The 56,768-nt window shown below is 52.6% G+C and carries 55 protein-coding genes, 1 other RNA gene and 1 other annotated feature (2 of these 57 running past the window's edge); of the genes, 35 read left to right on the top strand and 21 right to left on the bottom strand.

Annotated elements, in window-relative coordinates; genetic code table 11:
- Both DFO56_RS06755 and xthA read right to left on the bottom strand, forming a co-directional pair.
- A protein-coding gene (locus DFO56_RS06755; RefSeq protein ID WP_045511556.1) for a sulfurtransferase crosses the window boundary here: on the bottom strand, positions 1–13 show its 5' portion. It extends 851 nt beyond the left edge of the window; the window shows 13 of its 864 coding nt (coding positions 1–13); its start codon is at positions 11–13; its stop codon lies beyond the left edge, outside the window.
- 3 nt (positions 14–16) lie between these two features.
- The gene (gene xthA / locus DFO56_RS06750; RefSeq protein ID WP_020454011.1) at positions 17–823 is read right to left on the bottom strand and encodes an exodeoxyribonuclease III; all 807 of its coding nucleotides are present in this window, start codon (positions 821–823) and stop codon (positions 17–19) included.
- Between the two features lie 434 nt (positions 824–1,257).
- On the opposite strand from xthA, the gene DFO56_RS06745 reads away from it, so the two are divergent.
- The 7 genes from DFO56_RS06745 to ves all read left to right on the top strand — a co-directional run bounded on the left by DFO56_RS06745 (position 1,258) and on the right by ves (position 8,960).
- Positions 1,258–2,478: an aspartate aminotransferase family protein gene (locus tag DFO56_RS06745; RefSeq protein WP_045511648.1), complete on the top strand. Its 1,221-nt coding sequence runs from the start codon at positions 1,258–1,260 to the stop codon at positions 2,476–2,478.
- Entirely contained in the window at positions 2,475–3,524 is a 1,050-nt protein-coding gene (gene astA / locus DFO56_RS06740; RefSeq protein WP_020454009.1) for an arginine N-succinyltransferase, read from the top strand. Before DFO56_RS06745 ends, astA begins: the two co-directional genes overlap by 4 nt.
- Positions 3,521–4,999 (top strand): succinylglutamate-semialdehyde dehydrogenase, encoded by a 1,479-nt coding sequence (gene astD / locus DFO56_RS06735; RefSeq protein WP_045511552.1) that lies wholly within the window; start codon positions 3,521–3,523, stop codon positions 4,997–4,999. The genes astA and astD overlap by 4 nt, the downstream gene beginning before the upstream one ends.
- Positions 4,996–6,321, top strand: a complete 1,326-nt coding sequence (gene astB / locus DFO56_RS06730) for an N-succinylarginine dihydrolase (RefSeq protein ID WP_045511549.1) — start codon at positions 4,996–4,998, stop codon at positions 6,319–6,321. Before astD ends, astB begins: the two co-directional genes overlap by 4 nt.
- 11 nt (positions 6,322–6,332) lie before the next feature.
- Complete coding sequence (astE, locus tag DFO56_RS06725) at positions 6,333–7,298, top strand: succinylglutamate desuccinylase (RefSeq protein WP_020454006.1); 966 nt, start codon at positions 6,333–6,335, stop codon at positions 7,296–7,298.
- Positions 7,299–7,612: 314 nt separating this feature from the next.
- The gene (gene spy / locus DFO56_RS06720; RefSeq protein WP_045511546.1) at positions 7,613–8,092 is read left to right on the top strand and encodes an ATP-independent periplasmic protein-refolding chaperone Spy; all 480 of its coding nucleotides are present in this window, start codon (positions 7,613–7,615) and stop codon (positions 8,090–8,092) included.
- Positions 8,093–8,402: 310 nt separating this feature from the next.
- The gene (ves, locus tag DFO56_RS06715; protein WP_020454004.1) at positions 8,403–8,960 is read left to right on the top strand and encodes an environmental stress-induced protein Ves; all 558 of its coding nucleotides are present in this window, start codon (positions 8,403–8,405) and stop codon (positions 8,958–8,960) included.
- Here the strand turns inward: ves and cho are convergent.
- Together cho and nadE are read right to left on the bottom strand one after the other, a co-directional pair.
- Positions 8,957–9,820, bottom strand: a complete 864-nt coding sequence (cho, locus tag DFO56_RS06710; protein WP_020454003.1) for an excinuclease Cho — start codon at positions 9,818–9,820, stop codon at positions 8,957–8,959. The two genes, ves and cho, sit on opposite strands and share 4 nt — an antisense overlap.
- Before the next feature lie 82 nt (positions 9,821–9,902).
- Positions 9,903–10,733 carry an ammonia-dependent NAD(+) synthetase gene (gene nadE / locus DFO56_RS06705; RefSeq protein WP_045511542.1) on the bottom strand — a complete coding sequence of 277 codons (831 nt, stop codon included), beginning with the start codon at positions 10,731–10,733 and terminating at the stop codon, positions 9,903–9,905.
- A 253-nt stretch (positions 10,734–10,986) separates the two neighbouring features.
- Between nadE and osmE the strand changes: the two genes are divergently transcribed.
- On the top strand, positions 10,987–11,325 hold the full coding sequence (gene osmE, locus DFO56_RS06700) for an osmotically-inducible lipoprotein OsmE (RefSeq protein WP_017456537.1): 339 nt from the start codon (positions 10,987–10,989) through the stop codon (positions 11,323–11,325).
- Positions 11,326–11,393: 68 nt separating this feature from the next.
- Here osmE and katE read toward each other — a convergent pair whose 3' ends face one another.
- Positions 11,394–13,649, bottom strand: a complete 2,256-nt coding sequence (katE, locus tag DFO56_RS06695; RefSeq protein WP_045511539.1) for a catalase HPII — start codon at positions 13,647–13,649, stop codon at positions 11,394–11,396.
- A gap of 215 nt (positions 13,650–13,864) precedes the next feature.
- Between katE and cedA the strand changes: the two genes are divergently transcribed.
- Complete coding sequence (gene cedA, locus DFO56_RS06690; RefSeq protein ID WP_017456539.1) at positions 13,865–14,107, top strand: cell division activator CedA; 243 nt, start codon at positions 13,865–13,867, stop codon at positions 14,105–14,107.
- A gap of 85 nt (positions 14,108–14,192) precedes the next feature.
- Here cedA and DFO56_RS06685 read toward each other — a convergent pair whose 3' ends face one another.
- From DFO56_RS06685 to hxpB, 4 genes are all read right to left on the bottom strand, one after another.
- Positions 14,193–15,584: an L-cystine transporter gene (locus tag DFO56_RS06685; protein ID WP_020454000.1), complete on the bottom strand. Its 1,392-nt coding sequence runs from the start codon at positions 15,582–15,584 to the stop codon at positions 14,193–14,195.
- A gap of 130 nt (positions 15,585–15,714) precedes the next feature.
- Positions 15,715–16,305, bottom strand: coding sequence for a metal-dependent hydrolase (locus tag DFO56_RS06680; protein WP_020453999.1), 591 nt, complete (start codon positions 16,303–16,305; stop codon positions 15,715–15,717).
- A 97-nt stretch (positions 16,306–16,402) separates the two neighbouring features.
- On the bottom strand, positions 16,403–17,164 hold the full coding sequence (kduD, locus tag DFO56_RS06675) for a 2-dehydro-3-deoxy-D-gluconate 5-dehydrogenase KduD (protein WP_045511536.1): 762 nt from the start codon (positions 17,162–17,164) through the stop codon (positions 16,403–16,405).
- 147 nt (positions 17,165–17,311) lie between these two features.
- Positions 17,312–17,980, bottom strand: a complete 669-nt coding sequence (gene hxpB, locus DFO56_RS06670; RefSeq protein ID WP_045511534.1) for a hexitol phosphatase HxpB — start codon at positions 17,978–17,980, stop codon at positions 17,312–17,314.
- Between the two features lie 144 nt (positions 17,981–18,124).
- On the opposite strand from hxpB, the gene DFO56_RS06665 reads away from it, so the two are divergent.
- Positions 18,125–18,661 (top strand): YniB family protein, encoded by a 537-nt coding sequence (locus tag DFO56_RS06665; RefSeq protein WP_017456544.1) that lies wholly within the window; start codon positions 18,125–18,127, stop codon positions 18,659–18,661.
- A 44-nt stretch (positions 18,662–18,705) separates the two neighbouring features.
- On the opposite strand, the gene DFO56_RS06660 is transcribed toward DFO56_RS06665, so the two are convergent.
- From DFO56_RS06660 to pfkB, 3 genes are all read right to left on the bottom strand, one after another.
- The gene (locus tag DFO56_RS06660) at positions 18,706–19,566 is read right to left on the bottom strand and encodes a fructosamine kinase family protein (protein WP_045511531.1); all 861 of its coding nucleotides are present in this window, start codon (positions 19,564–19,566) and stop codon (positions 18,706–18,708) included.
- Between the two features lie 103 nt (positions 19,567–19,669).
- Positions 19,670–19,960: a type V toxin-antitoxin system endoribonuclease antitoxin GhoS gene (gene ghoS / locus DFO56_RS06655; RefSeq protein WP_020453994.1), complete on the bottom strand. Its 291-nt coding sequence runs from the start codon at positions 19,958–19,960 to the stop codon at positions 19,670–19,672.
- A 110-nt stretch (positions 19,961–20,070) separates the two neighbouring features.
- On the bottom strand, positions 20,071–21,003 hold the full coding sequence (gene pfkB, locus DFO56_RS06650; RefSeq protein ID WP_045511529.1) for a 6-phosphofructokinase II: 933 nt from the start codon (positions 21,001–21,003) through the stop codon (positions 20,071–20,073).
- Between the two features lie 291 nt (positions 21,004–21,294).
- Here pfkB and DFO56_RS06645 point away from each other — a divergent pair, with 291 nt between their 5' ends.
- Both DFO56_RS06645 and DFO56_RS06640 read left to right on the top strand, forming a co-directional pair.
- Entirely contained in the window at positions 21,295–22,050 is a 756-nt protein-coding gene (locus DFO56_RS06645; RefSeq protein WP_044489379.1) for a YdiY family protein, read from the top strand.
- A gap of 263 nt (positions 22,051–22,313) precedes the next feature.
- The gene (locus DFO56_RS06640) at positions 22,314–22,529 is read left to right on the top strand and encodes a hypothetical protein (RefSeq protein WP_045511646.1); all 216 of its coding nucleotides are present in this window, start codon (positions 22,314–22,316) and stop codon (positions 22,527–22,529) included.
- A 165-nt stretch (positions 22,530–22,694) separates the two neighbouring features.
- On the opposite strand, the gene DFO56_RS06635 is transcribed toward DFO56_RS06640, so the two are convergent.
- Positions 22,695–24,140 (bottom strand): flagellin, encoded by a 1,446-nt coding sequence (locus DFO56_RS06635; protein ID WP_045511644.1) that lies wholly within the window; start codon positions 24,138–24,140, stop codon positions 22,695–22,697.
- Between the two features lie 277 nt (positions 24,141–24,417).
- Between DFO56_RS06635 and fumD the strand changes: the two genes are divergently transcribed.
- From fumD to selO, 15 genes are all read left to right on the top strand, one after another.
- On the top strand, positions 24,418–24,630 hold the full coding sequence (gene fumD, locus DFO56_RS06630) for a fumarate hydratase FumD (protein ID WP_045511526.1): 213 nt from the start codon (positions 24,418–24,420) through the stop codon (positions 24,628–24,630).
- 586 nt (positions 24,631–25,216) lie between these two features.
- On the top strand, positions 25,217–27,145 hold the full coding sequence (gene thrS / locus DFO56_RS06625; RefSeq protein WP_017456552.1) for a threonine--tRNA ligase: 1,929 nt from the start codon (positions 25,217–25,219) through the stop codon (positions 27,143–27,145).
- Between the two features lie 3 nt (positions 27,146–27,148).
- On the top strand, positions 27,149–27,691 hold the full coding sequence (infC, locus tag DFO56_RS06620) for a translation initiation factor IF-3 (RefSeq protein ID WP_071908164.1): 543 nt from the start codon (positions 27,149–27,151) through the stop codon (positions 27,689–27,691).
- A gap of 92 nt (positions 27,692–27,783) precedes the next feature.
- Positions 27,784–27,981 (top strand): 50S ribosomal protein L35, encoded by a 198-nt coding sequence (rpmI, locus tag DFO56_RS06615; protein ID WP_001124225.1) that lies wholly within the window; start codon positions 27,784–27,786, stop codon positions 27,979–27,981.
- 49 nt (positions 27,982–28,030) lie between these two features.
- Positions 28,031–28,387 carry a 50S ribosomal protein L20 gene (rplT, locus tag DFO56_RS06610; RefSeq protein WP_013366084.1) on the top strand — a complete coding sequence of 119 codons (357 nt, stop codon included), beginning with the start codon at positions 28,031–28,033 and terminating at the stop codon, positions 28,385–28,387.
- A gap of 119 nt (positions 28,388–28,506) precedes the next feature.
- Positions 28,507–28,631 (top strand) — a sequence feature (Phe leader region).
- Entirely contained in the window at positions 28,512–28,556 is a 45-nt protein-coding gene (gene pheM / locus DFO56_RS24715) for a pheST operon leader peptide PheM (RefSeq protein WP_001386830.1), read from the top strand. Its footprint overlaps the feature before it by 45 nt.
- A gap of 40 nt (positions 28,632–28,671) precedes the next feature.
- Complete coding sequence (gene pheS, locus DFO56_RS06600) at positions 28,672–29,655, top strand: phenylalanine--tRNA ligase subunit alpha (RefSeq protein WP_017456554.1); 984 nt, start codon at positions 28,672–28,674, stop codon at positions 29,653–29,655.
- Positions 29,656–29,669: 14 nt separating this feature from the next.
- Complete coding sequence (gene pheT, locus DFO56_RS06595) at positions 29,670–32,057, top strand: phenylalanine--tRNA ligase subunit beta (RefSeq protein ID WP_045511516.1); 2,388 nt, start codon at positions 29,670–29,672, stop codon at positions 32,055–32,057.
- Between the two features lie 4 nt (positions 32,058–32,061).
- Entirely contained in the window at positions 32,062–32,361 is a 300-nt protein-coding gene (gene ihfA / locus DFO56_RS06590) for an integration host factor subunit alpha (RefSeq protein WP_006820203.1), read from the top strand.
- Positions 32,362–32,461: 100 nt separating this feature from the next.
- Positions 32,462–33,442 (top strand): vitamin B12 ABC transporter permease BtuC, encoded by a 981-nt coding sequence (gene btuC, locus DFO56_RS06585; protein WP_045511642.1) that lies wholly within the window; start codon positions 32,462–32,464, stop codon positions 33,440–33,442.
- Positions 33,443–33,476: 34 nt separating this feature from the next.
- Positions 33,477–34,028, top strand: a complete 552-nt coding sequence (locus DFO56_RS06580) for a glutathione peroxidase (protein WP_045511512.1) — start codon at positions 33,477–33,479, stop codon at positions 34,026–34,028.
- Positions 34,028–34,777, top strand: coding sequence for a vitamin B12 ABC transporter ATP-binding protein BtuD (gene btuD / locus DFO56_RS06575; RefSeq protein ID WP_045511509.1), 750 nt, complete (start codon positions 34,028–34,030; stop codon positions 34,775–34,777). The genes DFO56_RS06580 and btuD overlap by 1 nt, the downstream gene beginning before the upstream one ends.
- A gap of 78 nt (positions 34,778–34,855) precedes the next feature.
- Positions 34,856–35,320, top strand: a complete 465-nt coding sequence (locus DFO56_RS06570) for a C40 family peptidase (RefSeq protein WP_045511506.1) — start codon at positions 34,856–34,858, stop codon at positions 35,318–35,320.
- 254 nt (positions 35,321–35,574) lie between these two features.
- Positions 35,575–36,288 (top strand): EAL domain-containing protein, encoded by a 714-nt coding sequence (locus tag DFO56_RS06565; protein ID WP_045511503.1) that lies wholly within the window; start codon positions 35,575–35,577, stop codon positions 36,286–36,288.
- A gap of 61 nt (positions 36,289–36,349) precedes the next feature.
- A complete protein-coding gene (gene selO, locus DFO56_RS06560) occupies positions 36,350–37,792 on the top strand; it encodes a protein adenylyltransferase SelO (protein ID WP_045511501.1) in 1,443 nt (480 codons plus the stop codon).
- 6 nt (positions 37,793–37,798) lie between these two features.
- Here selO and hemP read toward each other — a convergent pair whose 3' ends face one another.
- The 3 genes from hemP to DFO56_RS06545 form a co-directional block, all read right to left on the bottom strand.
- Complete coding sequence (gene hemP / locus DFO56_RS06555; protein ID WP_045511499.1) at positions 37,799–37,990, bottom strand: hemin uptake protein HemP; 192 nt, start codon at positions 37,988–37,990, stop codon at positions 37,799–37,801.
- 136 nt (positions 37,991–38,126) lie between these two features.
- Positions 38,127–39,173: a 3-deoxy-7-phosphoheptulonate synthase AroH gene (aroH, locus tag DFO56_RS06550; protein WP_016496329.1), complete on the bottom strand. Its 1,047-nt coding sequence runs from the start codon at positions 39,171–39,173 to the stop codon at positions 38,127–38,129.
- Positions 39,174–39,327: 154 nt separating this feature from the next.
- The gene (locus DFO56_RS06545; RefSeq protein WP_016496328.1) at positions 39,328–40,161 is read right to left on the bottom strand and encodes a pyruvate, water dikinase regulatory protein; all 834 of its coding nucleotides are present in this window, start codon (positions 40,159–40,161) and stop codon (positions 39,328–39,330) included.
- 331 nt (positions 40,162–40,492) lie between these two features.
- On the opposite strand from DFO56_RS06545, the gene ppsA reads away from it, so the two are divergent.
- The 4 genes from ppsA (at position 40,493) to DFO56_RS06525 (ending at position 47,653) form a co-directional block, all read left to right on the top strand.
- The gene (gene ppsA / locus DFO56_RS06540) at positions 40,493–42,871 is read left to right on the top strand and encodes a phosphoenolpyruvate synthase (RefSeq protein WP_045511496.1); all 2,379 of its coding nucleotides are present in this window, start codon (positions 40,493–40,495) and stop codon (positions 42,869–42,871) included.
- A gap of 217 nt (positions 42,872–43,088) precedes the next feature.
- Positions 43,089–44,498, top strand: a complete 1,410-nt coding sequence (locus DFO56_RS06535) for an MFS transporter (RefSeq protein WP_045511493.1) — start codon at positions 43,089–43,091, stop codon at positions 44,496–44,498.
- Entirely contained in the window at positions 44,495–46,867 is a 2,373-nt protein-coding gene (locus DFO56_RS06530; protein ID WP_045511490.1) for a glycoside hydrolase family 3 N-terminal domain-containing protein, read from the top strand. Before DFO56_RS06535 ends, DFO56_RS06530 begins: the two co-directional genes overlap by 4 nt.
- A gap of 579 nt (positions 46,868–47,446) precedes the next feature.
- Positions 47,447–47,653, top strand: a complete 207-nt coding sequence (locus DFO56_RS06525) for a hypothetical protein (protein ID WP_045511487.1) — start codon at positions 47,447–47,449, stop codon at positions 47,651–47,653.
- Between the two features lie 19 nt (positions 47,654–47,672).
- Here the strand turns inward: DFO56_RS06525 and rprA are convergent.
- Both rprA and ydiK read right to left on the bottom strand, forming a co-directional pair.
- An RNA gene (gene rprA, locus DFO56_RS06520) (antisense sRNA RprA) lies at positions 47,673–47,780 on the bottom strand.
- A gap of 188 nt (positions 47,781–47,968) precedes the next feature.
- Entirely contained in the window at positions 47,969–49,075 is a 1,107-nt protein-coding gene (gene ydiK / locus DFO56_RS06515) for an AI-2E family transporter YdiK (RefSeq protein ID WP_045511484.1), read from the bottom strand.
- Between the two features lie 208 nt (positions 49,076–49,283).
- On the opposite strand from ydiK, the gene DFO56_RS06510 reads away from it, so the two are divergent.
- The 4 genes from DFO56_RS06510 to DFO56_RS06495 all read left to right on the top strand — a co-directional run bounded on the left by DFO56_RS06510 (position 49,284) and on the right by DFO56_RS06495 (position 54,295).
- Positions 49,284–52,340: an FAD-binding and (Fe-S)-binding domain-containing protein gene (locus tag DFO56_RS06510; protein WP_045511481.1), complete on the top strand. Its 3,057-nt coding sequence runs from the start codon at positions 49,284–49,286 to the stop codon at positions 52,338–52,340.
- Complete coding sequence (menI, locus tag DFO56_RS06505) at positions 52,337–52,747, top strand: 1,4-dihydroxy-2-naphthoyl-CoA hydrolase (protein ID WP_016496321.1); 411 nt, start codon at positions 52,337–52,339, stop codon at positions 52,745–52,747. The genes DFO56_RS06510 and menI overlap by 4 nt, the downstream gene beginning before the upstream one ends.
- Before the next feature lie 208 nt (positions 52,748–52,955).
- The gene (gene lpxP, locus DFO56_RS06500) at positions 52,956–53,873 is read left to right on the top strand and encodes a kdo(2)-lipid IV(A) palmitoleoyltransferase (RefSeq protein WP_045511478.1); all 918 of its coding nucleotides are present in this window, start codon (positions 52,956–52,958) and stop codon (positions 53,871–53,873) included.
- Positions 53,874–53,944: 71 nt separating this feature from the next.
- Positions 53,945–54,295 carry a hypothetical protein gene (locus DFO56_RS06495; protein WP_233500380.1) on the top strand — a complete coding sequence of 117 codons (351 nt, stop codon included), beginning with the start codon at positions 53,945–53,947 and terminating at the stop codon, positions 54,293–54,295.
- A 65-nt stretch (positions 54,296–54,360) separates the two neighbouring features.
- Here the strand turns inward: DFO56_RS06495 and DFO56_RS06490 are convergent, their stop codons facing one another.
- From DFO56_RS06490 to DFO56_RS06480, 3 genes are all read right to left on the bottom strand, one after another.
- Entirely contained in the window at positions 54,361–55,101 is a 741-nt protein-coding gene (locus tag DFO56_RS06490) for an EAL domain-containing protein (RefSeq protein ID WP_045511475.1), read from the bottom strand.
- Positions 55,102–55,740: 639 nt separating this feature from the next.
- A complete protein-coding gene (locus tag DFO56_RS06485; protein ID WP_045511472.1) occupies positions 55,741–56,532 on the bottom strand; it encodes an alpha/beta fold hydrolase in 792 nt (263 codons plus the stop codon).
- A 161-nt stretch (positions 56,533–56,693) separates the two neighbouring features.
- Positions 56,694–56,768, bottom strand: partial view of an Ecr family regulatory small membrane protein gene (locus DFO56_RS06480; protein WP_147271666.1) — the 3' portion only. It continues 69 nt past the right edge of the window; 75 of the gene's 144 nt are visible here — the last part of the coding sequence; its start codon lies beyond the right edge, outside the window; the stop codon is at positions 56,694–56,696.

Genomic DNA, 56,768 nt, shown 5'->3' with positions numbered 1-56,768 from the left:
GCGCGGGCGTCATCGGTCAGACCTTAAATTTGGCCCACACTGGTGCGTGGTCGGACGGTTTTTCCATGCTGCGAATGTCGTAATCGATACCCGTCTCAATGCAGCGCTCCGCCAGCGGTTGGCTTGCCAGCAGCAGATCGATACGCAGGCCGCGGTTATCGTCGAAGCCTTTTGAGCGGTAATCAAACCACGAGAAGCGATCCTGAGTTTCCGGGTTGGCTTCGCGGAACGTATCGACCAACCCCCAGCCTTTCAGACGCTCCATCCATTCGCGCTCTTCCGGCAGGAAGGAGCATTTGCCGGTGCGCAGCCAGCGTTTGCGGTTCTCTTCACCGATACCGATATCAAGGTCTGTCGGGCTGATATTCATATCGCCCATGATCAACACCGGTTTTGTTTTATCGAGTTCTGTATCGAGATAGTTCTGCAAGTCCTGGTAGAACTTCTCTTTCGCCGGGAACTTCAGCGGGTGGTCGCGGCTTTCGCCCTGCGGGAAATAGCCATTAATCACCGTGATATCGCCGATAGGCGAGGGGATCTCCGCCATGATAATGCGGCGCTGCGCTTCTTCACCGTCGTTCGGCCAGCCGCGACGCACGGAAATCGGCGTCTCTTTGGTCAGCAACGCCACGCCGTAGTGGCCTTTCTGTCCGTGATAAAAAACGTTGTAACCCAGCCGTGCGACATCTTCGAGCGGAAACATATCGTCGTGGACTTTGGTCTCCTGCAGGCCGATGACGTCCGGCTGATGTTGCTCAACCAGCGCTTCAAGCTGGTGAGGGCGGGCGCGCAGGCCATTGATATTAAAAGAGACAAATTTCATAGTCGCAGCCATTTAGCAGAGTGAAAGATGCAGAGATGTTAGCAGAATTTACATTTAACCACCGCCACTTATTGATATCGCCGCCGCCGATGCGCACTGGCGCATCACGCGCCCTTATTTAGGGCGAAACGCACTAAAACAGGGCGCACGCTGTAAATTAATTTCGCTGATGATCACAGTTCTATAATTAAAATTTCTAATTGCATAAACAGGCGTCTTTACTCCCTCTCCACCTCATTTGGATCTCTGGTTATTCACTTTTTATGCAAATAAAGTGAATGGCGATAGGTTTTAAGTTATTGAAATTTCGTTGCTGAAAGTCGTTTATGCAGTTTTATCGCTGGCTGGCACGAACCGTGCAATCTACATTTACAGCGAAAACGTTCATATTCGTTAACATTTTTTCAACTATTTATTTACCGGATGAGGTCGCTATGTCTCTGTCAATTACGCGTGAAAACTTTGATCAATGGATGCTGCCTGTCTACGCGCCTGCGCCTTTTATTCCGGTACGCGGTGAGGGCTCCCGCTTGTGGGATCAGCAGGGTAAAGAGTATGTCGACTTTGCCGGAGGGATTGCGGTGAATGCGCTGGGGCATGCGCATCCCGCGCTGTGTAAAGCGCTCAGCGAGCAGGCGGCGAAGTTCTGGCATACCGGCAACGGTTACACCAACGAGCCGGTGCTGAAACTGGCGAAACGCCTGCTGGACGCGACCTTTGCCGATCGCGCCTTCTTTTGTAACTCCGGTGCCGAGGCAAACGAAGCGGCGCTGAAGCTGGCGCGCAAATATGCCCACGATACCTTTGGCCCGCATAAAAGCGGCATTGTCGCGTTCAAGAATGCGTTCCATGGACGCACCTTATTTACCGTTAGCGCGGGCGGGCAACCGGCTTATTCGCAAGATTTTGCGCCGTTGCCGCCGCAAATCCAGCATGCGCAGTTCAACGATCTGGCCTCCGCCAGCGCCTTAATTAATGACGATACCTGTGCCGTTATTGTCGAGCCGATGCAGGGTGAAGGCGGCGTGGTGCCGGCCAGCCAGGCGTTTTTGCAAGGGTTGCGCGAGCTGTGTACCCGTCATAACGCGCTGCTGATTTTTGATGAGGTGCAAACCGGCGTTGGTCGTACTGGCGAGCTGTATGCCTATATGCATTACGGCGTGACGCCGGATGCGCTGACCACGGCAAAAGCGTTGGGCGGCGGTTTCCCGATTGGCGCGATGCTGACCACCGAACAGTTTGGCAAAGTGATGAATGTCGGTACTCACGGTACGACCTACGGCGGTAACCCGCTGGCCGGCGCGGTGGCGGGTGCGTTGCTCGATATCGTCAACACGCGGGAAACCCTGACTGGCGTGAAGCAACGCCATCAATGGTTTACGGAGCAGCTTGCGGCGATCAATGACCGTTATCACCTGTTCAGTGAAATCCGCGGCTTAGGGTTGCTGATCGGTTGTCAACTGGCTCCTGAGTATGCCGGAAAAGCAAAACAACTTTCACAACTGGCAGCAGCAGAAGGCGCAATGGTGTTGATTGCCGGTGGCAATGTGCTGCGTTTCGCTCCGGCGTTGAATATCAGCGAAGAAGAGATCCGCGACGGGCTTGCGCGTGTTGCCCGCGCCTGTGAAAAATTCATTGCGGAGAACGCATCATGATGGTGATCCGTCCTGTCGCCGAAGGCGATTTACCGGCGCTGATGCGGCTGGCCGGAAAAACCGGTGGCGGCCTGACGTCGTTGCCGGTTGATGAAGCAACGCTTGCTGCGCGGATTGAACGTTCGCGCCGTACCTGGCAGGGCGAGCTGCCGAAGGGTGAGCAAGGGTATGTTTTTGTGCTGGAAGAGACGCAAAGCGGCGAGGTGGCGGGCATTTGCGCCATTGAGGTCGCGGTGGGTCTGAACGATCCCTGGTATAACTACCGGGTCGGGACCCAGGTGCATGCTTCGAAAGAGCTGAATGTCTATAACGCGCTGCCAACGCTGTTTCTCAGTAACGACCACACCGGTAGCAGCGAACTCTGCACACTGTTTCTCGATCCCGCCTGGCGTAAAGAGGGCAACGGCTATCTGTTGTCGAAATCCCGCTTTCTGTTTATGGCGGCATTCCGCGAGCGCTTTAATGAGAAAGTAGTGGCCGAGATGCGCGGCGTGATTGACGAGCACGGTTATTCGCCTTTCTGGGAGAGCCTGGGCAAGCGTTTCTTTTCGATGGAGTTCAGCCGGGCGGATTATCTGTGCGGCACCGGGCAAAAAGCCTTTATCGCGGAGCTGATGCCAAAGCACCCTATTTATACCCACTTTCTTTCACAAGAGGCGCAAGCGGTGATTGGCGAGGTGCATCCACAGACGGCACCGGCCCGTGCGGTGCTGGAAAAAGAGGGCTTTCGCTACCGTAACTATGTCGACATTTTTGATGGCGGGCCGACGCTCGAATGCGATGTTGATCGGGTGCGGGCGATTCGCAAAAGCCGCCTGGTGACGGCAGGCGAAGGCCAGCGTGCACCGGGTGAATGGCCCGCGTGTATGGTCTCCAATGAGCAGTACCAGCAATTCCGCGCCATGCTTATTTACGCGGATCCAAACACCGAGCGTTTGCTCTTAACGGCTGCCGAACTGGATGCGCTGAAGTGCCAGCCGGGGGATACCGTGCGGCTGGTGCGACTGTGTGCCGAAGAGAAAAGTGGCGAGGAGAAAACAAAATGAGTTTATGGATTAAGGGTGACTGGGTAACAGGCCAGGGCGAACGCCGCGTCAAAACCAACCCGGTAAGCCACGAAGCGTTGTGGCACGGCTTTGATGCCGATAGCGAGCAAGTGGTGCTGGCGTATCAGGCCGCGCGCGACGCTTTCCCGCAGTGGGCGCGGCAGGCTTTTACTGAGCGACAGGCGATTGTCGAGAAATTCGCGGCGCTACTGGAGACCAACAAAGCGGCGCTGGCCGAAATCATCGCCCGCGAAACCGGTAAGCCGCGCTGGGAAGCGGCGACCGAAGTGACGGCGATGATCAACAAAGCCTCAATATCGGTAAAGGCGTACCACGTGCGTACCGGGGAACAACACACGGAGATGGCAGATGGTGCCGCAACACTGCGCCATCGCCCGCACGGGGTGCTGGCTGTTTTCGGGCCTTACAACTTCCCTGGTCATCTGCCGAATGGGCATATTATCCCGGCGTTGCTCGCGGGTAATACATTGATCTTTAAACCCAGCGAACTCACGCCGTGGACCGGCGAAGCGGTGGTCAAACTCTGGGAGCAAGCGGGTTTGCCCGCAGGCGTGCTGAATTTGGTGCAGGGCGGGCGTGAGACCGGCCAGGCGCTGAGCGCATTACCGGGGCTGGACGGATTGTTATTTACCGGCAGCGCCAATACGGGATATCAGCTTCACCGCCAGCTTGCCGGGCAGCCAGAAAAAATTCTCGCGCTGGAGATGGGTGGCAATAACCCGCTAATTGTTGAAGATCCTGACGATACCGATGCCGCCGTCCATCTGGCGATCCAGTCAGCATTTATTACCGCCGGGCAGCGCTGCACCTGCGCACGCCGCTTACTGGTTAAGCGTTCTAAAGCGGGCGATGACTTTCTGGCGCGGCTGGTGGAAGTGAGCGCGCGGCTGCAACCGCAGGCCTGGGATGCGGAACCCGCGCCGTTTTTCGGTGGCCTGATTTCACCCCAGGCGGCGCAGCAGGTTTACCAGGCCTGGCAGGCGCACGAAGCTCGCGGCGGTAAAACTTTGCTGGCACCGCGCCTGTTAGCGGAAGGAACCTCGCTGCTGACGCCGGGGATTATCGAGATGACGGACGTGGCGGGAGTGCCGGACGAAGAAGTTTTTGGCCCGCTGCTGTGTGTCTGGCGCTATGACGATTTTGATCAGGCAATCCGTATGGCGAACGACACGCGCTACGGGCTGGCCTGCGGGTTAATTTCACCGGATCGGCAAAAATTTGATCAACTGCTGCTGGAAGCGCGCGCCGGGATCGTCAACTGGAATAAACCGTTGACCGGTGCGGCCAGTACCGCGCCGTTTGGCGGCGTGGGCGCCTCGGGTAACCATCGCGCCAGCGCGTGGTACGCAGCGGATTACTGCGCATGGCCGATGGCGAGTCTTGAATCTCCCGCGTTGATGTTGCCACAGACGCTCAGCCCGGGACTGGATTTCTCTCGCGAGGCGCAGCCATGAAAGCACGTGAGGTTAACTTCGATGGCTTGGTTGGGCTAACGCACCATTACGCCGGATTATCTTTTGGTAATGAGGCCTCGACCCGCCACCGTTTTCAGGTTTCTAACCCTAAACTGGCGGCAAAGCAGGGGCTACTGAAAATGAAAGCGCTCGCCGACGCGGGTTTCCCGCAGGCGGTGATCCCGCCGCAGGAGCGCCCTAATATCGCGGTCTTGCGGCAGCTTGGTTTCAGCGGCAGCGATGAGCAGGTAGTGGAAAAAACTACCGCACAAGCGCCGCAGATCCTCTCCGCTGCCAGCTCGGCATCGTCGATGTGGGTCGCAAACGCGGCTACCGTCTGCCCGTCGGCGGATGCGCTGGATGGCAAAGTGCATCTTACGGTTGCTAACCTGAATAATAAATTCCACCGCGCAATGGAAGCCCCGACCACAGAAGCCGTGCTGCGCGCCATCTTTCGCGATGAAACAGCGTTTGCTGTCCACCCGGCGCTGCCGCAGGTTGCCATGTTTGGCGATGAAGGCGCGGCGAACCATAACCGCTTTGGCGGTGATTACGGCGAAGCGGGTGTGCAACTCTTCGTTTATGGCCGGGAGTACGCAAGCCAGGATGCCCCGGCGCGCTATCCGGCGCGCCAGACGCGCGAAGCCAGCGAGGCGGTGGCGCGTATCAATCAGGTGCGCGCAGAGCAGGTGGTTTTCGCCCGGCAAAACCCGGACGTTATCGATCTGGGCGTGTTTCATAACGATGTGATTGCCGTTTCGAACCGACAGGTGCTTTTTTGTCACGAACTGGCCTTTGCTAACCAGGCTCGTGTGCTGGCCGAGCTACACTCTAAAGTACCGGGATTTATGGCAATTGAAGTTCCGCAGCAGGCTGTTTCGGTTAGCGATGCGGTGGCAACGTATCTGTTTAACAGCCAGCTGCTGAGTCGTGATGATGGCAGCATGTTGCTGGTATTGCCGCAGGAGTCACAGGAACATGCCGGGGTGTGGCGCTATCTGAACACGCTGCTGGCGCAGGATAACCCGATCAGTGAGCTTAAAGTATTTGACCTGCGTGAAAGTATGGCGAACGGCGGTGGTCCGGCGTGCCTGCGCTTGCGTGTGGTGCTTACCGAGGCGGAGCAGCAGGCCGTTAACCCGGCAGTAATGATGAATGACAGTTTGTTTGCCACCCTCAATGACTGGGTGGATCGGTACTATCGCGATCGGCTGACGCAAGCGGATTTAGCCGATCCGCAGCTTTTACGCGAGGGGCGGGAAGCGCTGGACCGATTAACGCAGTTGTTGAATCTGGGATCGGTGTATCCCTTCCAGCGTTAACCGGAGGCCGTATGGATAACTTTCTTGCTGCAACGCTTGCGGGCGATATCCCGCGAAAAATGTCAGGGGAGTCGGGCGGTATTCACTGGTTGTGGCACGAACAAGGGATTCTGGAACTGATCCCGAAACAATCCGTCGGGCGATCGCTGGTCATCTCGTGTGCTATCCACGGTAATGAAACCGCGCCGGTGGAGATGCTGGATCTGTTGCTTAAAAATGTCTTTGCGGGCGAACAGCCACTCACCTGGCGGCTACTGGTGATCCTTGGAAACCCGCAGGCGCTGGCGCAAAACAAGCGTTTTTTGCATAACGATCTCAACCGGATGTTTGGTGGTCGCTGGCAGCAGTTGCCGCCCAACGATGAAACAGTGCGCGCCGCCCAGCTTGAACGAGCGGTGACGCATTTCTTTGCGGCGGGCGATGAGGTGCGCTGGCATCTGGATTTACATACCGCGATCCGCGGTTCGCATCATGTGCGCTTTGGCGTGCTGCCACAGCGAGCCGAGCCCTGGGATGAACCGTTTCTGGAATGGCTGGGTGACGCAGGGCTGGAGGCGCTGGTGTTTCACCAGGCACCAGGTGGCACCTTTACCCATTACAGCTGTGAGCATTTTAATGCGCTGGCTTGCACACTGGAGCTTGGCAAAGCGTTACCATTTGGTGAAAACGATCTAAGCCAGTTCCAGCGCACGGCCTGGGCGCTGGCGGCGTTACTGGCGGGCGAACCCGCACCGGATACGGAAAACACGCCGCTGCGCTATCGGGTAGTGCAGCAACTGACCCGCCACAGTGAAGAATTTAAACTCTTCATGAGTGCGGATACACTCAATTTTACGGCCTTCAGTGCGGGTACTTTGCTGGCAGAAGATCGCGGCGAGCGGTATGTGGTGCAACATGAACAGGAGTATGTTTTGTTTCCGAATCCGAATGTTGCCATTGGCTTACGTGCCGGACTTATGCTCGAGAAAATTAATTAAACAGCAAGCCCTGTTCACGCAGGGCTTATTTTTATGGTTTTCTTAAATAAATTGCAGAATTATCCTGTTGAAGCGCTTTATTAATAAACAACGTTGATTTAAGATTATCCATAATTCCTTTTTAATCAGTATGTTGAATATTTAATTTTCGACTCTCCACGCTTTATCCTTATTTCCTTCACATTTGACGTAAAAATGATATTTACACTTTCATTGTTTTACCGTCGCTCTGATTAATTGACGATAAAGCCAGTAAAGTGATTAGCGTCAACACGGCAACCGCCGTAAGTAAAACCGAAGTAAGGAATAAAATTATGCGTAAATTGACTGCTCTGTTTGTTGCCTCTACCCTGGCTTTTGGCGCTGCAGGTCTGGCTCATGCTGCGGATACCACCGCCGCACCCGCTGACGCGCAACCCATGATGCACCACAAAGGTAAAGGCCCGCACGATATGATGTTCAAAGGCCTGAACCTGACCGATGCGCAGAAACAGCAAATCCGCGAGATCATGAAAAGCCAGCGCGAAGAGATGAAACGTCCGCCGGTGGAAGAGATGCGCGCAATGCATGACATCATTACCAGCGACAGCTTTGACCGCGCGAAAGCTGAAGCGCAAATCACCAAAATGGAACAGCAGCATAAAGACGTTATGCTGAAACGTATGGAGACGCAGAACAAGATTTACAACATTCTGACACCGGAACAGAAAAAGCAGTTCAATGCGAATTTTGAGAAGCGTCTGACAGAACATCCGGCAGCGGAAGGTAAAATGCCTCCTGCACCTGCTGAATAATTCAGCGCCCCTCCTTAAGACCGCCGGTTTTGCTCATCGCTTGTTTTACGTGATGGGCAGAACCGGCGGTTTTTTCTTGTTTCCCTCTTGCCAGCCGCTACTGGCGCGGTATCCTCGTTAAACCCCGTTTTTACGGCGATGTTACTTATCTGAAATTTATGATTTTTTACATGTCTGATTGCGCAGTAGCCTAAGGCAAATCGTGTCGGCTGCCGATAACTCACACATGGCAAAGTAAACAATAACAATGATGCAGGCTGTCCGAAGAGGCAGCGGCGCAGGTGAAGCACCGCGCCCTTCAGGAGTGATGATGGAATTCTTTGATATCCGTAAAATGCCGGTAAATCTCTGGCGTAATGGGGCGGGCGAAACCCGAGAAATTTGCTGTTTTCCACCCGCAACACGTGATTTTAACTGGCGAGCCAGTATCGCTTCGCTGGCCAGCAACGGTGATTTTCCGCAATTTCCCGGTGTGGATCGAGTAATAACCCTTATTGAAGGCGGCGAAGTGACGCTGAACGGCGGAGGTGCTTTCAGCCACACGCTTAAACACCACCAGCCCTTTACTTTTGCCGGTGAGCAGCCGGTCAGGGCTGAACTTTCAGACGGGCGCATGTCGCTGGATTTTAATGTGATGACGCGCCGCGATCGCTGCCAGGCGAAAGTGCGTATCGCCGATCGCACCTTTACCACTATTGGTACACGCGGCGGCGTTATTTTCGTTCTGAGCGGGGCATGGCAATTGGGCGATAAATTGTTGACCGCCGATCAGGGCGCCTACTGGCAGGAAGGGCGACAAACTCTGCGGTTGCTAAAGTCAGAAGGGCAATTACTGTTCAGTGAAATCACCTGGCTGCCCGGCCATTAACCCAGTTCAATGATTTCGTACTCCCCGGAAAGCAGCGGCTTGCAGAGAATTTTGTAGCCGTCATGATCGAAACCCGCCGGTAAACGCAGCAGTTGCGCGGCAGCGGCGGGCTCATCAACTGAACCTAACCATAGCCAGTTGTGAATAATGTGATATTGCGTCATTCCCGCAGCGCTCTCTTTTAGCCCGATTGGACCGCGCCATGGCCAGCAGACCAGTTGCAGGCGTGCCATCGCAGCAGCCAGGCGTTCATCATGTGCTTCACGCGTCTCTTTGCCGCAACATGCCCCGGCACAGCGCTGTAATGCGGATCGAAAACAAGCCCGGCCGCGACTTAGCGATTCCAGACCCAGCAGCCCGTAGCACAGCTTTTCGTCATCAGCGATCGACTGCAGCGCTTGCAATGCGGCGCGACGGTTGGCAAACAGGCCATACAGATTGGGAGAGGAGGAGAAATCCACCTCTTTGGCATACACCACTTGCGGTTTTTCACCGCTAAGGCGAAGCGAGCAGAGCTGGCGATTACGGCGCAGACGCTTATTAAATAGCGGCTGTTGTTCTTTAATCAGCCGCGCTTCGAGCAACAGCGCGCCAATCTCACCGGCGGTACAAATCCAGGTAATACGCCGCGACTGACGCAGCATCGCCGCTTCATCGGGCGTGCGCAGGTGCGACAGCACACGACTGCGGATATTGACGCTTTTACCGATATAAAGCGGCATCGCCTCGCTTTCGCCGTGAAAAATATAGACGCCGGGCTGTTTGGGCATTGCTTCCAGCCACGGACGAAGATGTTCCGGATATTCATAGATTGCCGCCGCTTCGAATTCAAGACGCGGGGCGGATTGACGCCTGACCACAAAAGACTCCTGATACTGTTTACCCATCCAGTATAGCAGCCAATAAGTGTCTAAAAAAGAGGCGGCTTGCGCCGCCTGTGGGTTATTTCTGTTTCCAGAAATCGTCGAATACGGTAATAGGCGGGCGGCGCTTGTGCTCCGTTTTCACATACCAGCCTTCAATGATTTTCGCGATACTGGCGTCCAGCGTTTTCCCTTCCAGATAATCATCGATATTTTCGTAAGTTACGCCCAGTGCGGCTTCATCGGGCAGTGAAGGGCGATCATCTTCCAGGTCGGCCGTTGGCGCTTTTTTATAAAGATGTTCCGGGCAGCCCAGGTAAGCCAGTAACTGTTTACCCTGGCGTTTGTTCAGACGGAAAAGCGGGTTGATATCAGTGCCGCCATCGCCATATTTGGTGAAGAAACCGGTCACCGCTTCGGCGGCATGGTCGGTACCAACCACCACGCCTTTCGTCATGCCCGCAATGCTGTATTGCGCTTTCATACGTTCGCGCGCTTTTTCATTGCCGCGCACGAAATCGCTCAGTTCGATGCCTGTGTCACGCAGCGCCTGCTCGCTTGCCTGCACTGAGGCTTTGATATTGACGGTCAGAACGCGATCCGGCTGAATAAACGCGATGGCATCCTGGCAATCCTGTTCATCCGCTTGCTTACCGTAAGGCAGGCGGACGGCGATAAACTGATATGCTTGATTACCCGTTTCCTGGCGCAGTTCGCTGATTGCCATCTGGCTGATTTTCCCGGCCAGCGTGGAGTCCTGGCCACCGCTAATGCCAAGCACCAGCGTTTGCAAAAAAGGATAGGTTTTCAGATAGGTTTTCAGAAAGTCCACGCTGCGGCGAACTTCTTCTTCGGCATTGACCGTGGGCTTCACGCCTAACGCCTGAATAATCTCTTGTTGCAGAGTCATTTACCCCTCCGTTGTGTTGTCCTGCTTTGCAGGGTGCAAATAGATAATAGGGTCAAATTAACCCTTTGGCGGTAAAACGACAAGGATCACAGATTTGAGTGCCGCAATTTACGGCGTTTTAGCAGCTTATCTCACTTTTATTAGATTTCTCCGAAAGTTATACCAATGCCGTCTGTTAGTTGAAAAATGCAATTTTATATTCCAGGCTTAGATAACACGCTGATACACAAGCGGATACAAAAGAGGATGGAATATGAATAAGAACATCGCAGGAATTCTGGGCGCAGCTGCAGTGCTGACTATGCTGGCGGGTTGTACGGCTTACGATCGTGCAAAAGATCAGGTTTCTCAGCCGGTGGTGAAAGATGTGAAAAAAGGCATGAGCCGCCAGCAGGTTATGCAGGTTGCTGGCCGTCCTTCTTCTGAAGTTACGATGATCCACGCGCGCGGTACTTGCCAGACCTATATTCTGGGTCAACGTGACGGCAAAACCGAAACCTATTTCGTTGCGCTGGATGAAACTGGTCACGTCATGAACTCCGGCTACCAGACCTGCGCCGAGTATGATACCGACCCGCAAGCTAAGCAGTAATTTCGGTTTTTAGCCTGAGCAAATAAAAAACCGGCCAGTTGGCCGGTTTTTTATGGCTGCAATAACGCTTACGCCGGGATGCTATCGATTTTGCTGATGCGCGACCAGACGCGGTGCGCCGTAAGATGCGTCAGAAAATCATCCATAAAATTCGCCGTGGCGTTATCCGCCTCGACAATACCGTCCTCTCCCTGGTCATCCACATCCAGTAAGCGCTTAAACTGCCGTGCATCACCCGCAAGCGCGATAGTTTTCAGGTGTTTATAGGCTTCCAGCAGATAATATTTCGCGTCGCCATTCTGCAGGATATCGCTGATATCGCCGCCGGGAACAATGACGCCATCTACCGTCAGCGACGGCGATCCGGCGAAGGTAGCGGCAATCGGTAATTCGGAGCCATCATCCGCAGTCACGTTGCCCATTCGCGCATAGAGCAGCTTGCTATGAACGCCTTTGGCTTTCAGCCCCTGCAATACGTTGAGTACATCCGCTGCGCTAACCTTATCATGCAGTAAAACTGCCACCACCCGGCCTTTCACGTTGCCATCCGGGATGGCATAAAGACTCAGCGAAGGATCTTTTTTCAATCCATTCACTTCCGGCGGCGGGGCGATATTTAACTGATCGTCGCTCAGGGTGATACCAAGGTTTTCCGCTACACCTTGCGCCAGATGCACGTCAATGTGCGCCAGGTGATCCACCACACGTTCGCGAATATACGCGCGCACTACTTTGCTCAACTCGAAGCTGAAAGCGTCAATAATATGGCGTTGTTCAAACGGTGTCTGGCTTAACCAGAACAGGCGAGGATGTGCGTAATATTCACCGAATGAGGGGCTGCGTTCGCGGATTTTTTCCCCTTCGACGCGCTCCTGGTAAGTCTCGAAACCACCGCGTTTCGGGCCGGGCGGTGTTTCCCGCGGCCAGTTATCATTGATGGAGTTTGGTTCATAGTTAGCGGGATTGGTGTCAATCTCCATGCGGTGCATGCCGTCGCGCTGCAAATTATGGTACGGACAAGTTGGGCGGTTGATGGGGATTTCATGGAAGTTCGGCCCGCCGAGTCGGCTGATTTGCGTATCGGTATAGGAGAACAGACGCCCCTGCAGTAGCGGGTCATTGGTAAAATCCAGACCGGGCACGATATGCCCTGGGTGGAACGCAGCCTGCTCGTTTTCGGCAAAGAAGTTATCCGGGTTACGGTTTAATACCATTTTTCCGACGCGCTGCACGGGAACCAGTTCTTCGGGAATCAGCTTGGTTGGATCCAGCAGGTCGAAATCAAATTTGAATTCATCCTCTTCCGGGATCAGCTGTAACCCCAGCTCATACTCCGGATAATCGCCAGCTTCAATGGCTTCCCATAACTCGCGACGGTGGAAATCCGGATCGCGCCCGGTCAGTTTTTGCGATTCGTCCCACACCAGCGATGCCTTGCCTGCCAGCGGTTTCCAGTGGAAGCGCACAAACGTGGCTTTGCCTTCGGCGTTGATCAGGCGAAATGTGTGGATGCCAAAACCTTCCATCGTGCGATAGCTGCGCGGAATGCCGCGATCGGACATCGCCCACATCACGTTATGTAAGGTTTCGGGCTGTAACGACACATAGTCCCAGAAGGTGTCATGCGCGCTTTGACCCTGCGGGATCGCCCAGTGCGGCTCTGGTTTTACCGCATGGACAAAATCGGGGAATTTATGCGCATCCTGGATGAAAAAGACCGGCGTATTGTTGCCAACCAGGTCAAAAATGCCTTCTTCGGTGTAGAACTTGGTGGCAAATCCGCGGATGTCACGAACGGTGTCCGCTGAACCCGCGCCGCCCTGCACGGTAGAAAAACGGACAAATACCGGGGTGATTTTATCCGCATCAGAGAGAAAATCCGCTTTGGTAATATCACTCAGGCTACGATAGGGCTGAAAGTAACCATGTGCCGCCGACCCGCGCGCATGCACGATTCGTTCTGGGATGCGTTCATGGTCGAAATGGGTGATTTTCTCCCGCAGGATAAAGTCTTCCAGCAGTGTTGGGCCGCGTTTTCCCGCGCGCAGGGAGTTTTGGTCATCGGCAATGCGCACGCCCTGGTTAGTGGTAAGGGGATAATTTTCGCCACCCTTGCGGTAAGGCTCCAGCGCGTTCAGCTTGTCATTCGACGTGTCCGGCGCTTTCATGCTCCCCGGCGCGGTCGGTTGCTCGCCGGGTGCTGTGGGGCGCGGGGAAGGGCGGTGCGAATTGTCCTCAGGGGCCAGGGAGTCCAGCCCTGGGCGGGATTCGTTAGCGTCATGAACCGGGGCGTGATGATGAGGGTCTTTCTCGTTGTGCGACATTGAACTCGTCTCCTGTTTTCATTGCTGAAAAATGGTCGATGTTTCCTTAAAACCCTTCTAACTATAGAACAACGTGCTGCGTTAACCTGGTTAATCAGGAGGCGGAAAGGAAGTGAAAAATCAGAGAAAGTGGTGCCAGGCGCGACGTACAGGCTCACAATCGGCTATGATAGGTCTTTAATGTTTGAAGAATTTGTCTGTAGAACGCATCGCTTATGAAATCTTATCGTCAACAAAACCGAGCCATTATCAGCTATGTCCCGCGTGTCGAACCGGCTCCCCCCGATCACGCCTCAAAAGTGGATGGCTATCGTGATGTCTGGTTGCTGCGTGGCAAGTATGTGGCGTTTGTGTTGATGGGGGAAAAGTTTCGCCGCTCGCCGATCTTTAGTGTCCCGGAAGCCGCGCAGCGCTGGGCGCTGCAAATGCGCCAGGAAGGCGAGATAGAAGAAGAGTAAACAAAACCGCCTGACATTGCAGGCGGTTTCATTGTCAATCAATGCCCCAGGGAGCGAGTGGCATTATTTATTTCTTGCCGGGTGATTAACGGTGCGCCAGTTCGGCGTCCTCTTCACTGTCCAGCACCGCTTTATCGGTCTGTTTCAGCCACTGGCTGGTTAACGTACCGGCGGTCATGGAACCACTGACGTTCAGGGCGGTACGGCCCATATCGATAAGCGGTTCAACAGAGATAAGCAGCGCCACCAGCGTTACCGGCAGGCCCAGCGCAGGCAGCACGATAAGCGCGGCAAAAGTCGCACCGCCACCAACGCCTGCTACGCCTGCGGAACTCACGGTGACAATCCCTACCAGAGTGGCAATCCACAGCGGATCCAGCGGGTTGATGCCAACGGTCGGAGCTACCATCACTGCCAGCATCGCCGGGTAAAGCCCCGCACAGCCGTTCTGCCCAATGGTTGCACCAAAAGAGGCGGAGAAGCTGGCGATGGATTCCGGTACGCCCAGACGACGCGTTTGCGCTTCCACGTTCAGCGGAATGGATGCAGCGCTGGAGCGGCTGGTGAAGGCAAATGTCAGTACCGGCCATACTTTACGGAAGAATTTCAGCGGGCTAACGCCGTTCACGCCAAGCAGCAGACCGTGCACTACAAACATAATGCCCAGGCCAAGGTAAGAGGCGATAACGAAGCTACCCAGCTTGATGATGTCCTGAATGTTAGAACCGGCGACAACTTTGGTCATCAGCGCCAGCACGCCATACGGTGTCAGTTGCATCACAAGGCGTACCAGTTTCATCACCCAGCTTTGCAGCGTATCGATAGCGGTCAGAACGCGCTGGCCTTTCGGCGCGTCATCTTTCAGCAGCTTCAGTGCCGCAACGCCAAGGAAAGCAGCGAAGATAACGATGCTGATAATTGATGTCGGGTTTGCGCCGGTCAGGTCGGCAAACGGGTTTTTCGGTACGAAAGAGAGCAGCAATTGCGGCACGGTGAGATCGGCCACTTTGCCGACATAGTTGCTTTGAATAGCATTCAAACGCGCCGTTTCTGCCGTTCCCTGCACCAGACCTTCCGCCGTCAAACCGAACAGATTGGTCACCAGTACCCCCACCAGCGCAGCGATAAGCGTGGTGAACAACAATGTACCGATGGTCAGAAAACTGATTTTGCCCAGTTGTGACGCGTTATGCAGCCGCGCAACGGCGCTCAAAATTGAGGCGAAAACCAGCGGCATGACAATCATTTGCAGCAACTGAACATAGCCATTGCCGACGACGTTGAACCACTGGATGGAATCTTTCAGTACCGGGTTATCAGAACCGTAGATAGCCTGCAGCGCGAGACCAAAGATCACGCCAAGGCCTAAACCGACCAGTACTTTTTTTGCCAGGCTCCACTGTTTGTGACGCGCCTGCGCCAGCAAAAACAGCAGTGCCACGAACACTACAACGTTCGCGATGAGTGGAAAATTCATTCCCGTTCTCCTGATATCATTATTCGGTCGGCCTTCTCGGCCGCTCCTGTTGCGCAAGGTTAGCAGAAGTGCCGAAACGGGCTTATATCCAAATGGAATGGGTTATATCAAAAACCTGAGAAATGCCGGTTTAATGTTCAGATTGCTGATGAATAAAGCGATTAAACTGATCTTGCAGCGACGTTATCATGTGCGATGACCAGCGGACTGCACCGTTTTCGGGCAATGTTTGCGGCATCCATACCGCATATGTAAAGAGCGCCATACATAATACGCGCTCCAGTTGATTCCCTTTTTGCGGCACCAGCAGCGGCAGACGAAAGCGCCAGCGGCAGGGCCAGAGCAGCGGTACACCCGCAGGAGTAAGCATGTCCGCCAGAATATGGCTGAGATAACCCACCACCATTCCCTGTAGCGCATCGGCGGGCACTATCCAGCTTTCCGGCACTTTTAAATAAAAGAGCGTCAGTGCCAGAAAAACCGCCAGCAGGCTATGCGTAAATCCCCGATGCCCGAAAGCGCGGGCGACAGGTTTTGATATCCACTTCAGACGCTGCCCGAGAAAGGATTTGGGATGGTCGATATCCGGCAGCAGGCAGGTGAGAATAGCGGACGGGACAATATGCCACCAGTCACCCTGGGCGAGGACGGGCGTTAACTCAGCGTTTTTGGAAAACACCGCGCAAGCAATGGAAAAAAGCAGGTGTCCTTCCGCCGTCATGGTCAAACTCACTCAACTGTCGATGCATACAGTATAGGATGTTTGTACAGTAGGCGGAAGAGGTGACGGTGTAACTCTTTGTCACAATCCTGAGCACTTAACGCGCCAGCCAGCCACCATCGACGGCAAGGGTGTAACCATTGATATAATCCGCCGCTTTTGAGGCCAGAAACACCGCAGCGCCTTTCAGATCTTCTGGTTCTCCCCAGCGTCCGGCCGGGATACGTTCAAGGATCTCCTGGCTGCGTTCCGCATCTTCGCGCAATTGCTGCGTATTATTGGTCGCCATATAGCCGGGTGCTATCGCGTTCACGTTAATCTGATGGGGCGCCCATTCGTTTGCCAGTAAACGTGTCAGCCCCATGACCCCGCTCTTGGACGCCGTATATGAAGGCACGCGGATACCGCCCTGGTACGAGAGCATCGAGGCGATGTTAATGATTTTACCGCCATTACCCTGAGCGATAAATTGCCGTGCCACCGCCTGAGAGAGAAAAAAGACCGTTTTCAGGTTCAGGTTCATCACGTCATCCCAGTCTTGCTCACTGAAATCAATGGCATCGCAGCGGCGGATCGTGCCCGCGTTATTCACCAGAATGTTAATGTGCCCAAATGTCGCAACGGCTTGCTTAACCACCTCCTCTAGACCGTGCTGGTGGCGAAGATCTGCCTGAATCGCATGGAAACGGCGTCCTAAGGCCTGCACGCGGGAGGCGGTTTCCTGCGGCACTTTGCGGCCAACACCGACAATATCGCAGCCCGCTTCCGCAAGCCCTAATGCCATTCCCTGACCCAGCCCGGTGTCGCACCCGGTGACGATAGCCACTTTACCCGCAAGCTTAAAGGCTTCCAGTATCATATTTACTCCGGCGTTATAAATTGTTGTCATGGGCATCTGCGCCTGAAGATCAGGATAGAAGGCGGACAGCGAAAATACAAATAAAAATGAAATGGTGTTTCAAAAATGAGAAGTGATGGGGCGATCGGTATCACCCCAGAGGAGAAATTAACCGAGCAGATGTGTGAGGGTAAGCTGTTCGAGACTTTCGAGTTTCACGTTAGCAAGCACATAACGCGGGTCCGTGCGATGTTCGGCATCCGGCACAACGATGGAACGCATCCGCGCCGCTTTGCTGGCAATCATGCCGTTAACCGAATCTTCCAGCGCTACACACGTGAGCGGGTCTACGCCCAGTTTTGCCGCACAGTCCAGATAAACCTGCGGGTGCGGCTTGCTGTAGGGTAACTTTTCCGCGGAGGCGAGTGCGTCGAAACTGTCGCGTAGATCGAACATAGTCAGCACTTTTTCCAGCATATGCAGCGGCGACGCAGATGCCAGCCCTACTGCCAGTCCGCTGTTTTTACATAGCGCGACGGCTTCACGTACGCCAGGCAGCAACGGGCGCTCTTCCTCAACAAGGGATATGGCGCGCTGAATGATGCGTTCGGTGACTTCCTGACGGCTCGGACCATTCCACGGCTGCTGGGCATACCACATTTCAACCACCATATCGATGCGCAGGCCAAGCGTATCCGGTAATTCATTGCGCCTTGAAATGTCGACGCCAAGGCTTGCCACAACCTCGAGTTCGGCGCGATCCCAGAGCGGTTCAGAGTCAATCAGTAATCCATCCATATCAAAAATGGCAGCAAGAATTTGTCGCGGGGCAGACATAACACCTCTCTATTCACGGATTTTGCAGGGATAAAAGCGAAATTATGGTTAAGCATTCATCATACTGCCTTTAAAGATCAGGCGAAAATGGTTATCAGAAGGTAGACTAAGGCGCAAACAGTGCGTCACTTACAAGGGGAATCCATGACGTATCAACAAGCTGGACGCATCGCCGTACTGAAACGCGTTCTGGGTTGGGTGATTTTTATTCCAGCCGTCATTTCGACCATAATTTCTGTACTGAAGTTTATGTACGATCACAGCGAAAAACAGCCGGGCATCAATGCCGTGATGCTTGATTTCGCCCATGTGATCATTGAGATGATGCGTTTTAACACGCCATTCCTGAATCTTTTTTGGTACAACTCGCCAACGCCTGATTTCCACCAAAGTCTGAACATCATGTTCTGGATTATCTATGTACTGATCTTTGTCGGGCTGGCGCTGCAGGCGTCCGGTGCGCGCATGAGCCGCCAGGCGCGTTTTTTGCGTGAAGGTGTGGAAAATCAGATGATCCTCGAGAAAGCCAAAGGACCGGAAGGGTTAACGCGTGAGCAAATTGAAGCACGCATTGTCGTGCCACACCACACCATCTTTCTGCAAATTTTCCCGCTCTATGTATTACCGGTGATAATCATTGTTGCAGGCTATTTTTTCTTTACGCTTCTCGGTTTTCTGTAACACCTCAAACCCGAGGCGTTGCGCCCCGGGTCTGAGCACAGCACTCACGCCGCCAGCACGCGATCCAGCGCTTTTTGCGCATTCACCAGATGTTCGCCACCGAATAAGATTGCCCGATTAAACAAAGTGTAAAGCTGGTAAAGGGGTTGGCGATCGAGGAAATCTGGAGGAAGCGGGGAGATGGACTGGTAACCGTCATAGATTTGCGGCGGCTGGTCCGGGTGCAGCGGCAGCATCGCCAGGTCACACTCACGGTCGCCCCAGTAGCAAGCCGGGTCGTAGATGTAAGGACCGTCAGGCCCAAGGGCGCAATTGGCCGACCAAAGATCGCCATGCAATAACGAGGGTTGCGGCTGGTGAGAACTCAGCCGTTGCTGAACGTGTTCGACAATTGCGTCGATATTGCCAAACTCCAGCCCTCTTTCCGCCGCCAGTTCTAACTGCCAGCCAATGCGTTGCTCGGCAAAAAACGTTGACCAGCGGCGCTGCCAGGCGTTGGGCTGCGGCGTGGTGGAAAGATCGTTGTCGAAATCGAGGCCAAACTGCGGCTGATCGCTCCACTGGTGCAGGCGCGCTAACTGCTGACCCAGCTGAAACGCGCTGTGCGCATCAAGCGGGCGGGCAGGAAGATACTCCATAACCAGAAAGCTGTAGTCGCGGTCGCTACCCACCGCCCAAACCGCAGGGACACGCACGGTATTGCTGCGTGCCAGCAGGGCGAGCTGATCGGCTTCGGCCGTAAAAATGGGGAGCAGTGCGCGATCATCACACTTTACGAAGAGATCGCGCCCGGCGTAGCGTACGTGCCACGCGGCATGGATTTCGCCACCGGGCAGTTCGTCGCGTTGTTCAATTTCGCCTTCACCCAGTTGTTCGCTTAACAGACCACTTATCGCTTGCCACATGATGTCTCTCCCATGTAATCAGCCAGATCATAAGGTTAGCGCACTACAGCTGTTGAAAAATCCGACTTAACGCACGCCGGCATACGCAACGGTGGAAAGGCACTTAATGTTCCTGTTTCTGGAACGCCTCCCAGGTGGTGACAGTGATTTCCGTCTCTTCGTCCACGGCGCTTTCAGCAAGCCCACTTGCCAGCGCATGAACCTCTTTTTCATTAAGCGCACTGATGAAACCGAACGTATTGGTGCCAAGATCGTGTACGTTGCCGTTATCATCTGTCATCGTGAGGAGAAAGCCGGCACGTGTAAAGTGGTTATTGATCTCATTGATGTCTGTCAGCGTCTGGTCATGAAATTTGACCTCAACTACGTAGCGGGTGATGCCATCGCTGCCCATCTTACACCTCGTTGTTATCTTGATGTTTTTTAGCATAGACGGCGAGTGACATTTGTCGACCACCGCGGAGATATTTGATATTTCCCCTTCCAGTCGGAAGGGGAGGTACGTCAGGCATGGCGCAAATAGTCGTAGATCTTTTGCGTGTCTTCCTGCTCGCACAAACGAGTACCCTGGTTGATGGTGGCTGCACTCCCGGCGGCGACGCCGAAACGTACCATGTCATCAAAAGGCGCATCTTGTGCAAGTTTGAGCGTCATTGCGCCAACCATGCTGTCGCCAGCGCCCACCGTGCTTTGGCTTTTCATCGGCGGCGGTACGACCTGAACACAGTTTTCAGCATCCACGCCCAGCGCTCCCTGCGGGCCAAGGGAGACGACCACGCGCAAGGCTTTGCCCGCCTGAACGATCTCCTGCGCGGCTTTGCGCACATCATCAGGCTGGGTTAGCTCTCTGCCGACCAGCGCGCTCAACTCCTTCTGGTTGGGTTTTACCAGTTCGATATTACCAATTGCGAGCGCTGCGTTTAGCGCCTCGCCCGAGCTATCGACAATGCAACGAATTCCCTGTTTTTGCGCAGCTTTAACTAACTGTGTCAGCTTTTCAACCTCGATACCCGGAGGCAGACTGCCACTTATCACCAAAATCGCGCCACGCTCAATCGTCAGGACTTTCTCTTCAATCTGGCGAAACTCGTCTTCATTCAATGCGGCACCAGGCATAACAAACCGGTATTGCTCACCGCTGGACTCGACATGAACGTGCAGGTTCTGCCGCGTCCAGTCTTGTGTGGCTACGGTTACGGTCGGTACGTTCTCATCTGCCAGTAATGCGGTGAGATGTTCACCCGTTGCGCCGCCAGTGGGAAATATTGCCGTTGCTTTACCGCCCAGATGGGCAATCGCGCGAGCAACATTAATGCCGCCGCCGCCTGGCTCAAAAACGGGTGCCGTACAACGCAGTTTACCTTCGGGATAAATTTGTGGCGTCAGTGTCGCGCTATCAAGCGAAGGCGCCAGCGTAAGGGTGTATATAGCTGCCATGTTGACCTCCTTTTTCTCAGACTGATGTAAGCCTGGCACTGTTAAGGCAGAAGGGAAAGGAATTAAGGGCATGATTTCAAAATGATATTGATTTAATGCGCAGCAGTTATTAATAACCTTTTTTGCTGTTTTGAGATCCCTCTTATTCAAAAAATCAAATAAGATTTCATTGATCTGTTTAAGCGGCCTTTTTATAATTTGTTACCTTTCTTTGGACCGCTGGTCATTGATCCTAATGAAAGTTTCCGGGACCGTGTTGGTCTCTTTTTTTGCTGTTCGGACTCTAAATAAATGAAGCTTTTGAAGACAGTACCCGTGCTTGTGATGGCGGCGGGTGTGTTTGTATCAATGCACGCGTTTGCAGATGATACCGTTTTTACTGTCATGGATGATCCCTCTACCGCTAAAGCGCCGTTTGAAGGCGGTGTAAACGGTGGTTATCTGGCTCAGTCCGGCAATACAAAGAGTTCCTCTTTGACTGCTGATTCCACCTTGACCTGGTACGGCGAGACTACCGCCTGGTCTTTGTGGGGCAACGCCAGCAATACATCGTCAAATGATGTGCGTTCGTCTGAAAAATACGCAGTAGGTGGCCGTAGCCGTTATAACATGACGGATTACGATTACCTGTTTGGCCAGGCGAGCTGGTTAACTGACCGCTATAACGGCTATAGCGATCGCGACGTGCTGACTGCTGGTTATGGTCGTCAGTTCCTGAATGGTCCGGTTCACAGCCTGCGCTTTGAATTCGGTCCTGGTGTTCGTTATGACAAGTACACCGACGGCAACACGAAAACGACTGGGCTCGGTTATGCTTCCGGCACCTACGCCTGGCAGATGACCGATACCACGAAATTCACGCAGGGTGTTTCCGTATTTGGTGCGGACGATACCACCGTGAACTCAGAAACAGCGCTGAACGTAGCGATTAACGCGCACTTTGCTCTGAAAGTTGCGTATAACCTGACCTGGAACTCCCAGCCACCGTCAACGGCGCCGGATCATACCGATCGCAGAACGACGGTAACGTTAGGCTATAAAATGTAATTTGTTGGGCCGAAAATATCGGCCCATCTTTTATTTGTTAATTTGTGCTCTTTTCATTCCACTATTCCTTTTTCAATTTCGTTTAAGTATTCTTTTCTCTTCATAATTTACTCACAATTAATATTTGGGTTACACATTCAGTTTATTTGACACGAATAGATAAATAAATTGACTGTGCAAAAGTGTGATCCAGATCTACACTAACAACACGGGCAAAAAAGCCCAGCCAGTTAATGTTGTTATTCAAGTATGAGAATTTAATTATGAAAAAAATCAAAACCGCTGCGGTCGCCGTCGTGCTTTCTGCACTCTCTTTTGGCGTTTTCGCGGCTCAGCCTGCAGTAACTGCCAGCCAGACTAACACTAACATCACCAACATTGAAGCGGGTTCCAATATGGTTCCGGTGTCTCATTCAACGCAGGGTTCAAATGACAATGCGTTTAACGCACATACCCTGGTTGCGGGCGAGTGGAACTAAATACGTTTTCAGTTAATTCATTAACTTTAAAAAAACCGGATTTAGTCGTACCGGTTTTTTGTATTTGTGCGGCAATGCGGATTTTGTAAGATAAGGTTATTTCGCTGCGGGCGAAAAATGATTTTGTTATTAAGTGCTGTTATTAAATGAAGTGAAAATACAATGTTAGCTACGAAGAAGCGCCAGAATATTTTCTGCAGACTGGTTAGCGACTTTTAGCACCATATCCTGGCTCTGCTGTAATATCTGCGCTTTTGCCATCTTACTGACTTCCAGCGCGTAATCCGCATCTTCAATCCGGCTCTTCGCCGCTTGTGTTGCAACATTTTGCTGTGCCAGTACCGATTTATTCGATTCAAAACGATTGATATACGCGCCATATTGCGCGCGCCAGCCGCTTACTTTCTCGAGTGCTTTGTCAAGCGCACCCATTGCGACACCTGCTGAGGCCGCCGTTTGCAAGGATGTCGCGTTTAAACCCAGTGATTTCACATCAGCCGGAGTGGCAGGCATGGTTACGGATTGGATATCATCCCCAACGTTCGCGCTGGTTACGACCTCCCACGGGCGGCTCTGCTTTGGCGGTTCCGCCGGCGTTATTGTTGGTTTTGGCAGAGTTCCCCAGGTTAAGTTGCTGGTAAAAGAGCCACTGCCGACGATCATTACCACCAAGTCTTCCGTAACGTTATCGATCTTTACGCGCTCAAGTCGGTTTGAACCGTTGCTACCATCATTGTAAGCATTGCCCGGTTCGTAACGGTCACCATCTCCGCTGTAAGCAATAGCCATACCGTTGTAATTCAGCGTTTCGCTACCGTTTAGCGCCCAGGCTGCGCCGCCATCAATCAGTAAAGAATCGTCGTAGGTAGCGCCATGCGCAAAACCGTTGGCTTCGGTCAGAACCCGGCTGGTCGCTTTCGCTGAATCCGTGATGCCACGACTTTTCCATGTATAGTCCGGGGCTGCGCCGTTAATTGGTGTACCGGCCAGATGCTTACCATCGCGCGTGAATAACTGAATGTCATCATCCAGGCCCAGTGAATCAATGGTAATAGCAATATTCGTCGAACCGGCAGGGATGTAGGCCAGCGAGACAATGCCTGAACTGAACGAATAATTGGTACCCTGAACCGGAAACTTGACGTTTAACGGCGGCACATCACCAATCAACTCCGGTGGCAGTTCGGGTGAATCAGTAGCCAACGGGTAGCGTCCAAAAATCTCGGTACCCTCTGAGATTGACTGAATATTGTTAAGAATATTTTGATATTCGTTCTGAATGCTTTGCCGGTCATTCTCCGGGAGGGTGCTATTTCCTGACTGTATGGCCAGGCTTTTCGCCCGGATCAGAAGTTCGCTAACAGTGTTCAAACTGCCATCGGCGGTCTGTGCCATACTGATAGCATCATCAAGACCACGCGATACCACGCTATCCGCACTGGCGTTAGAGCGCATGCGATTAGCGATAGACTGCCCGGCAGCATCATCCTTCGCGCCATTAATGCGCAACCCCGATGACAGACGTTCAATACTTTCCTGAAGCGAAGAAGACGTTTTTTTTCGGGTAGTGAGGTTCAGCCCGATAAACTCATTATGATTGATTGCCTGCATTACCGTCATTAATTCATTCAGACCGCTAATGAATTAATCATCGGCAAAGGGGTGAGTAACTTTAAGGTAAATTCGCAGAAAAATTTAACTTTGTGCAAGTGTCTGAAAATAGATGGTGTGCAGAAAAAGGCCTGTTGCGTTACCTCTTCACGCTGTCAGGGGATAGAGGCAGTGTACAGTTGTTGCTAACAATATGCTTTACTGACTCTTTTACAGATGTAAGCCGCATTCTTCGTGAGGCAGGCTGCTTATCAAAACCATCGCCACCGGAGGTGAAATGGGAACATCAAAAGACGAAGCGTTATATGACGAGATGTGCCGCGTAGTGGGGAAAGTCGTGCTGGAGATGCGCGATCTCGGACAAGAACCTAAACATATTGTGATTGTCGGGGTGGTCAGAACTATGTTGGCCAATACAAAAATTAAGCGTTCCGGGATAACGCAAGAAGCGATGGAAACCGTGATCCGCGCTTTAGGTTACAACGCCTGAAAAAGCAGGCTGGATATGATAAAGAAAGGCACGTGCGTGCCTTTCTGAACAGTCATACCTGGTCTACGAAGGTGGCGTTATTGACGCCGTTTCTTGTAACGGCCCGGAAGGGAGCGGGATGACTTTATGCTGTGGTGCTTATAAAACGAAAAAATAATGATCGCGAGAAGCGCGAAAATAATAACTAAGTAAAGGATTACCATGCTTTATCAGTAGGTTAGGTGTTAACGGGTAGCCAAATAAACGGCTTGAGATGCCGCTATGTCAAGAATTTGGTAAAAAATCAGACAATCCCTAGGTTGGGTGGTTGTTTTTGAAACGTTTTCTGTGCGGAGTTTTGAAACTGTAATAAAGCCGCACTCTTGAGCTGAGTCACACTAATCCTTTCAACCCCCTTCGCAAATGTGTACTATTGCCGGGTACTTAACAGCGGCAGGTAAGGGTATCAGGTAGCAGTTGATCTCTACGCTGTACAGATTCCGCAGAGTGAAGCGAGAAAACTTATCGTCGCGGCTGTTATATCTTTGATCTCTCATTTTGTATGTGCTCTTTCGTGTGGGGCACCACTGCAAATTAAGGAAATGAAATGCCTGTAATTACTCTTCCTGATGGCAGCCAACGCCATTACGACCACGCTGTAAGCCCAATGGATGTTGCGCTGGATATCGGTCCGGGACTGGCGAAAGCCTGTATCGCTGGCCGCGTCAACGGTGAACTGGTAGATGCATGCGATGTGATTGACAGCGATGCCAAACTTGCCATCATCACCGCAAAAGATGAGGACGGACTGGAAATCATTCGTCACTCCTGCGCGCATCTGTTAGGTCATGCGATTAAGCAACTTTGGCCCAACACCAAAATGGCTATTGGTCCGGTTATTGATAACGGTTTCTACTATGACGTTGATCTTGACCATACGCTGACCCAGGAAGATATCGACGCGCTCGAAAAGCGTATGCATGAGCTCGCCGAAACAAACTATGATGTCATCAAGCAGAAAGTAAGCTGGAAAGAGGCGCGTGAAACATTTGTTAAACGCGGCGAAAGCTATAAAGTTTCGATCCTTGATGAGAATATTGCCCATGATGACAAGCCTGGCTTGTATCATCATCAGGAATATGTCGACATGTGCCGTGGTCCGCACGTGCCGAACATGCGTTTCTGCCATCACTTCAAATTGATGAAAACAGCGGGTGCCTACTGGCGCGGTGACAGCAATAATAAAATGCTGCAGCGTATCTATGGTACCGCGTGGGCAGATAAAAAAGCGCTGAACGCTTATCTGCAACGTCTGGAAGAAGCAGCAAAACGCGATCACCGTAAAATCGGGAAACAGCTTGATCTGTATCACATGCAGGAAGAAGCGCCGGGTATGGTGTTCTGGCATAACGATGGCTGGACTATCTTCCGTGAACTGGAAACTTTCGTACGTTCTAAACTGAAAGAGTACCAGTATCAGGAAGTGAAAGGCCCGTTCATGATGGACCGTGTGCTGTGGGAAAAAACCGGCCATTGGGACAACTACAAAGATGCCATGTTTACGACGTCTTCTGAGAACCGTGAATATTGCATCAAGCCGATGAACTGCCCGGGTCACGTTCAGATCTTTAACCAGGGCTTAAAATCCTACCGCGACCTGCCGTTACGTATGGCAGAGTTCGGTAGTTGCCATCGTAACGAGCCGTCAGGCGCTCTGCATGGCTTAATGCGTGTACGCGGCTTCACTCAGGATGACGCTCACATCTTCTGTACAGAAGAGCAGGTGCGTGATGAAGTGAACGCTTGTATTCGTTTAGTCTACGATATGTACAGCACCTTTGGCTTCGAGAAGATCGTCGTCAAACTCTCCACTCGTCCGGAAAAACGTATCGGTAGCGACGAGATGTGGGATCGTGCTGAGGCGGACCTGGCTGTGGCGCTGGAAGAGAATAATATCCCGTTTGAGTATCAACTGGGTGAAGGCGCATTCTACGGTCCGAAAATTGAATTTACCCTGTATGACTGCCTCGATCGTGCATGGCAGTGCGGTACTGTCCAGCTGGACTTCTCCTTGCCGTCTCGTCTGAATGCCTCTTATGTTGGCGAAAGTAACGAGCGACAAGTCCCGGTGATGATTCACCGTGCAATTCTTGGTTCTCTGGAGCGCTTTATCGGCATCCTGACTGAGGAATTTGCGGGCTTCTTCCCAACCTGGCTTGCCCCCGTGCAGGTAGTTGTGATGAACATCACTGATTCGCAGGCTGAATACGTTAACGAATTGACCCGTAAACTGCAAAATGCGGGCATTCGTGTAAAAGCAGACTTGAGAAACGAGAAGATTGGCTTTAAAATCCGCGAGCACACTTTACGTCGTGTCCCTTATATGCTGGTTTGTGGTGATAAAGAGGTTGAAGCCGGCAAAGTAGCTGTGCGTACCCGTCGCGGTAAAGACTTGGGTAGCCTGGACGTAAATGATGTTATCGAGAAGCTGCAACAAGAGATTCGCAGCCGCAGTCTTCAACAACTGGAGGAATAAGGTATTAAAGGCGGAAAACGAGTTCAAACGGCGCGTCCCAATCGTATTAATGGCGAGATTCGCGCCACGGAAGTTCGCTTAACAGGTCTGGAAGGCGAGCAGCTTGGCATTGTGAGTCTCAGAGAAGCTCTGGAAAAAGCTGAAGAAGCCGGGGTCGATTTAGTCGAAATTAGCCCTAACGCCGAGCCGCCCGTTTGCCGTATAATGGATTACGGCAAGTTCCTCTATGAAAAGAGCAAATCTTCTAAGGAACAGAAGAAGAAGCAAAAAGTTATTCAGGTTAAGGAAATCAAATTCCGACCTGGTACAGATGAAGGCGACTATCAGGTAAAACTCCGCAGCCTGATTCGCTTTCTCGAAGAGGGCGATAAGGCCAAAATCACGCTGCGTTTCCGCGGTCGTGAGATGGCCCACCAACAGATCGGTATGGAAGTGCTTAATCGCGTGAAAGAAGATCTGGTTGAACTGGCAGTAGTCGAATCCTTCCCAACGAAGATCGAAGGCCGCCAGATGATTATGGTGCTTGCTCCGAAGAAGAAACAGTAAGGCCATCAAGTAACTAAACCTGTGGGCCACAAGCTCACGGGTTTAGTTCGCCTTTGTTTCGTTTATTAACAATGCGAAGTGGAAGTTAAAAAATGCCAAAAATTAAGACCGTACGCGGTGCTGCTAAGCGCTTCAAAAAAACCGGTAAAGGTGGATTTAAGCACAAGCACGCTAACCTGCGTCATATTCTGACCAAAAAAGCTACCAAGCGTAAACGTCACCTGCGTCCGAAAGCCATGGTTTCTAAAGGCGATCTGGGCCTGGTAATCGCGTGCCTGCCGTACGCATAAGTCGTTAACCTTTTAACTTTTTTAAGAATATAGATACAGGAGAGAGCATATGGCTCGCGTAAAACGTGGTGTGATTGCACGTGCACGTCATAAGAAAATTTTGAAACAAGCTAAAGGTTACTACGGCGCGCGTTCACGCGTTTACCGTGTTGCCTTCCAGGCTGTTATCAAAGCTGGTCAGTACGCTTATCGTGACCGTCGTCAGAAAAAGCGTCAGTTCCGTCAACTGTGGATTGCACGTATCAACGCAGCAGCACGTCAGAACGGTATTTCTTACAGCAAATTCATCAACGGCCTGAAAAAAGCCTCTGTTGAAATCGACCGTAAGATCCTGGCTGACATCGCAGTATTCGACAAAGTGGCATTTACTGCCCTGGTTGAAAAAGCGAAAGCAGCTCTGGCGTAAGCCAGTTTAAGAGAGGGAGCGTAGCTCCCTCTTTTGCTTTAACATTATCAATGCATTGACATTTTGCCGTGATGCGTTTTCAATAAGCCATCACCGCCACTTACCCTGTTAAGGTAACGCAAGCATGAATGCTGCTATTTTCCGCTTCTTTTTTTACTTTAGCACCTGAATCCGGGAGGCTAGCGCGTGAAAGAAGAAACGGAAAACAGCGCCAGAAAGCCTCCCTTGTGGAGGCTTTTTTTGTATCTGCCGCTTGTAAATATCGTCATATAACGAGGAAAACCATGTCACATCTCGCAGAGCTGGTTGCCAGTGCGAAGGCAGCCATTAACGATGCTTCAGATGTCGCCGCGCTGGACAACGTACGCGTCGAATACCTGGGCAAGAAAGGGCACCTGACCCTTCAGATGACCACCCTGCGTGAGCTGCCGCCAGAAGAGCGCCCGGCTGCGGGTGCGGTGATCAACGAAGCGAAAGAGCAAGTGCAGCAAGCGCTGAACGCGCGTAAATCGGATCTTGAAAATGCTGCATTAAATGCACGCCTGGCTGCCGAAACTATTGATGTGTCGCTGCCGGGGCGTCGAATAGAGAATGGCGGTTTGCATCCGGTGACCCGCACAATCGACCGCATCGAAAGCTTCTTTGGTGAGCTTGGCTTTACTGTCGCCACGGGTCCGGAAATCGAAGATGATTATCATAACTTCGATGCGTTGAACATCCCGGGCCACCACCCGGCGCGTGCTGATCACGACACCTTCTGGTTTGACGCAACCCGTCTGTTGCGTACCCAGACTTCAGGCGTACAGATCCGCACGATGGAAAATCAGCAGCCGCCGATCCGCATTATTGCGCCGGGCCGCGTATATCGTAACGACTACGACCAGACGCACACTCCGATGTTCCATCAGATGGAAGGGCTGATTGTTGATAAAAATATCAGCTTCACCAATCTGAAAGGTACGCTGCACGACTTCCTGCGTAACTTCTTTGAAGAAGATTTGCAGATCCGCTTCCGTCCATCTTATTTCCCGTTTACTGAGCCCTCAGCGGAAGTGGATGTCATGGGTAAAAACGGCAAATGGCTGGAGGTACTAGGCTGCGGGATGGTGCATCCGAACGTACTGCGTAACGTCGGTATTGATCCGGAAGTTTACTCAGGTTTTGCATTCGGTATGGGTATGGAGCGCCTGACAATGCTCCGTTACGGTGTCACCGACTTGCGCGCGTTCTTCGAAAACGATTTGCGTTTCCTCAAACAGTTTAAATAAAGGCAGGCAAAACAATGAAATTCAGTGAACTGTGGTTACGCGAATGGGTTAATCCAGCCATTGATAGCGAAGCGCTGTCCGGGCAAATCACCATGGCGGGCCTCGAGGTCGATGGTGTTGAACCGGTTGCCGGTGCATTTCATGGCGTGGTCGTGGGCGAAGTGATGGAGTGCGCTCAGCACCCGAACGCTGACAAACTGCGCGTAACGAAAGTAAACGTAGGTGGTGAGCGCCTGCTGGACATCGTCTGTGGCGCGCCAAACTGTCGCCTTGGGCTCAAAGTCGCGGTCGCCACTGTCGGTGCGGTACTGCCGGGCGATTTCAAAATCAAAGCGGCAAAACTGCGTGGCGAGCCGTCGGAAGGCATGCTCTGTTCTTTCTCCGAGCTGGGTATTTCTGACGATCATACCGGCATTATTGAATTGCCTGCAGATGCGCCGATCGGCACCGATATCCGTGAATATTTAAAACTGGATGACAACACCATCGAAATCAGCGTGACGCCGAACCGTGCCGATTGCCTCGGGATCATCGGTGTGGCGCGTGATGTTGCGGTGCTCAACAAATCTCCGCTGACCGAGCCGGATATCGCACCTGTTGCCGCTACCATCGCCGATACGCTGCCGATTACTGTGGAAGCGGCAGAGGCCTGTCCGCGCTACCTTGGCCGTATAGTGAAAGGGATTAACGTCAAAGCGCCAACTCCGCTGTGGATGAAAGAGAAGCTGCGCCGTTGCGGCATTCGTTCGATTGACGCCGTTGTGGACGTCACCAACTACGTGCTGCTGGAACTGGGGCAGCCGATGCATGCGTTTGACCGCGACCGCCTGGATGGCGGCATTGTGGTGCGTATGGCGAAAGAGGGCGAAACCCTGGTGCTGCTGGACGGTAATGAAGCCAAACTGAATGCAGACACGCTGGTGATTGCCGACCATAGCAAAGCGCTGGCAATGGGCGGTATCTTCGGTGGTGAGCACTCTGGTGTAAACAGCGAAACGCAGAACGTGCTGCTGGAATGTGCTTTCTTCAACCCGCTGTCCATTACCGGCCGCGCGCGCCGTCATGGTTTGCATACCGATGCCTCTCATCGTTATGAGCGTGGTGTCGATCCGCAACTGCAATACAAAGCGATGGAACGCGCCACGCGTCTGCTGCTCGATATCTGTGGCGGTGAAGCCGGCCCGGTAATTGATGTCACGAACGACGCCACGCTGCCGAAACGAGCGACCATCCGTCTGCGCCGTAGCAAGCTGGATCGCCTGATTGGCCACCATATTGCCGACGATCAGGTCAGCGATATTCTGAACCGTCTGGGCTGCGAAGTGACTGAAGGACAGGATGAGTGGCTGGCGGTAGCCCCGAGCTGGCGTTTCGACATGGAAATCGAAGAAGATCTGGTCGAAGAAGTTGCTCGCGTTTATGGCTACAACAATATTCCTGATGAGCCGGTGCAGGCTGGCCTGATTATGGGTGAGCACCGCGAAGCGAACCTGTCGATGAAGCGTGTGAAAACCATGCTCAACGATAAAGGCTACCAGGAAGTCATTACTTACAGCTTTGTCGATCCGAAACTGCAGCAACTGATTCATCCGGGTGAGGAAGCACTCATCCTGCCAAGCCCAATTTCCAGCGAGATGTCGGCGATGCGCCTCTCTCTGTGGACCGGTTTGCTCGGCACTATCGTTTATAACCAGAACCGTCAGCAGAGCCGTGTGCGTATTTTCGAAACCGGCCTGCGCTTTGTGCCTGATACGCAAGCTAATCTTGGCATCCGTCAGGATGTGATGCTGGCGGGCGCGATTTGCGGTAACCGTTATGACGAGCACTGGGATCTGGTGAAAGGAAGCGTCGATTTCTTCGATTTAAAAGGCGATCTTGAGTCCGTGCTGGAACTTACAGGTAAACTTTCCGCCATTGAGTTTCGCGCGGAAACGAATCCTGCACTGCACCCAGGCCAATCTGCAGCGATTTATCTGAAAGATAAGCGCATTGGTTTTATTGGGGTTGTTCACCCGGAACTGGAACGTAAGCTTGATCTGAACGGCCGCACACTGGTATTTGAACTGGAGTGGAATGCGCTTGCAGACCGCGTGGTTCCTCAGGCTCAGGAGATTTCGCGCTTCCCTGCGAACCGTCGTGATATCGCTGTCGTGGTCGCAGAAAATGTGCCTGCAGCAGATGTTTTGGGCGAATGTAAGAAAGTTGGCGTAAATCAGGTAGTTGGCGTAAACTTATTTGACGTGTACCGCGGTAAGGGTGTAGCGGAAGGGTATAAGAGCCTTGCCATTAGCCTGATCCTTCAGGATACCAGCCGTACACTCGAAGAAGAGGAGATTGCCGCTACCGTTGCCAGATGTGTAGAGGCATTAAAAGAGCGATTCCAGGCATCATTGAGGGATTGAACCTATGGCGCTTACAAAAGCTGAAATGTCAGAATATCTGTTTGATAAGCTTGGGCTTAGCAAACGGGACGCAAAAGAGCTGGTAGAGCTGTTTTTCGAAGAGATCCGTCGTGCTCTGGAAAACGGTGAGCAGGTAAAACTCTCCGGCTTTGGCAATTTCGATTTGCGCGACAAAAATCAACGTCCGGGTCGTAATCCAAAAACGGGCGAAGATATTCCCATTACAGCCCGGCGCGTGGTGACCTTCAGACCCGGCCAGAAGTTAAAGAGCCGTGTCGAAAACGCTTCGCCCAAAGCTGAATGATATGAACTAATTAAAAAGGCCGCATCGCGGCCTTTTTTCTTTTCAGCATCCGGCATCAACCTTAGAATCAGTGGCCTTGCTGACCAATAAAACGGAAAACATGCTGGCATACGCTCATCTTCAACAGCAACGCAACCGCCGCTGGCTGGGTGGATTACTGCTGCTCTTACTCTTCGCGCTACTGTTTAGTCTCTGCGTGGGCGATCAATGGATTTCTCCGGGCGCCTGGTTTACGCCGGATGGGCAACTGTTTGTCTGGCAAATTCGCTTGCCACGTACGCTGGCCGTGTTGTTGGTTGGGGCTGCACTGGCGTTGTGCGGTGCGGTGATGCAGGCACTGTTCGAAAACCCGCTTGCGGAACCTGGATTGCTTGGTGTCTCAAGCGGTGCGGGCGTTGGGCTCATTGCTGCTGTATTGCTGGGTGGCGGATTGCTCCCTGGCTGGGCGCTCGGCGTTTGTGCGATCGCTGGCGCGCTCGTTGTGACGCTGATCCTGCTGCGTTTCGCGCGCCGCCACATCTCTACCAGCCGTTTACTGCTGGCTGGCGTCGCGCTGGGTATTATCTGTACCGCATTGATGACCTGGGCTGTCTATTTCTCTTCCTCCTTCGATTTGCGCCAGTTGATGTACTGGATGATGGGCGGTTTCGGCGGCGTGGACTGGCAACAAAGTTGGCTGATGGCGGCGCTGGTGCCAGTCATCATTTGGGTCTGTTTCCAGTCCCGGCCCTTGAATATGCTGGCGCTGGGAGACATTTCCGCGCGCCAGTTAGGGTTACCGATGTGGCTATGGCGAAACGTGCTGGTGGTAGCCACGGGCTGGCTGGTCGGGGTAAGCGTCGCGCTGGCAGGCTCAATTGGTTTTATCGGTCTGGTTATTCCACATATCTTACGTCTGTGCGGTTTGACCGATCATCGGGCATTACTGCCTGGCTGCGCACTGGCAGGGGCGGTGGCACTGTTATTTGCCGATGTGATAGCGCGTCTGGCGCTCAGTGCGGCCGAGTTGCCGATAGGCGTTGTGACCTCGACGCTGGGCGCGCCGGTATTTATCTGGCTATTATTGAGAGCCGGGCGTTGAGCCCGCAAACCATAACATTCATTAAGGTGACGCTATGCAACAGGATATTCTCAATACTGAAGTTAAGACTATCGATGGCGAGCAGACAACGCTTGCCGGTTACCGCGGCAAGGTGCTGCTGTTGGTCAACGTCGCCTCGAAATGTGGGCTGACGCCGCAGTACGAACAGCTGGAGCAGATGCAAAAAGAATTTGAAAGTGAAGGTTTTACCGTACTCGGTTTTCCCTGCAATCAGTTTCTCGGCCAGGAACCGGGTTCAGAAGAGGAAATTAAAACCTTCTGTAGCACCACGTATGGCGTAACATTTCCGCTGTTCAGCAAAATCGATGTGAATGGCGAAGCACGTCACCCGCTGTATAAAAAGCTGGTTGCCGCAGCGCCGAAGGCCGTTGCACCTCAGGGCAGCGGTTTCTACGAACGTATGGAGAGCAAAGGTCGTGCGCCGAAAGAGCCGGGCGATATTCTGTGGAATTTTGAAAAATTCCTGATTGGTCGTGACGGCAAGGTGATTCAACGCTTCTCTCCGGATATGACACCAGAAGATCCAATTCTCGTTGACGCGGTAAAACAGGCGCTGGCGAAGTAATGTCGATGCTGTTGCAGCTTCAGGATGTGGCTGAACCCGGCAGGCTTGGGCCGATAACGGCATCGGTCGGCCGGGGAGAAGTTCTGCATCTTGTCGGGCCGAATGGTGCGGGGAAAAGCACACTGCTGGCGCGCATTGCCGGGTTATCGGGCGGGCAGGGAAGCGTGCTGTTTAATGCCCGTTCGCTGGCGCAGTGGCCTGCATCGCAACTGGCGCAACATCGTGCTTACCTGGCCCAACAGCAGACACCGCCGTTCGCTATGCCTGTCTGGCAGTACTTATCTCTGCATCAGCGCGATAACGCACAAACCGCGCTGCTGGCGCAGATTGCGGGCAAGCTTGGCCTCAGCGATAAGCTGGGGCGGGCGGTGAATCACCTGTCAGGCGGCGAGTGGCAGCGGGTACGCTTAGCGGCGGTGATTTTACAGATTCACCCGGCCGGCAACTCCGCCGGAGAGCTTTTATTGCTGGATGAGCCGATGAATAGCCTCGATGTTGCCCAGCAGGCGGCACTGGATAAGCTTTTAAACGAGCTGGTTGCCGCAGGTATTACCGTGGTGATGAGTAGCCACGATCTTAACCATACGTTGAGGCATGCGCGCCAGGCATGGTTGCTCAGCGGTGGCAAACTGTTAATGAGCGGACGGCAGGATGAGGTACTGACGCCATCGCATCTGGCGACGGCGTATGGTTTGGCTTTTCGCCAACTGGATGTGGAAGGTCACCGCGTGCTGATCCCTACAACGTGACGAAAACGTGACTTGCCACATATCTGATTCACACGGTAGATTATTCCGAGAAAAAGAAATAAAGAGGTGTGATCCAGGATGCGTATCTGGTTATTGCTGGCAGCGGCGTTATTCCTTGCAGGATGTAGTTCTCATCGCGCGCCGCCGCCAAATCCAAGATTGTCAGATTCGATAACGGTTATTGCTGGCCTGAATGATCAGCTCAGCCAGTGGCATGGTACGCCCTATCGCTACGGTGGCATGAGCCGATCCGGCGTTGATTGTTCCGGCTTCGTTATGATGACGTTTCGCGATAAGTTTTCGTTGCAATTGCCGCGCGAGACGCGGCAACAGGCGGAAATTGGCACGAAAATCGATAAAGATGAGTTGCTGCCAGGCGATCTGGTTTTCTTTAAAACCGGTTCCGGAGAGAGCGGGTTGCACGTTGGAATTTACGATACAGATAATGAGTTCATTCATGCTTCAACCAGCCGGGGAGTGATGCGTTCTTCGCTGGATAATGTCTACTGGCGTAAAAATTTCTGGCAAGCACGCCGCATCTAGAATGAGAAAGCCCGCAAGGGCTTTTTTTAAACCAGGAAATTTCCACTAAATAATCACGTTTATCTTAATTAAGATCTGTGTACATTGGGATCCGGACATCCATCAATTCGTTATCAGGCTAATAAAGGTTAAGGAGAAGCCAAAAAATAAAACGGGAAAAAAATGAAGTTAATCTCATTTAAAACAATAGATTTGAAATATTTCCACCTGTGTTTGACAATGCCGGATATCACCCTTAATGCGGGGCTGGCGCAATGATAGTATCGCTGGATGACACATATCGCTCTGAGCTTCTATTACTGCCTGCGAGGAAAAGTAACGGAATGCTACAGGGACTGGAAATTATCGTTAACTTTGTGGGGCCAGACAGCAATGTCCGCACGCCTACAGAGCTGGTCATTCCGCGCCTTACGCCTGAAGAAATACTCGCTTTATTCAATGAACAACTGGCACTCCTTGAAGCCTGCCAACTCTTTTTTATTCAACATCAATTAACGGCCTGGATTAATATTGCGCCCTCTTTGGTTGATGTCTTGTTGGCAGATGAAACGCTAGCGACAAACATTAGGAAATTTCCTTTTCTTGAATTTACCATTAATGAGAATTTTCCCGATCTAAATAAGGGAAAAGATAATCACCCCTTGTTTCTATTGGCGAAACAATATTCACTGGTGCTGGCTAATTTTGGTGCCGGAACCGCTTCGACAAAAGCCATTTTTGATGGTTTATTTAAGCGCGTGGTATTGGATAAAAATTTTGTTCACCAGCGGCTGGCGTCACCTTCATTCGAACCTTTTATGCGGGTGATTGTTGCGCAGCTTGAACCCTATTGTGATGCATTGATGATTTCAGGCATTGATGATGAACAGGCGCTCAAGCGGGCAGCAGCCTTTTCCTTTAGCGCCATGCAGGGTGCCATGTGGCCACCCGTCACCGTCGAACAGTTAACTTCTCTGGTTCAGCCATAGCCCTGCTTTTGCCTGGTGTTTAAACGCCAAAGTTAGCACTACACTAAAGGCAGGAGGAACCATGACCCTGTCTTTTACTACCCACTGGCGAGATGAATTGCCAGATTTTTATACCGCATTATCCCCAACACCGCTGCACAACGCCCGTCTGCTATGGCGCAATGAGCCACTGGCACATGCGCTGGATGTACCGGATGCGCTGTTTCATCCCGTCTCGGGAACCGGCATCTGGGGCGGCGAAGCGCTGTTACCCGGCATGTCTCCACTGGCGCAGGTTTATAGTGGACATCAGTTTGGTGTCTGGGCCGGGCAATTAGGTGATGGACGCGGGATTTTGCTCGGTGAACAGCAACTCCCGGACGGCACAACCCGGGACTGGCACTTGAAAGGTGCCGGGCTGACGCCGTATTCACGCATGGGGGATGGCCGCGCGGTGTTGCGTTCGACCATTCGCGAAAGTCTGGCTTCGGAAGCGATGCATTATCTGGGGATCCCGACCACGCGTGCATTGAGCATTGTGACCAGCGATACGCCAGTCATGCGCGAAACGCAGGAGCAGGGCGCGATGCTGATGCGTATTGCCGAAAGTCATGTGCGCTTTGGTCATTTCGAACATTTCTACTACCGACGCGATCCGCAAAAAGTCCGTCAACTGGCAGATTTTGTTATCCGTCATCACTGGCCGGAAATGCAAAACGAAAGCGATAAATATGTCGCATGGTTCCGGGATGTCGTGCGGCGCACCGCGCAGATGATTGCGCGCTGGCAAGCGGTAGGGTTCGCGCACGGTGTAATGAATACCGATAACATGTCGATTCTTGGTTTAACAATCGACTATGGCCCGTTCGGTTTTCTCGATGATTACCAGCCCGGTTTTATCTGTAACCACTCTGATTACCAGGGGCGGTACAGCTTTGAAAACCAGCCGGCGGTGGCGCTGTGGAATCTGCAGCGCCTGGCGCAGTCGCTATCGCCCTTTATTGCTGTGGAGGGGTTAAACGCCGCGCTGGATGATTATCAGCACCAGTTACTCACCGAGTATGGCCTGTTGATGCGCAGCAAGCTGGGCTTCTTTACTCGCCAGCAAGGCGATAACGATCTTCTGAATTCGCTGTTTGCGCTGATGGCGCGCGAAGGTAGCGATTATACGCGTACGTTCCGCATGCTCAGCCTGACCGAGCAGCAAAGCGCTGCGTCGCCGTTACGGGATGAGTTTATCGATCGCGGCGCATTTGATGACTGGTTTGCACAATATCGCTCACGCTTACAGCAGGAAAATATCGATGATGCTCAGCGGCAGGCGCATATGCAACGGGTTAACCCGGCAATGGTGCTGCGAAACTGGCTGGCGCAGCGCGCTATTGATGCCGCAGAGAAAGGCGATAGCAGCGAGCTGGAGCGACTTCATGAGGCATTACGCCAGCCATTTATCGATCGCAGTGATGATTATGTCAGCCGTCCGCCCGACTGGGGCAAACGGCTGGAAGTCAGCTGTTCGAGTTGAAATGGCCTACTTTGTCAGGATCAACTTTCCGGCATGCGTCTGGCGCAGAAGGTATTGTTGCCCGTTGTGCTCAATAACGACGCGCCCTTCATCCCCCAGCAGTGAATGGCTGTGAATGCGGCGATCGGTTGGGGTGATGTGCGTGGGCTTTTCCTGAGGCGTGACCGGTGATGCAGGCGTGCTATCCATTTGCGACATATCCGTTTTAAGACAAACCAACAATGATAATGATTATCAATAGTATGGCGATGTGAAGCAAGGGAGATTGTTTACCTGAACGCAGTTCCCCCAGGAAAAAGTAGGGGGAATGCGTAATTGAGTCAGCAGGAAAAGGTTAAAAACGGGTGGCAACTGCGGTTGCGAGTTTTTCCAGCAGCAGTTCACTGTCTTCCCAGTTCAGGCATGGGTCGGTAATGGATTGCCCGTATACCAGCGGCTGGCCACTGACAATTTTTTGCGTGCCTTCTTGCAGGAAACTTTCCGCCATCACACCAGAGATCGCGAGCGAGCCATTACGAATTTGCGTACAAATGTCGTCACAGACATCCAACTGGCGGCGATGCTCTTTCTGGCAGTTGCCATGACTGAAATCCACCACCAGATGCTCCGGCAAACCAAATTCGCGCAGCGTATCGCAAGCGTTGGCAATATCTCCGGCATGGTAATTCGGTTTTTTACCGCCGCGCATAATGATGTGGCCGTATGGGTTGCCGCTGGTCTGATAAATGGTCATTTGCCCGCTCTTATCCGGCGACAGGAACATATGGCTGGCGCGGGAAGCGCGGATCGCGTCAACGGCGATACGTGTATTGCCATCGGTACCGTTTTTAAAACCGACCGGGCAGGAAAGCGCCGAGGCCATTTCCCGGTGGATTTGGCTTTCAGTGGTGCGCGCGCCAATCGCTCCCCAGCTAATTAAATCGGCAATAAACTGGCCGGTCACCATATCGAGGAATTCGGTCGCTGTGGGTACTCCCAGCTCATTGACCTGCAATAGCAGTTTACGCGCCAGTTCAAGACCGTGATTTACGCGGTAACTGCCGTTCAGATCCGGATCGGAAATCAGTCCTTTCCAGCCCACTACGGTGCGCGGTTTTTCGAAGTAGGTGCGCATAACGATTTCCAGATGCGCGTGGTGTTTTTCACGTAATACTTGTAAACGGCTCGCGTAATCAACGGCTGCGTCAAGGTCGTGAATCGAGCAGGGACCAATAATCACCAACAGGCGGCGATCTTCACCATTCAGAATTTTTTCTATCCGCCGACGGGATGCGGTCACATGCTCCGCTACCTCTGAGGTAACAGGGTAGCGCTGCGCAAGTTCAGCTGGTGTCACCAGGCTGCTGATAGGCGCAGTGCGAAGTTCATCGGTTTTGTTCATCAAAAATCTCAAAAATTAGGTGCTTCAGCGGCAGGAATGCCGGAAGTGATGCGCAACACCTTAAACCAATCCCGGCTTATTTCAAGAGGGGTTGCAAAGCACATCACGTTTCCGGGCAATATCATAGCGCACTTCGCACCTGTGTACTAGCTTATTAGTACATGCGGCGATTTAACCCCATAATATCGAGCATCTTGGTGGCAATTTCTTCTACCGAGTAGTTGGTACTATTAAGGCAGGGGATCTGATTCTTGCGATAAAGCGCTTCCACTTCTGCAACTTCCATCCGGCACTGGCGCAATGACGCGTAGCGGCTATTTTCCCGGCGCTCTTCGCGAATGGCGGCAAGGCGCTCCGGATTAATGGTCAGACCAAATAATTTATGCTGCAGTGGCTTTAACGCAGCGGGGAGAACGAGGTTATCCATATCATCGGCAATAAAAGGATAATTTGCCGCGCGAATACCAAATTGCATCGCCAGATACAGACTGGTCGGTGTTTTTCCACAGCGCGAAACGCCCAGTAAAATCACCTGCGCCTGATCAAGATTGCGCAAAGAAATACCATCGTCGTGCGCGAGGGTGTAATCAATAGCCGCGATACGCGCATCGTATTTCGTTAAATTACCGGGATTGAGCCCATGTGTGCGGTGCGCAATGGGGGTGGGATCGAGTTTTAATTCCTCCTGCAGCGGCGCAACCAGCGCCTGAACGATATCCTGACAAAATCCTTCGCTTTGCAAAATAATGGCGCGAATTTCCGGTATCACAATGGAGTAGAACACCAGGGGGCGATTACCGGTTTGCTGATAGATGGCGTCTATTTGTTCTTTGACGGCACGGGCCCGGCTCTCGTTTTCCACAAACGGCAGCGTAATACTGCTGACGGCAACCGGGAATTGCGACATGACCGCATGGCCTAATACTTCAGCGGTGATAGCGGTTCCATCAGAAATATAAAAGACGTGGCGATCAACTGAACTGTCCATTTAACCCATCCTGAATGACATGCGTAATTCTCTGAAAGCATAAATTAAAACCCTCAACATGCGTATCTCCTTTTTCTCATTTTTAAAATGAAATGGTGTTTTTATTTTTAATGAACTCAACGGTTCATTTTTTTAATTTCCCCTATAAAAAATAAGGAGATACAAAAATGAGAAATTACTCAAGGTGATTTATTGATGGGAATCTATCCGAAAAACCAGAAATCGTAATTGCTTACACGATTCACCGTTTTTTCAACGGAATTAATTATGCCAGGATAAAAAAGTAGTTCGACGTTTTCACCCATTCATATATCACAAAAGGATTGTTTCGATGTCCAACAATGGCTCGTCTCCGCTGGTGCTTTGGTATGACCAACTCGGCATGAATGATGTAGACAGAGTTGGGGGCAAAAATGCCTCCCTTGGTGAAATGATTACTAATCTGTCCGGTATGGGGGTTTCCGTACCGAATGGGTTTGCGACCACGGCCGATGCGTTTAACCAGTTTCTGGAACAAAGCGGGCTAAATCAGCGCATTTACGAATTACTGGATAAAACTGACATCGATGATGTGTCCGAACTGGCCAAAGCCGGTGCGCAGATCCGCCAGTGGATTGTCGACACGCCGTTCCCGCCTGAGCTGGAAAAAGCCGTCCACGAAGCCTATGCCAAACTCTCTGAAGACGACGCTGAAGCGTCTTTCGCGGTGCGTTCTTCTGCGACCGCAGAAGACATGCCGGATGCCTCGTTTGCCGGTCAGCAGGAAACCTTCCTCAACGTGCAAGGGTATGACGCCGTGCTGGTGGCGGTGAAGCATGTGTTTGCCTCGTTATTCAACGATCGCGCCATCTCCTATCGCGTGCATCAGGGCTACGATCATCGCGGCGTCGCGCTTTCTGCCGGTGTGCAGCGCATGGTGCGGTCGGATATCGGTTCTTCTGGCGTGATGTTCACCATCGATACGGAATCCGGTTTTGATCAGGTAGTGTTTATCACCTCTGCCTGGGGACTGGGCGAAATGGTGGTGCAGGGCGCCGTTAACCCGGATGAGTTCTATGTGCATAAGCCAACGCTTGCGGCAAATCGTCCGGCCATTGTGCGTCGCACCATGGGGTCGAAGAAAATCCGCATGATCTATGCGCCGACGCAAGAGCATGGCAAGCAGGTGCAGATTGAAGATGTACCGCAGGCAGAGCGCGACCGTTTCTCTCTGACCGATGACGAAGTGCAGGCGCTAGCGAAGCAGGCGGTGCAAATCGAGAAACACTATGGCCGTCCAATGGATATTGAATGGGCGAAAGACGGCCATACCGGTAAATTGTTTATCGTGCAGGCGCGTCCGGAAACCGTGCGTTCGCGTGGCCAGGTGATGGAGCGTTACACGCTGCATGCCCAGGGGCGCATTATCTCTGAAGGCCGTGCCATTGGGCACCGCATTGGCGCCGGTACGGTGAAAGTGATCCACGATATCAGCGAGATGAACCTGATCGAGCCGGGCGATGTGCTGGTAACCGACATGACCGACCCGGACTGGGAACCGATCATGAAAAAAGCGGCGGCGATTGTTACCAACCGCGGCGGCCGAACTTGCCACGCGGCGATCATTGCGCGTGAGTTAGGTATTCCGGCGGTGGTGGGCTGCGGCGACGCGACCGAACGTATTAAAACCGGGGAGAAAGTCACCGTCTCCTGCGCCGAAGGCGATACCGGTTATGTGTATGCCGATCTGCTGGATTTCAGCGTGAAAAGTTCAAGCGTAGACACCATGCCGGATCTGCCGCTGAAGATCATGATGAACGTCGGCAACCCGGATCGCGCCTTCGATTTTGCTTGCCTGCCAAACGAAGGCGTAGGCCTTGCGCGTCTGGAATTCATCATCAACCGCATGATCGGCGTGCATCCGCGCGCACTGCTGGAATTTGATGACCAGGACGCGAAATTACAAAACGAAATCCGCGAAATGATGAAAGGCTTCGATTCGCCGGTTGAGTTTTATGTCGGCCGTCTGACGGAAGGCATTTCGACACTGGGCGCGGCATTCTGGCCAAAACGTGTGATTGTGCGTCTGTCTGATTTTAAATCGAACGAATACGCCAATCTGGTCGGCGGTGAGCGCTACGAACCGGAAGAAGAGAACCCGATGCTCGGCTTCCGTGGCGCAGGCCGTTATGTGGCCGACAGCTTCCGCGATTGCTTCGCGCTTGAGTGCGAAGCGGTAAAACGCGTGCGTAACGATATGGGGCTGACCAACGTGGAAATCATGGTCCCGTTTGTACGTACCGTTGAACAGGCAAAAGCGGTAGTTGATGAGCTGGCGCGCCAGGGGCTGAAACGCGGTGAGAACGGGCTGAAAATCATCATGATGTGCGAAATCCCGTCCAACGCGCTGCTGGCGGAGCAGTTCCTTGAGTATTTCGATGGTTTCTCTATCGGCTCCAACGACATGACGCAACTGGCGCTGGGTCTCGATCGCGATTCCGGCGTGGTCTCAGAACTGTTCGACGAACGTAACGACGCGGTGAAAGCGCTGCTTTCGATGGCGATCCGTGCGGCGAAAAAGCAGGGCAAATATGTCGGCATTTGCGGGCAAGGGCCTTCGGATCACGAAGACTTTGCCGCCTGGTTGATGGATGAGGGCATTGATAGTCTCTCACTCAACCCGGACACCGTTGTGCAGACCTGGCTCAGCCTCGCCGAACTGAAAAAATAAAGGCAAAAGTAAAATCCCCGACATAATGTCGGGGATTTTTTTATTTCAGCCGCGAACTCGGCGGCGATCACAATAACCAAAAAACGTAAAAAGCCTGGCAATTATTGCAATTGTCCCCTCGTTAGCTTCTTCCAATACTTGAGCCGGTAGTGAGCAGTGCGACGTTAATCTGTCGCGCCATGTTGAAATATTTTTTGACCTCACAAGGCTAATAAAAATGACAATCTCCTCTGTCCTGAGTACAAAAGACAAAATAGGTTACGGTCTGGGTGATATGGCGAGCGCCCTGGTCTGGCAAACCGCAACGCTGTTTCTCGCTTATTTCTATACGGATGTGTTTGGGTTACCCGCCGCCATCATGGGAACCATGTTTTTGGTCGTGCGTGCGGTGGATGCTTTTGTCGATCCTTGCATCGGCGCACTGGTGGATCGTACGCAAACGCGACACGGGCGTTTTCGCCCCTGGCTGCTGTGGTTTGCAATACCGTTTGGTGTGAGCTGCATTATTACCTTTTATGTCCCGGACGCAGGGGCGACGGCAAAAATCCTCTATGCCTGCGTCACTTACGCCATCCTTAGCTTTATCTACTCTGCGATTAACGTCCCTTACTGCGCCATGCCCGGCGCGCTGACGATGGATCCGCACGAGCGCCACTCGCTGCAGTCCTGGCGCTTTGGTTTATCGTTTATTGGCGGCCTGATCGTGACCGTTATTGCCCTGCCGCTGGTGGCACATCTGGGGGCTGGTAACGATCAAAAAGGGTATTTTTATGCCATGAGCATGATGGGCGTACTGGGCATTTTTCTGTTCTTTGGCTGCTTCTTTATGACACGCGAGCGTTTTACGCCGCGCAATGATAGCTCCGGTTCGCTGTTCAGCGATCTCAAATTGCTGGCGAAAAATACGCAGTGGCGCATTGTCTTTGTGTTTAATATTTTGCTGTTAACCGCCGTTGTAACGCGTGGTTCCGCCACGATGTATTACGTCAAATACGTATTACAGCGCCCGGATATGGTATTTACCTTTATTGTTTCGGGCATGATCGCCGCCCTAAGCGGAGCGCTATTATCAGCGCGGTTATTAGGGAAATTTGACCGGGTGCGCGCCTACCAGTGGACAATTATTACATTCGTCGTTTTCGCGGCGCTGATCTTTATTATCCCGCCGACGCAAGTGTGGCTTATTTTTGGCCTCAATATCGTTTTCAGCTTTATTCAGAACCTGACCACTCCGCTGCAATGGACCATGTTCTCTGACGTGGTGGATTACGAAGAGCACCGCAGCGGGCGTCGCCTCGACGGACTGGTGTTCTCGACAGCGTTATTCGCCATTAAATTTGGCCTGGCGCTTGGCGGCGCAGTCGTGGGTTGGGTGCTTGGTGCCGTGGATTATGCGCCGAATCAGGCAGCCCAGAGCGCGACGGTGCTGACGACCATTAACGCATTGTTTACGCTGATCCCCTGCCTGCTGTTTATCTGCATGGTGCTGCTGCTGACCCGCTACAAACTCAATAGCCAGGTTGCCGACAGTATCGCGCAAGATCTGATACGTAAACGCGAGGTCATTGAAAGCGACACGGCAGTGCAAACCGCCCCGGATTTCAATAACACAGGAGTGACCCGATGACTGCTATCTACCAGGACACAAACCGTCCCGTGGCCGAACGCGTTGCGGATTTACTGGCGCGGATGACGCCGGAAGAGAAATTCGCGCAAATGCATGCGTTGTGGCTGGTGCTTTCAGAAGAGGGAGAGCACCGCGAGCGCACCGATCTCAGCGATGAGTTTGCCGGTGTCAGCGCGCAGGCGGCGCTGGCACAGCGGCTTAAACTGGGGGTCGGGCAAATAACCCGTCCACTGGGCACGCATATAGTGGAGGCGAAGCGCGGTGTACGCGCGGCTAATCGGCTACAAAAAACGTTGGTGGAAGAGACGCGGTTGGGTATCCCCGCGCTGTTTCATGAAGAGTGCCTGGTGGGTTTATTGTGCAAAGACGCGACGTTATTTCCCTCCTCGCTGAACTACGGTTCCACCTGGGATCCGCAACTTGTGCAACGTGCCGCCCATCATATCGGGCTGGAAGCGCGATCGACCGGATGCAAACAGGGGCTGGCTCCGGTACTGGATGTCTCGCGCGATGTGCGCTGGGGGCGCACGGAAGAGACGTTTGGTGAAGACCCGTGGCTGGTGGGGGTGATGGCGTGCGCCTACGTGAACGGGTTGCAGGGTGAAAAGGGCGATATGCTGGCGACGCTCAAACACTATGTTGGTCACTCGTTTAGCGAAGGGGCGCGTAACCATGCCCCGGTACACCTCGGCTTTTGCGAGCTGAACGACACCTTTTTGCTGCCGTTCGAGATGGCAGTGAAGCTGGCGAAAGCAGGATCGGTGATGCCAGCCTATCACGACATTGATAACCAGCCGGGTCACAGTGACCATTTCTTGCTCACCACTTTGCTGCGTGAACAGTGGGGCTTCGAGGGCATTATTGTTGCCGATTACGGTGGCGTCAGCCTGCTGCATCAACATCACGGCGTGACACACGATGCCGCGGAATCCGCTGCGCTCTCGTTTAATGCCGGGCTGGATGTTGAATTGCCAAAAGATGACTGTGCACGCCATCTGGCAGAGGCCGTTGAGCGCGGCCTTATCTCCATGGCAAAAGTGGACGAAATTGTCGCCCGCGTGCTGGCAGTGAAAGTCCGCCTCGGTTTGTTCGAACAGCCTTATACCGATGAACAGGGTATCGACCTGCAGTCTGCCAGGACGCGGCAGGTAGCGCGCGAGGTCGCTACGCGCTCAATGACGCTGCTGGAAAATAACGGCATTCTGCCATTGAACGGCTCGCCGAAAGTGGCGGTAATTGGCCCGACCGCTGACGACCCGCTGGCTTTGCTCAGCGGGTACAGTTTCCCGGTGCATTTGATCATTAGCGATATGCTGGAGGAGACCACGCAGGTCACCACGCCGCTTGCGGCGCTGCGCCAGACGCTGGGCGAGGGGAACGTCCGTTATGCCAAAGGCTGCCATATTATTGAAAAACGTATGGCTGGCGCCCCTGTTTTCCCCGGGGATGCGTCGGGGAAACCGATGCAGCAGTCACCAGTTTCCATGGATTTGAGCCTGATCCCGCACGCGGTGAGCGTGGCGCAGGAAAGCGAGGTGATCATTGCCTGTGTGGGCGATCTTGCAGGGCTGTTCCAGAGCGGGACGGTGGGGGAAGGTTCCGACACGGACAGCCTGACGCTGCCGGGTGTGCAACAACAGTTGCTGGAGGCGTTAGTGGCAACCGGGAAACCGGTCGTGGTGGTCATGACCGGTGGGCGTCCGTATAACCTGCAAGGGCTGGAGTCGCGCGTTGCCGCATGGTTAATGGCGTGGGCGCCGGGGCAGGAGGGCGGCCGGGCGATTGCCGATGTATTGACCGGGCGGGCAGAGCCGCAGGGGCGTCTGGTCGTCAGCGTGCCGAAAAGCGCGGGGGCGATGCCCTATTATTACAACCACAAGCTCAAAAGCGGTGGTACACCGTTTGCCTTCCATTTTGGCGCACTTTACCCCTTTGGCTACGGGAAGAGCTGGACGCAGTTCGAGTATATGAAGCCGGTGTTGCTGACACCGGATGTGGCGATTGATGGCGATATTCGTGTGCAGGTGCAGGTAAAAAATAGCGGAGATCGCAGCGGCAGCGAGGTGGTGCAACTGTATGTCCGGGATAAAGTAGCGTCAATGGTGCGTCCGGTGCAGGAGCTAAAAGCGTTCCAGCGCGTGGCATTATCACCGGGTGAAACGGCAACCCTGACGTTCATCGTGCCGGTGGATATGCTCAACTTTACGCGCCGTGACGGGCAGCGCATTGTCGAACCGGGTGAGTTTGAGCTGCAAATCGGTGCCTCATCGGCAGATATCCGCGCAGCGCTCACGGTGAACGTTTACGGCGAGACCCGCGAACTTCCCACCGACTGGAAAATGATGAGTCAGTGCGAAGTCAGTCAGTGATAACATCGTAGCCCATCGCTCGATGGGCTATTTTTTTGCACAAACAAACAACAATAACCCGGTTGAAATAACAACCACGCTGCATGACTTACAATTACCTGAGGTATTTGTGCGATCGTAAGCTATTCGTGCCTGCCGCTGGTATATATTTATTGTATTGATAATTACCCCGCATATAATTCCACCCCGTAACTTAGCTGTTCGTTATTTTCTATTTCTTTGTACTTGCAGAAAAATTTATTGATATTTTACCTGGTGGGAAAATAGCTGCGCGTCATTATGTCCATTTTATTTGTCATGGTGTGACGGGGTTTGGCGACATTGAACCCGGCGGTATCTGGTGGGTGAACTACGCCTGTGAACGCAGGATTTACAGGGCGCTACAGGGCCGGTTATGTAACGTCGTTGATCGCGTGCTGCCTCAGCATCATCTTATCAGCAGCTGGCGCAGGTAAATACGTAAGCGGGTTTAAAGTGATCGTGTTTTCACGATTTTAATTTATTAACTATTGCAGTTTTTATTTCGCTGTAGCGGAAGTGATCTATTTATTTGCCTGTAATCGTGTTGAGGTTATTCAAATGAAAGCTTATTTATTCATGTATATCGTGCTCGCATGCGCGGGTCTTAATGGCTGTGCGTCGTATAACGATCATATTCGTGACTGTGACGGACACGATGTGAGCACGATGCATTTAGCACTCGATTATCTACCGATTGGTGCAGCCATTGATAATGGCGCCTGCGCGTTGAGCGGCAACGAAAGCGCGTCTGCATCCGGCAAATAAGTGCTTGAACTGAAAGCGGCGAAAAAAAAGCCCATCGTGGGAGATGGGCAAAGACTACACACAGCAATTCGTTGTTTCACTCAGGGGATTTCCATGCTTATAAATCAAGGTGTTGATTTATAACCGTGAGCTAATAGTAGGCATGTCGATTTTTTGCGTCGATCAGATTCGTCTCATTAGTTAAATGGACGTGAAGAATATATGGGCTAAATCGCGCAATATTTCGCTTTCAGAGGGATCTGATCGGGATTTCGTGTTTGAAATGATAAGTAGCGCTTAATAATAATTAAGGCGGGCTACCCCGCCTTATTATTTTCAGGAGGGGTTGTCTAAATCGTCGACTTCGCTAAGCGCATTATCTGCCGCTACCGGTTCGGGCGCTTCATTCACCCACGCGGAGAATAGCCGCCAGGAAACCGCCAGTAATACCGGACCAATAAACAGGCCAATCATACCGAAAGCGACCAGTCCGCCAATTACCCCTGAAAGAATAAGGATCAGCGGTAAATCCGCGCCCATGCGAATAAGTACCGGGCGGATGAAGTTATCCAGCGTGGCGACAATGCAGCTCCAGACCAGCAACACGGTGCCCCAGGTGGAATCTCCGCTCCAGTAAAGCCAGATAATGGCCGGAACCAGCACCAGTAACGGCCCGAGCTGCACCAGACAGGTCATCAGCATGACCACGGTAAACAACGTGGCGTAGGGCACGCCGGAAATGGCCAGACCAACGCCGCCAAGCACGGCCTGCACCAGCGCGGTGACCACCACGCCAAGCGCTACGGCGCGGATAGCCTGGCCTGCCAGCAGCACAGCGGCATCGCCTCGTTTCCCGGCAAGACGAATGGCGAAATGGCGGATCCCTCTGGCAACTTGCTCACCGCGCCAGTAAAGCAGGGCGCTGAACAGCAACATCAGGCCGCAGTGCAGCATAAAGCGTCCGATATGCGCGGCCTGGCCGACAAACCAGGTGGTTGTCGCGCCTACGTACGGCCGCAGTTTGGCCATAATGGCGCTGCCGCCCATATCCAGCAGGCTGTGCCAGCCCGCATAGAGCTTCTCACCAACGAAAGGGATGCTGTTTAGCCAGGCTAAATCTGGCGGTGACATGGCGCCGGTGCTGATGGCATGGATCACCGGGCCGCTGGAGTCCACCAGGCTATTAACCAGTAGCGCGACAGGAATAATAAACAGCAGGATCAACAGCATCATCATCACTAAAACCGCCAGCGATCGGCGGCCAAACAGCACGCGTTGCAGGCGTACCAGCAGTGGCCAGGTGGCGATCACCACCGTTCCCGCCCAGGCAAAACCGAGGATGAAGGGCTGGACGACCCACAGACAGGCGATAATCATGATTGCTAAAAACAGTACCGACAGCATGATTTGCGGTACATCCCTGGACTGACGTAGATCAACCATACGATTTACTCACCTTATTGAGTGGCTGAAAATTCGGTGTTTCTGGAAATCACCAGTGATAATGATTAATGATTTCAGCGGTTTTGGACAGTCCGATTCTGCCTGTAATTCTCATGGGCGCATAAGAAAAAAATGTGATACAACGATGAATGCTTAAAGCAAACGATTAACTATTCACAACACTAACAGTCAGGCAGGGTCAAGCATAATGATCCCACAGATTTCCCAGGCACCGGGCGTCGTTCAACTGGTGCTGAATTTTTTGCAGGCTTTGGAGCAACAAGGTTTTACCGGTGATACCGCCACCAGCTACGCCGACAGGCTAACGATGGCGACAGACAACAGTATTTACCAGCTATTACCCGATGCCGTCGTTTTCCCTCGTTCAACGTCCGACGTTGCCTTGATCACACGCCTCGCGGCCGAGCCGCGTTTTCGTACGCTGGTCTTTACTCCGCGCGGCGGCGGTACCGGCACCAATGGCCAGGCGCTGAACCAGGGCATCATCGTTGATATGTCCCGCTATATGAACCGCATTATGGAAATCAATCCTGAAGAGGGATGGGTGCGCGTTGAGGCGGGCGTTATCAAAGATCAGCTCAACCAGTATTTGAAACCCTACGGTTTCTTCTTCGCGCCGGAGCTGTCGACCAGCAACCGCGCGACCCTGGGGGGAATGATCAACACCGACGCTTCCGGGCAGGGGTCCCTTGTTTACGGGAAAACTTCCGACCATGTGCTGGGTGTCCGCGCTGTGTTACTGGGTGGCGATATCCTCGATACGCAGGCGATGCCGGTGGCGCTGGCAGAAACGCTGGGTAATGCCAGCACCGCTATCGGGCGTATCTATAAAACGGTGCTGGAGCGCTGTCGCGATAACCGTCAGCTGATTCTGGATAACTTCCCCAAACTGAACCGTTTTCTTACCGGTTACGATCTGCGTCATGTGTTTAATGACGAGATGACCGAATTTGATTTAACCCGCATTCTGACCGGCTCAGAAGGGACGCTGGCGTTTATTACCGAAGCGCGCCTTGATATCACGCCGCTGCCGAAAGTTCGCCGTCTGGTGAACGTTAAATATGATTCGTTTGATTCCGCGCTGCGCAATGCGCCGTTTATGGTGGAAGCGCGGGCGCTCTCCGTCGAAACCGTAGATTCGAAAGTGCTCAATCTGGCGCGGGAAGACATCGTCTGGCATTCGGTGAAAGAGCTGATTACCGATGTGCCGGACAAAACCCTGCTTGGCCTGAATATTGTTGAGTTTGCCGGTGACGATCAGCCGCTGATTGATGCGCAGGTGCAGTCGCTGTGCCAGCGCCTCGATACGTTAATGGCTAAGGGTGAAGGCGGCGTGGTTGGCTGGCAATTGTGCGAAGATCTGACGGGCATTGAGCGCATTTACGCCATGCGTAAAAAAGCCGTGGGGTTATTAGGGAACGCGAAAGGCGCAGCCAAGCCGATTCCCTTCGCGGAAGATACCTGCGTGCCGCCGGAACATCTGGCGGATTACATCGTTGAATTCCGTGCGCTGCTTGATGGACATGGCCTGAGCTACGGCATGTTTGGTCATGTCGATGCCGGGGTGCTGCATGTGCGGCCCGCGCTGGATATGTGCGATCCGCAGCAAGAAGTGCTGATGAAATCCATTTCGGATGATGTGGTGGCGTTGACGGCAAAATATGGCGGTTTGCTGTGGGGCGAGCACGGGAAAGGTTTCCGCGCCGAATATAGCCCGGCGTTTTTTGGCGAGCAGTTGTATGGTGAGTTACGCAAAATCAAAGCGGCGTTCGATCCGGAAAACCGGCTGAACCCAGGTAAAATTTGCCCGCCTGAAGGCATCGATGCGCCGATGAAGAAGGTGGATGACGTTAAGCGCGGTACGCTTGACCGGCAAATTCCTATTGCCGTGCGTTCCTCATGGCGTGGCGCCATGGAGTGTAACGGTAACGGCTTATGCTTTAATTTCGATGTGAAAAGCCCGATGTGCCCGTCGATGAAAATCTCGGCGAACCGTATTCATTCGCCAAAAGGGCGGGCAACGCTGGTGCGTGAATGGCTGCGTCTGCTGGCCGATCGTGGCATCGACCCAATTAAGCTGGAAAAAGAGCTGCAGGAAAAACGGGCCAGTTTGCGCACATTAATCGAGCGTACGCGCAATAGCTGGCATGCCCGTCGCGGCGAGTATGATTTCTCGCATGAAGTTAAAGAAGCGATGTCAGGCTGTCTGGCCTGTAAAGCGTGCTCTACACAATGCCCGATCAAGATTGATGTGCCGGAGTTCCGGTCACGCTTCCTGCAGCTCTATCACAGCCGTTATCTGCGCCCGGTACGCGATCATCTGGTCGCCACGGTTGAGAGTTATGCGCCATTAATGGCGCGCGCACCGAAAACATTTAACTTTTTTATGAGCCAGCCGTGGGTGCGTTCCCTTTCCGCGAAGCATATCGGCATGGTGGATTTACCGTTGCTGTCGGTGCCGTCATTGCAGCGTCAGATGGTCGGGCATCGCACGGCGAACATGACGCTTGAGCAGCTTGAACAGCTCGATGCCGCGCAGAAAGCGAAAACTGTGCTGGTGGTGCAGGATCCATTTACCAGTTATTACGATGCGCAGGTCGTGGCCGATTTTGTTCGTCTGGTCGAACGGCTTGGTTTCGCGCCGGTCGTGTTGCCTTTCTCGCCAAACGGCAAGGCGCAACACATTAAAGGTTTCCTGAATCGCTTTGCCAAAACGGCGCAAAAAACCGCAGATTTCCTTAACCGCGTGGCACAACTGGGCATGCCGATGGTCGGTGTCGACCCGGCGCTGGTGCTCTGCTACCGCGACGAGTACAAGCTGGCGTTAGGCGATAAGCGTGGGGACTTTCATGTGCAACTGGTGCATGAATGGCTGCCGGCGGCGCTGGATAACATCGGTGAACGCGCGCTCAGCGGTGAGCCCTGGTATCTGTTCGGCCACTGCACAGAAGTGACTGCGCTACCGGGTGCTACGGGGCAATGGGCGTCGATTTTTGCGCGTTTCGGCGCGGTACTGGAAAATGTCAGTGTTGGCTGCTGCGGCATGGCTGGAACCTATGGTCATGAAGTGAAGAACCATGCCAGTTCGATGGGCATTTATGAGCTTTCCTGGCATCAGGCGATGCAGCGTTTGCCGCGTAATCGCTGTCTGGCAACCGGTTACTCTTGCCGCAGCCAGGTTAAACGAATCGAAGGGAATGGCGTGCGCCATCCACTACAGGCATTACTGGAGATTTTGGGATGATCTGGAAACGTGCGGTTACGCTGGAAGCCCTGAATGCAATGGGTGATGGCAATATGGTGGGGTTGCTGGATATTCGCTTTGAACGCATCAGTGACGATGCGCTGGAGGCGAGTATGCCGGTAGATCAACGAACCCATCAGCCGTTTGGCCTGTTACACGGTGGTGCGTCTGTGGTGCTGGCGGAAACGCTCGGTTCTGTTGCCGGCTATTTATGTACGGAAGGGGAACAGAAAGTGGTAGGGCTGGAGGTCAACGCCAACCACTTGCGCTCGGTGCGCAGCGGGCGCGTGCGCGGTGTTTGTCGGGCGTTGCATACGGGGGGGCGGCATCAGGTCTGGCAAATCGATATTTATGACGAACAATCCCGCCTGTGTTGCTCATCACGGCTGACCACGGCAATTGTCTAATCATTTTCGGCGGTATAACCGCCGAAAAATCTTCATTTTTTATTCATTATTCTGCGCATTAGATTTTAGCTCTTCGTGCTATATTGTCCGGCACTGGATGTACCGCCCGGTTGTCAGTAACCGGCGCGAGTGGCTGTAACGCGTAATGACCTGATGAAGTGATTCATTGTCTCTTTAAGCGCTACTGAATTAATGCTTTTAGGTAACAATGATGACATCGTTTAAGCGCGAATTTTTACACCCTCGCCATTGGGTGACATGGGCCGGATTAGGTTTGCTCTGGCTGCTCGTTCAACTTCCTTATCCTGTTCTTGCCCGCCTTGGCGCGGGGCTGGGGCGGCAATCACGTCGATTCCTGCAGCGCCGTGAGCGTATCGCCCGCCGTAATCTCGAATTATGTTTCCCCCATATGAGCGATGAACTGCGTGAGCGGCTGATTGCGAAAAACTTTATGTCGTTGGGCATGGGGTTGATTGAAACCGGCATGGCGTGGTTCTGGTCGGATAAGCGTGTACGCCGCTGGTTTGATGTCGAAGGCTATCAGCATTTGCAGACCGCCCAGGCCAGCCAGCGTGGTGTGATGGTGGTCGGCGTGCATTTTATGTCGCTGGAGCTCGGCGGGCGCGTAATGGGGCTTTGTCAGCCAATGATGGCAACCTATCGCCCGCATAATAATGCGTTGATGGAATGGGTACAGACGCGCGGGCGTATGCGTTCCAATAAATCGATGATTGATCGCCGTAACCTGAAAGGTCTGGTCAATGCGCTGAAACAAGGGGAAGCCGTTTGGTTCGCGCCGGATCAGGACTACGGTCGCAAAGGCAGTATTTTCGCCCCGTTCTTCAGTGTGCAAAACGCGGCCACCACCAACGGTACCTACGTCTTATCGCGCCTTTCCGGGGCGAAAATGTTGACGGTCACGATGGTGCGTAAAGAGGATTGCTCCGGTTATTCGCTGCATATCGGCCCGGCGCTGAATGACTATCCGGTTCAGGATGAGTTTGCTGCCGCCAGTTACATGAACAAAGTGATTGAGCGCGAAATTCTGCGCGCACCGGAGCAGTATCTCTGGATCCACCGGCGTTTTAAAACCCGCCCGGTCGGCGAACCTTCGCTTTATAACTAACCTTTGTTAACGCGCCCCTTCTCAGGGGCGTTGTATTATTCTGTTGCCAACAACATGTATACGGGATGGTTATGGTCAAGTTTATTGCGGGCGGCTGTTTAGCCTTATTATCGGCGTATTCATCGGCTGCGGGTATCACGCTGCAGTGTGATGAATACCGCGCCAGCGTCGAACCGGATGGGCTCACTGTCAATGGTCGACATTACACGAATCCACAGGAGAATCCGTATGATATCTCCGATCAATATTCCGGACGCTCGCTGATTTATACCGACAGCCAGGATCAAAACAAGGCTACCAACTGGGCGGCTATCCATATCATCACGCAGATCGAAACGGGTAAAAAAGCCTTCTTCTACGCGGACAGCAAGCACACCAACGATAAAGCGATCGTCTGCACCCGCGAAAACGCAGAGGAATAGTACACGGGCAGCCTGCCTGGGATAGCGCTTTTACCCAATCACCCGCCAGCGGCTTTTATGTGAGTTTAAAATCCCTCCAGTAACTGGAGTTGCTTAAAGGTCAGCGGGCGGGAAAAGGTATACCCCTGAATACCGTCGGTGTTATACCTGTTAAGCAGAGCGAGGTCGGCTGTGCTATCCACGCCTTCACAAATCACGTTCGTCCCGGCAGGTATTACGCTATCAATGAAACGGTGCAGTGTTGAAAGTTTTGCCGGGTGGCGGGCAATGCCATCGACAAGGGAACGATCGATTTTAATAGTATTGAACGCAAACAATTGCAGGCGCTCTGCATGTTCATTTCCGCAGCCAAATTTACCGAGTGAAACCATAAAGCCATACTCTTTGGCTTTCTTTAATGCTGGTAACTTACTGATAAATTGAGGATAAGTCATTTTGTCGCTGACTTCAATTTCGATACGTTGCGGGGCAATATTACTGTGCTGGCAGCGTTCAAGGAGCTGGGTAAGATGATCCATATCATTAGCCAGCTGCGGCGATAAAATGAATGAAACCGTCATTGTTTCCTTCATTTTTAGTACATGACAAATAACTTCAAAAATAAAATCGGTTACTTTTCTGCTGACCGCCGTTTCTTCCAGCAGAGCGGCTATTTGCTCTGCTGGAATGAGAAAATCCTCAGCGTTATAAAATTGCGCCACCACTTGATAGCGGAGAATGTTTTTTCCTGAGAGAGTAATGATGGGATGAAACTCTGCCGTCATCAGGAATTTTCTGCCATTAATTTCCAGTGTGTTAATTTTCATTTTCCTGATTTCGCCCCTACTCAAAAGAACAGGACATTCTTAATAAACAATTTTCAATTCTACACAGGCCCTGATAATGATTGAAAATTGTTTTAAATGATCGATTATCTTATTTTGATAGTCTGTATCTATTACTATCATGAAAATGATCGCTTAAATCTATAAATTAACAAAGAAGATTATTCTTAATATTTATATTTTGGCGGTTTTGTGGTGGATAGATTTACAATTAGTTTGTGTTAGGTTGTTGTTTTGTTATGGGAAAGGTGACTGGCTGCCAATATGCTTAACGCGCTCCTGCCCGATGTTTGGCTTATGACAATAAAGCACGAATGAATTAACAATATTAACCATTAGTAAGATGTCTGCTGGTAATGCACGCGTGTTTATAAGCCTGGATCTTTATTCGTTTTTTGGGCCTTGCTGTTTAACCGAGGTATTGAAGGTGTATTCAGGATGCGTTTAAAAATAGACGGCCAAACATAAAAATATAATGACAGTTTTATGACAGTAATAACCTGGTCTCGAATAACAAGAAGAACGAACGGGAAACGTATTTCCCGTCCGGTTAATTAAAGGGTTGGCAATAGACTATCGCCGGGTGGGCTAATTACCTGGCTTTCGCAATGTAATGAGGGATCAACAATGTTGTTTCAGGAAATCGACGATCAATTGTGAAACACATTCAGGATTTTCCCGGTTACTGATATGCGCCGCATTTGGAATCAGCGTGAATTGACAACCTAATGCTTCAGCCATCTGTCGCCCTTCTACGGGCGGGCGCGGCAGATCCAGTTCGCCAGTTGCCACATGCGCCGGACAAGCCACAGAATCCAGAATGGTCATCCGATCTGGTCGACCGAAAATCAATTTACCGAGCGGCACAATACTGCTGCAAAGTTGCTCAGCAGAAAGTGAGGAAAGAAAAGCGGTGAGTTGCTGAACATCTGCGGGCGCGGCAAACTGCGAATAAAATTGACCGACGATATAGTCGAGTAACTCCGGGGGAATGGTGCCAGTCGCATCGATGGCGTTGAGCATCGCGAAATAACGCTCTCGCGCCAGATCGGTTTCATCGCCGATAAAGGTATCAAATAACATCATCGCCTTAACCCGCGCAGGTGCGGCGGCAGCGAGTTCTGCTCCCCACATTCCACCAACCGACAAGCCGACCACGGCAAACTGGTCGATATTGAGCGAATCCATTAAAGCCAAATGGTCTGCAGCAATATCGGCCAGAGAGGAGGGGGAGCCTGGCAACGCGGGGGATTCGCCATGTCCCCACAAATCTGGCGCTATCACACGAAAGTGCTGGCTGAGCGTTTCAATTTGCGGCGACCACATCGATTTATCAAACAAATAGCTGTGGCCCAACAGCACGGGAAAACCCGTTCCGCTATCTAAATAAGACATCATTGGTTTTGCATTCATCAATACTCTCCTTGTTTGATGGCTCAGCGACGTGAGCGCATTTTCAAAAAAAACGAAGATAACTGACTTCATCTGAGAAATGAGGGAGTAATTTCTTATTTTTTGAACGTTTTTTCTTATCCCAGTGCCATTTTCGCTAGAGCGGCCAGAACACCATAACCTCACTCCGGCGTGGAGATAGTTGGGTAAAGCAAGGTTTCCAGGAAGCTGGCTACTATCCATAGCGTTTCGCTGAA

Origin of the sequence: Kosakonia sp. AG348, from assembly GCF_003337365.1 — a bacterium.
Classification (GTDB): domain Bacteria; phylum Pseudomonadota; class Gammaproteobacteria; order Enterobacterales; family Enterobacteriaceae; genus Kosakonia.
This window is presented reverse-complemented; position numbering and strand designations above follow the sequence as displayed.

Coding starts and splice junctions, on each gene's coding strand:
- xthA (WP_020454011.1), bottom strand. CDS start 823: ATGAAATTTGTCTCTTTTAATATCAATGGCCTGCGCGCCCGCCCTCAC.
- DFO56_RS06745 (WP_045511648.1), top strand. CDS start 1,258: ATGTCTCTGTCAATTACGCGTGAAAACTTTGATCAATGGATGCTGCCT.
- astA (WP_020454009.1), top strand. CDS start 2,475: ATGATGGTGATCCGTCCTGTCGCCGAAGGCGATTTACCGGCGCTGATG.
- astD (WP_045511552.1), top strand. CDS start 3,521: ATGAGTTTATGGATTAAGGGTGACTGGGTAACAGGCCAGGGCGAACGC.
- astB (WP_045511549.1), top strand. CDS start 4,996: ATGAAAGCACGTGAGGTTAACTTCGATGGCTTGGTTGGGCTAACGCAC.
- astE (WP_020454006.1), top strand. CDS start 6,333: ATGGATAACTTTCTTGCTGCAACGCTTGCGGGCGATATCCCGCGAAAA.
- spy (WP_045511546.1), top strand. CDS start 7,613: ATGCGTAAATTGACTGCTCTGTTTGTTGCCTCTACCCTGGCTTTTGGC.
- ves (WP_020454004.1), top strand. CDS start 8,403: ATGGAATTCTTTGATATCCGTAAAATGCCGGTAAATCTCTGGCGTAAT.
- nadE (WP_045511542.1), bottom strand. CDS start 10,733: ATGACTCTGCAACAAGAGATTATTCAGGCGTTAGGCGTGAAGCCCACG.
- osmE (WP_017456537.1), top strand. CDS start 10,987: ATGAATAAGAACATCGCAGGAATTCTGGGCGCAGCTGCAGTGCTGACT.
- katE (WP_045511539.1), bottom strand. CDS start 13,649: ATGTCGCACAACGAGAAAGACCCTCATCATCACGCCCCGGTTCATGAC.
- cedA (WP_017456539.1), top strand. CDS start 13,865: ATGAAATCTTATCGTCAACAAAACCGAGCCATTATCAGCTATGTCCCG.
- DFO56_RS06685 (WP_020454000.1), bottom strand. CDS start 15,584: ATGAATTTTCCACTCATCGCGAACGTTGTAGTGTTCGTGGCACTGCTG.
- DFO56_RS06680 (WP_020453999.1), bottom strand. CDS start 16,305: ATGACGGCGGAAGGACACCTGCTTTTTTCCATTGCTTGCGCGGTGTTT.
- kduD (WP_045511536.1), bottom strand. CDS start 17,164: ATGATACTGGAAGCCTTTAAGCTTGCGGGTAAAGTGGCTATCGTCACC.
- hxpB (WP_045511534.1), bottom strand. CDS start 17,980: ATGTCTGCCCCGCGACAAATTCTTGCTGCCATTTTTGATATGGATGGA.
- DFO56_RS06665 (WP_017456544.1), top strand. CDS start 18,125: ATGACGTATCAACAAGCTGGACGCATCGCCGTACTGAAACGCGTTCTG.
- DFO56_RS06660 (WP_045511531.1), bottom strand. CDS start 19,566: ATGTGGCAAGCGATAAGTGGTCTGTTAAGCGAACAACTGGGTGAAGGC.
- ghoS (WP_020453994.1), bottom strand. CDS start 19,960: ATGGGCAGCGATGGCATCACCCGCTACGTAGTTGAGGTCAAATTTCAT.
- pfkB (WP_045511529.1), bottom strand. CDS start 21,003: ATGGCAGCTATATACACCCTTACGCTGGCGCCTTCGCTTGATAGCGCG.
- DFO56_RS06645 (WP_044489379.1), top strand. CDS start 21,295: ATGAAGCTTTTGAAGACAGTACCCGTGCTTGTGATGGCGGCGGGTGTG.
- DFO56_RS06640 (WP_045511646.1), top strand. CDS start 22,314: ATGAAAAAAATCAAAACCGCTGCGGTCGCCGTCGTGCTTTCTGCACTC.
- DFO56_RS06635 (WP_045511644.1), bottom strand. CDS start 24,140: ATGCAGGCAATCAATCATAATGAGTTTATCGGGCTGAACCTCACTACC.
- fumD (WP_045511526.1), top strand. CDS start 24,418: ATGGGAACATCAAAAGACGAAGCGTTATATGACGAGATGTGCCGCGTA.
- thrS (WP_017456552.1), top strand. CDS start 25,217: ATGCCTGTAATTACTCTTCCTGATGGCAGCCAACGCCATTACGACCAC.
- rpmI (WP_001124225.1), top strand. CDS start 27,784: ATGCCAAAAATTAAGACCGTACGCGGTGCTGCTAAGCGCTTCAAAAAA.
- rplT (WP_013366084.1), top strand. CDS start 28,031: ATGGCTCGCGTAAAACGTGGTGTGATTGCACGTGCACGTCATAAGAAA.
- pheS (WP_017456554.1), top strand. CDS start 28,672: ATGTCACATCTCGCAGAGCTGGTTGCCAGTGCGAAGGCAGCCATTAAC.
- pheT (WP_045511516.1), top strand. CDS start 29,670: ATGAAATTCAGTGAACTGTGGTTACGCGAATGGGTTAATCCAGCCATT.
- ihfA (WP_006820203.1), top strand. CDS start 32,062: ATGGCGCTTACAAAAGCTGAAATGTCAGAATATCTGTTTGATAAGCTT.
- btuC (WP_045511642.1), top strand. CDS start 32,462: ATGCTGGCATACGCTCATCTTCAACAGCAACGCAACCGCCGCTGGCTG.
- DFO56_RS06580 (WP_045511512.1), top strand. CDS start 33,477: ATGCAACAGGATATTCTCAATACTGAAGTTAAGACTATCGATGGCGAG.
- btuD (WP_045511509.1), top strand. CDS start 34,028: ATGTCGATGCTGTTGCAGCTTCAGGATGTGGCTGAACCCGGCAGGCTT.
- DFO56_RS06570 (WP_045511506.1), top strand. CDS start 34,856: ATGCGTATCTGGTTATTGCTGGCAGCGGCGTTATTCCTTGCAGGATGT.
- DFO56_RS06565 (WP_045511503.1), top strand. CDS start 35,575: ATGATAGTATCGCTGGATGACACATATCGCTCTGAGCTTCTATTACTG.
- selO (WP_045511501.1), top strand. CDS start 36,350: ATGACCCTGTCTTTTACTACCCACTGGCGAGATGAATTGCCAGATTTT.
- hemP (WP_045511499.1), bottom strand. CDS start 37,990: ATGTCGCAAATGGATAGCACGCCTGCATCACCGGTCACGCCTCAGGAA.
- aroH (WP_016496329.1), bottom strand. CDS start 39,173: ATGAACAAAACCGATGAACTTCGCACTGCGCCTATCAGCAGCCTGGTG.
- DFO56_RS06545 (WP_016496328.1), bottom strand. CDS start 40,161: ATGGACAGTTCAGTTGATCGCCACGTCTTTTATATTTCTGATGGAACC.
- ppsA (WP_045511496.1), top strand. CDS start 40,493: ATGTCCAACAATGGCTCGTCTCCGCTGGTGCTTTGGTATGACCAACTC.
- DFO56_RS06535 (WP_045511493.1), top strand. CDS start 43,089: ATGACAATCTCCTCTGTCCTGAGTACAAAAGACAAAATAGGTTACGGT.
- DFO56_RS06530 (WP_045511490.1), top strand. CDS start 44,495: ATGACTGCTATCTACCAGGACACAAACCGTCCCGTGGCCGAACGCGTT.
- DFO56_RS06525 (WP_045511487.1), top strand. CDS start 47,447: ATGAAAGCTTATTTATTCATGTATATCGTGCTCGCATGCGCGGGTCTT.
- ydiK (WP_045511484.1), bottom strand. CDS start 49,075: ATGGTTGATCTACGTCAGTCCAGGGATGTACCGCAAATCATGCTGTCG.
- DFO56_RS06510 (WP_045511481.1), top strand. CDS start 49,284: ATGATCCCACAGATTTCCCAGGCACCGGGCGTCGTTCAACTGGTGCTG.
- menI (WP_016496321.1), top strand. CDS start 52,337: ATGATCTGGAAACGTGCGGTTACGCTGGAAGCCCTGAATGCAATGGGT.
- lpxP (WP_045511478.1), top strand. CDS start 52,956: ATGATGACATCGTTTAAGCGCGAATTTTTACACCCTCGCCATTGGGTG.
- DFO56_RS06495 (WP_233500380.1), top strand. CDS start 53,945: ATGGTCAAGTTTATTGCGGGCGGCTGTTTAGCCTTATTATCGGCGTAT.
- DFO56_RS06490 (WP_045511475.1), bottom strand. CDS start 55,101: ATGAAAATTAACACACTGGAAATTAATGGCAGAAAATTCCTGATGACG.
- DFO56_RS06485 (WP_045511472.1), bottom strand. CDS start 56,532: ATGAATGCAAAACCAATGATGTCTTATTTAGATAGCGGAACGGGTTTT.